This is a genomic window from Shigella flexneri 2a str. 301, from assembly GCF_000006925.2.
GTDB lineage: Bacteria > Pseudomonadota > Gammaproteobacteria > Enterobacterales > Enterobacteriaceae > ECMA0423.
In genome coordinates, this window is sequence record NC_004337.2 from 1986507 (window position 1) to 2043136 (window position 56630).

The following is a 56630-nucleotide window of genomic DNA, read 5'->3' on the forward strand; positions in this document are numbered from 1 at the left end:
TGGCACTGTCTGCAATCCCGGTGATTTTTACGTCGTTTGGTTTTCACGGTAGCGTGCCGAGTATTGTCAGCTATATGGATGGCAACATTCGTAAGCTACGCTGGGTGTTTATAATCGGTAGTGCCATCCCCCTGGTGGCATATATTTTCTGGCAGGTGGCGACGCTTGGCAGCATTGATTCAACAACCTTTATGGGATTGCTGGCTAATCATGCTGGATTAAACGGGCTGTTACAGGCGTTACGCGAAATGGTGGCCTCTCCGCATGTTGAGCTGGCGGTGCATTTATTTGCTGATTTAGCCCTCGCCACGTCATTTCTCGGCGTTGCGTTAGGCTTATTTGATTATCTGGCTGATTTGTTTCAGCGTTCAAATACCGTTGGTGGACGATTGCAAACTGGTGCAATTACCTTTCTGCCGCCGTTGGCGTTTGCACTGTTTTATCCACGAGGATTTGTGATGGCGCTGGGTTACGCCGGTGTGGCGCTGGCGGTACTGGCATTGATTATCCCTTCACTATTGACCTGGCAAAGCAGAAAGCACAATCCTCAGGCGGGTTACCGGGTCAAAGGTGGTCGTCCGGCGCTGGTGGTGGTGTTTCTCTGTGGTATTGCTGTGATTGGCGTGCAATTTTTGATTGCGGCAGGGTTGTTACCAGAAGTGGGGTGATCAGATAGCCTCAAATTCCTTATTGGGTGCCAGAATTAACGCTGACACCCAATGTGACCTCTTAATGCAGGCAGCACTGCTTAAATTTCTTACCACTGCCGCACGGACAAGGATCGTTACGCCCCGGTTTCTCTTCTGCTTTGATCGGTTGCTGAACAGCTTTTTCCTGCGGATGCGCCATCCAGTATGCATGTAAATCAAGCGCCGCCAGTCGAATGGCATCTACGCTCTCTTCAAACGCTTCTGGCGACATTTTCTCTACCCGCTCGAAGTTTTCCTCAGTACCGTGCAGCGCAATCGCCTCCAGCGCTGGTTTTAAAGAATCGGGCAACGTTGACCAGTCAGAAAGTGCCACGCCCCGCATATAGCCAAAGCACCACTCCTCAACAATCGTCAGCTCGCTGCCATCAACTTCTCGCAAGCCGAATAACGGCTCAAACTGCTCCGGGAATTCGTTCAGACGCTCTGCGGTATCGGCCATATGTTGAAAAGCCAGGTTCATAAAGCGCGTCATCTCTTTCTCTGACGCCCAACGCGGCACATAGTCAGCCCCACCCCACACGGCAACCAGCCACTGTTCTGGTTCAATCTCTTGCGGAGAACTCAACACCGCCGTCAATAAACCGTCCAGCTCCGCCACATCAAGGATGGCGTGGTCAGTGTTGTATTTGGTCAGAATATCGTCCAGCCATTCCAACTCACTTTCGTTTAACGGTCCCGTTTTCATACGCTTTTCCTTGTGGATCTCAACTCGCCAGCACCTATCTTACATGCCGGTCCGTATCAGAGATACTTTTTGAGTGGCTTTGCCGGTGATTAAAAATTAAGGAGGGTGTAACGACAAGTTGCAGGCACAAAAAAACCACCCGAAGGTGGTTTCACGACACTGCTTATTACTTTGATTTTATTCTTATCTTTCCCATGGTACCCGGAGCGGGACTTGAACCCGCACAGCGCGAACGCCGAGGGATTTTAAATCCCTTGTGTCTACCGATTCCACCATCCGGGCTCGGGAAGAAAGTGGAGGCGCGTTCCGGAGTCGAACCGGACTAGACGGATTTGCAATCCGCTACATAACCGCTTTGTTAACGCGCCAAATTCTTCAGGCCTTTCAGCCAGACATCCGCTTGACGCCGATGTCTTTTAAACTGGAGCGGGAAACGAGACTCGAACTCGAGACCTCGACCTTGGCAAGGTCGTGCTCTACCAACTGAGCTATTCCCGCATTCATCAAGCAATCAGTTAATCACTTGATTTTATTATCGTCTGGCAATCAGTGCCGCCGTTCGATGCGTTGCATTCTACTTACCTGGCGCGATGAGTCAACGATATTTTTCACCACTTTTGATCGTTTGCTGAAAATTACGCCGAAACGATCACTGATCAAGCAAATCTGCACGCGCAGCGCTCAAATATTGCAACATTGACCACAGAGTCAGTACCGCAGCCACAAAGAAAAGTGCAATACCGACGTACTCAACCCAAATGTTCGGACGCCACAGCAGCCAGGCCAACGCCACCATCTGGGCAGTGGTTTTCACTTTCCCAATCCAGGAGACGGCCACGCTACTGCGTTTACCCAACTCCGCCATCCATTCGCGTAGCGCAGAAATAATAATTTCACGGGCGATCATCGTTGCCGCCGGTAATGTCACCCACCAGCTGTGATAATGCTCGGTTACCAGCACCATGGCGATAGCCACGAGAACTTTATCTGCCACAGGGTCAAGGAAAGCACCAAACCGGGTACTCTGGTTCCAGCGGCGTGCCAGAAAACCATCGAACCAGTCAGTCACCGCCGCGACGCAGAAAATGAGCGCGGCGGCAAACGGCGACCAGGTGACAGGCAGATAAAAGACCAATACAAAGAATGGGATAAGGATGACACGGAACAGTGTAAGCAACGTAGGGATATTAAATTGCATAATGACGGGTAATTATCTGTTGTCAGTAAGATTACCCCTATGTTGCTGCAGAGACATCAATGTTTCAACGACCAGAAGATCTTTTCTGCCAGACCTTGCGAAATACCCGGCACTTTTGCAATTTCCTCGACGCTGGCGTTACGTAAACCTTGCAAACCGCCCATATATTTCAACAACATTTGCCGACGTTTTGGCCCGACGCCTTCAATGGTTTCCAGGGAACTGGTATTTTTGACCTTCGCCCGTTTTTTACGGTGCCCGCCAATCGCGTGATCATGTGATTCATCGCGAATATGCTGGATAACATGCAGCGCGGGTGAATCTGGCGGCAAACTAAATCCCTCACCTTCCGGCTCAAAGAACAGCGTTTCCAGTCCAGCCTTACGATCTGCTCCTTTGGCAACGCCAAGTAGCAGCGGATGATTTTTATCCCATGAGACATCCAGTTCGGCGAAGACATTTTTCGCCTGCGCAAGCTGGCCTTTGCCGCCGTCGATAAGGATCACATCCGGGATCTTACTGTCGTCAATGGCTTTACCATAACGCCGACGCAGCACCTGATTCATCGCCGCATAATCATCGCCCGGCGTGATGCCTGTAATGTTATAGCGCCGATACTCCGCACGCAGCGGGCCGTTAGCATCAAACACCACACAGGAAGCGACGGTTTGTTCGCCCATGGTATGGCTGATGTCAAAGCACTCCATCCGCTTCACTTCCGGCAATTTCAACACGCTGGCAAGCGCGGTCAGTCGCTGGTGAACGGTAGATTGCTGCGAAAGTTTGCTGGTTAAGGCCGTCGCCGCATTGGTGCGCGCGAGTTTCAGATAACGCGCCCTATCGCCGCGAGGTTTGGTTTGAACATTAATCTTGCGTCCCGCCAGTTCTGAAAGGGAATCGGCGAGCAGCGTTTTATCGCTAAGATTAAAATCGAGCAGGATCTCACCCGGTAAGGTGCGCATCTGGCTGCCTTGTAAATAGAACTGACCTACGAAGGTTTCTACCACCTCGCTCAGTTCCGTACCGCCAGGCACTTTCGGGAAATAGCTGCGGCTGCCGAGCACTTTGCCCTGACGAATGAACAATACGTGGACACAAGCCATGCCCGCATCGAACGCCACACCAATAACGTCAAGGTCGTCGCCGGTATTGGAAACAAACTGTTTTTCGGTGACGCGTCGCACCGCCTGAATTTGGTCGCGAATACATGCCGCTTCTTCAAACTCCAGATTCTGGCTGGCAGTTTCCATACGGCTAATGAGTTGCGTTAGCACCTGATCATCTTTGCCAGACAAAAACAGGCGCACATACTCGACCTGCTGAGCGTATTCTTCTTCACTCACCAGACCTTCAACGCACGGTCCCAGACAGCGCCCTATCTGGTATTGCAGACACGGACGCGAGCGATTGCGATAAACACTATTTTCGCACTGGCGAATGGGGAAAATCTTTTGCAGTAGCGCCAGTGTTTCACGTACGGCATAGCCATTCGGGAACGGGCCGAAATATTCACCTTTGGCATGCTTTGCACCACGATGCATCGCCAGACGCGGGTGGGTATCGCCACTCAGGAAGATAAAAGGATAAGATTTATCATCGCGTAGCAAAACGTTGTAACGCGGCTGATAGAGTTTGATGTAGTTGTGTTCCAGCAACAGCGCTTCGGTTTCTGTATGCGTAACCGTTACATCAATTTGCTGGATCTGGGCGACCAGCGCTTCGGTTTTGCGCGAAGCGAGGTTGCTGCGGAAATAGCTGGAAAGCCGTTTTTTCAGGTCTTTCGCTTTGCCGACATAGATAACCGTACCACCAGCATCGTACATGCGATAAACGCCTGGCTGGCTGGTTACGGTTTTTAAAAACGCTTTTGCGTCAAACTGATCACTCACTGACTTGATAATGTCTCCGCATTACACAGACCATGGCGAATTGCCAGGTGAGTCAGCTCAACATCGCCATGAATGTTTAGTTTACTGAACATACGATAGCGGTAGCTGTTCACCGTTTTCGGACTGAGATTGAGCTGTTCTGAGATCTCATTGACCTTCTGGCCCTTAGTGATCATCAGCATAATCTGCAATTCACGTTCAGACAAACTGGCAAATGGGCTTTCTGTTTTTTCTGGTTCGATCTGGCTTAACGCCATTTGTTGAGCGATATCAGAAGCAATGTAACGCTGCCCTGAATAGACAGAACGAATCGCACTCACGACTTCCTGCGGAGCCGCGCCTTTGCTGAGGTAGCCAGCAGCACCTGCCTGCATGACTTTCGCTGGTAAAGGGTTTTCTGTATGGACCGTAAGCATGATGATTTTAACATCAGCTGTGGAACGCGCGATTTTACGCGTCGCCTCAAGACCGCCAATGCCCGGCATACTCATGTCCATTAGCACCACGTCAACGGCATTTGTCCGGCACCACTTAACGGCGTCTTCACCGCACGATGCCTCTCCGACGACTTTTATACCCTTAATATCTTCCAGAATGCGTCGTATCCCTGCGCGCACCAGTTCGTGGTCATCAACAAGTAGAACGTTGATCAAAGGAATATCTCCAGAAATAGGGATAACGCTACTGATAGTTAGTCATTCGTATATTAGCGGTTTTTATTGCAACTTTGAAACGTTAAAAATGGTGGGTATTCGATTTTTCTCTCGTTTTTGTCAATTCGATTGTCCACAGTTATGGTCACGCCCGTCACCAACGGCTTACCGGATCGTTTCACAGTAAGCCCTACGATGAAATGTGACAAAAATTGACTTTATTCAGCAAAAATGAAAATCAGCCCGCTGAATATGTAACATTAATTAACCCGAACAATACGGGCAAAAAACATTCATGATAAAAATATTTATTGGTCATTATATTAACGTATTTTATAGCACTGCCGATATCACGCTCAAAAAACAACCACTGCTATTTTTAGCAAAGCTTATGGTATACTCCGCCGCCTTAACATTTTTCACCACAAATTTTCATTGCAACATGACGAGGAAAATAAATGAGTACGCCTGATTTTTCTACTGCCGAGAATAATCAAGAACTGGCAAATGAAGTCTCCTGCCTGAAAGCGATGCTGACGCTGATGCTGCAGGCGATGGGACAAGCTGACGCGGGCCGCGTGATGTTAAAGATGGAAAAACAGCTTGCGCTGATCGAAGACGAAACCCAGGCTGCAGTATTTTCCAAAACGGTTAAGCAAATTAAACAAGCCTACCGTCAGTAATATAAAACCGGCTGAGAGCGTGCCTTTCAGCCGGTTATTGACAAAATCATCGCTATCTCTGCTGATGTCTTCCCTTCCGCCGTCCATTTCAGAATTTCTTTTTCGCGCTTGCTGAAATTCATCTCTGGCGTCATCACTATTTCATCATTTAAACGCATCAGAGCCATCAGACTTTCGCGCACCAGTAACTGCATTTTTAATTGCAGTTCATCACTAAGAATGGGTATTTCGCGCGTGCTGCAACGGGAAAAGGACAAAAAGCCCAGCGCCCGATTTGGCAGCATTAAATACTGAGTGACACCGCGGCGTAAACCATGTGCGTGCGCGGCTTCCCATAATGGCTGTGCTTCGCTGAATAAGTCATCATTCCACATTAAATGGCCCTGACTAAAGTTTTCAGGGTTCAGCACAGGATCAATTGCGAGAAAATTTTTTGCCTGATAATAACTAACCCACGACTCAGGGTAATTGGTGTAGAAAGCCACTTTAGGTCGCGTGAATGGTACCGGGTGGCGAACACATAACGAATAGTAATCGTACTCCAGCTGCTGAGCCTGAAGCTCTATTTCATGGTAGGCCTCTTCTGCGGCCTCCATCCTCTGAAAACGCAACAGCATCGTGCGACGCCAGCTGAAAAAATCCGTATCCTGCATAGTAAACCGCAACGCCCCTGAGAGTGAGTATCATTTATAATGATAATTCAAACTATCACATAAATAAGATTTATATATAATTTATATTATTCAGGCAATGAATTACTTTTGCAAGCCATCGCATTCTCTTATGTTATTAATGAGTTATGCTGATTTGTTAAGCAGTTTTATCACGCTTGAAATGGCGTCCCGCCCCGACAGGTGAATCGTCGGGGCTGATTTTTTCTTATTATTGCAGCAGAAGCTTCTCGAGGAACTGGCGGGTGCGAGGCTGCTGGGGATCGGCAAATAACGCTTTTGCTGCCCCCTGCTCGACTATCCGCCCCTGGTCCATAAAGATCGCCCGGTCCGCAACATCCCGGGCAAAGCTCATTTCGTGTGTCACAATCACCATCGTGCGCTTTTCCTGCGCCAGCTGGCGGATGGTGTTCAGGACTTCGCCCACCAGCTCTGGATCCAGCGCCGACGTTGGCTCGTCAAACAAAATCACCTCAGGACGCATTGCCAGTGCACGCGCAATCGCAACACGCTGCTGTTGACCGCCAGACAAACGACGTGGATAGCTGGTTTCTTTACCGGCCAGCCCAACTTTCGCCAGCAGCTCGCGAGCGCGCGCCGTGGCCTCTTCTTTCGGTTCGCCTTTGACGATCACCGGCCCTTCAATAATGTTTTCCAGCACCGTACGATGCGGAAACAAATTAAAGTTCTGGAAGACAAACCCGACGTGCTGACGCAACTGGCGAATCAGCGATTTTTGCTGACTTAATGAACGTGCAGTATCAATAGTGATATCGCCAACGGTGATCGTTCCCGCTTCCGGTTGTTCCAGCAGATTTATGCTACGTAGCAATGTGGTTTTGCCGGAACCACTCGGACCGATAATTGCCACCACTTCGCCAGGCTTTACCTCGAGGTCGATACCGTGCAGCACCGTCTGACCGTGGAATTTTTTCACCAGGTTCTTAACTTCAATGGCACTCATTTTGGTTCTCTCTCCTGGCGATTAAGTTGATTCTCAAAATGGTTCTGCAACGTCGATAACACAGTCGCCATGATCCAGTAGATGAGCGAAGCCGCCAGGTACATGGTGAACACCTCCAGCGTGCGCGAGGTAATCAACTGCGCCTGACGGAACAGCTCCGGCACCTGGATTGTCGCGGCCAGCGACGTATCTTTTACCAGACTGATAAAGCTGTTCGACAGCGGCGGCAACGCCACCCGCGCCGCCTGTGGCAAAATCGCGCGACGCATGGTCTGCCACGGCGTCATACCAATACTGGCAGCGGCTTCCCACTGACCTTTATCAATAGAAGAAATGGCGGCGCGCAGCGTTTCGGCGGCATAGGCGGCAGTGTTCAGCGACAGACCAATCATTGCTGACGGAATGGGATCTAATTCGATACCAAACTGCGGCAGGCCGTAATAGATCATAAACAGTTGTGCGATGAGCGGCGTACCACGAAAAATAGAGATATAAAAACGCGCCAGCCAGCGCACGGGCCAGATTGGCGACAGGCGCATCAGCGCGAGAATAAACCCGAGTAGTAAGCCAAAAAACATGCCGCCGATACTGAGTTGCAGGGTATACCCAGCCCCTTTCAACAGGAACGGCAAGGAATCAATAACCAGTTGTATACTTTCTTGCATGAGCGTTCCCGGAGCTAAACGTGGGGATGATAGGCGAACAGCGCAGGCGCGCCGCCGGTATGAATAAACAGAATCGGCCCTTCATCTTTGAAGCGTTTCTGACTGATACCGTCAATCAGCCCCGCCATCGCTTTTCCGGTATACACAGGATCAAGCAGAATGCCTTCCAGACGCGCCAGCAATTTCACTGCTTCCATGCCTTCGTCGTTCGGCACGCCGTAGCCAGGTGCAAAATAGTCATCCCAGAGTAAAATTTCCGCTGATGCGGTCAGCTCCAGTTCTTTCGCAATCGCCTGTTGTAGGTTAACCACTTTCGGCAATTGATCGGCAACGGAACGCGACACGGTCACGCCAATCAGTTCGCTTTCAGGCATCAGGTGTTCCAGCCCAACAGCCAGTCCGGCGTGAGTTCCGGCACTGCCCGATGCGACTACCACCGACGAAATATTAACCGCCCCTTCACACTGTTGCGCGATTTCCAGCGCACTCTCCACATAACCTAGCGCGCCAAGAGCATTAGAACCGCCAACCGGAATGACATACGGGCGAAAGCCTTGTGCTTCGACTCGCGTCGCCAGTTCTTCCAGTTGGGCATTGGGATCGGTCAGTGCGTCGCACATTTCAATCTGGGTATTGAACAGATCCAGCAACAAACGATTGCCGTTGGTTAAATAGTTTTCTGCGGTTGTGCCAATAGGATTTTCCAGCAGCGCCACGCAGTGCAGACCGAGTTTCGCCGCGACTGCGGCAGTCTGGCGCACATGGTTAGACTGGATCGCGCCGGCAGTAATCAGCGTATCGGCACCTTCGCGCAGGGCATCTGCCGCGAGAAATTCCAGCTTACGTAATTTATTGCCGCCCATTGCCATGGGGGTGACCTCATCCCGTTTGATGAAAATTTCCCGTCCAAGATAATCAGAAAAGCGCGGCAGATATTCGAGCGGCGTTGGCGCGCCGATAAACTCCAACCGTGGAAAACGGGTTAAATTATGCAGTGGCATAACAGCCTCCGATGTGTGTTGTTGTGATTTTCTTATTATGCACGCTGAAAACGCGTAAATAAAAAAGGCGCTAGTGAAAGCGCCCTTTTTTGTCATTATGCTGATTATTTGGTCACATCAGCACCAAACCATTTTTCGGAAAGAGCTTGCAGAGTGCCGTCTTTTTGCATTTCCGCAATTGCATCATTCACCGCTTTCAGCAGGTCTTCATTTCCTTTACGCAGCGCCACGCCAGACTCCTGACGGGAGAATGCTTCACCGGTTACTGCCAGCGTATCGTTGGTTTTCTTCACCAGATCCAGCGCCGCCAGACGATCAACGAGGATCGCATCGATACGCCCTACGCGCAGATCCTGATATTTGGTCGGGTCATCATCATAGGTACGCACATCGACACCCTGAACATTCTGCCGCAGCCACTCTTCATAGTTGGTGCCCAGACCGACACCCACTTTTTTGCCTTTCAGATCAGCAGCCGTTTTAATGGTGCCTTCGTTACCTTTTTTCACCAGCGCCTGAATACCGGAAATGGTGTAAGGGGTAGAGAAATCGTATTTTTTCTTGCGCTCGTCAGAAATGGTGACCTGATTAATCACCACATCAATGCGTTTAGAGTCCAGCGACGCCAGCATACCGTCCCATTTGGTCGGTTTTAGTGACGCCTCAACGCCAAGATGTTTTGCCAGCTGTTGGGCAAATTCCACTTCAAAACCGGTTAATTTGCCGTCATCCCCCTGAAAACTGAACGGCGGATAAGTGCCTTCCAGCCCTACCAGCAGCGTGCCGCTCTCTTTGACTTTATTAAGCAGACCTTCATCTGCAAAACTTTTAACGCTCATGCCCGCAACCAGCGCCACGGCCATCACACCCATCAATGCCTGACGTCCCAGATGTGCTAATTTCATATTCACCCCGAATGTTGTTATGTCTGTTTGCAGTGTAGAGCCATTGTTTGTAAACACAAAAACAACTCCGCTACATCTTATTCTTATTTAATATATATCAGAAGCAGGCAGGCTGGAGGATTTCTGCACAAGTCCGGTACAGGTTTGGCGCTGATAGTGTTGATACTTCCGTAATGCGATGCGGTAATTGTTGGTGCTGGTGGTGGGCAGCCACGGGGCGAGGATTTCATCAAGGAAACCGTCCTGCAGCTGATCGAGGGAAATATTTTGCTCATGTAGATGATTACCCAAACGGCGCAGACGAACGACATATTCACGCACCGTACCTGGGCTCATTTCAGTTTGCTCAAAAAGAAATTTCTTAAAGCCGATAATATCGAAAAAATCACTCTGCGTTTTGCAATGTAAATCACCGCAAAATCGGCACAATGCCGCCCATGATTGTTGTTCCGTTTGCCAGCCTTTTTCATCAAGCAGCGTGTCCAGGCGGGAAATCTCGATTTTATTCACTATTTTGCCGTCGCGAACTAAGGTAATGCGATCGAGTAATTTACGGCAATGCGCGCAATGGGTCTGGCTGTGTTTAAAGTCTTTAAGATAGCGGCTTAATGGCCGTCTTTTCAGGTGCTGCACCATCATTAAGAACTCCTGGTAGTCAAAGTTAAAGTGCGGCATTTACTGACGTTATAACTTACCCAGTTTAGTGCGTAACCGTTTAATGGCCTGGCTGTGTAACTGACTGACCCGCGATTCCCCGACCTCCAGCACCGCGCCAATCTCTTTGAGATTCAGCTCTTCCTGGTAATAGAGGGTTAATACCAGTTTTTCGCGCTCCGGCAACGTTTCGATGGCTTCCATCACCCGCTGGCGCAGATTACTGTCCAGCAGTTGTTGTAGCGGGTTTTCTCGCTGATGATCATCAGTAACCAGTTCGATGCTATCGCCGTGCTCTTCACGCCACTCATCGTAGGAGAAGAGCTGGCTGTTATTGGTGTCGAGCAGCATTTGACGATAATCGGCAATATCGATCCCTAAACGTTCCGCTACCTCAGTTTCCGTGGCGTTGCGGCCAAGTTCCTGCTCCAGTTGCCCTATTGCCTGTGCCACTTCACGCGCGTTGCGTCGCACGCTGCGCGGCACCCAGTCACGGCTGCGAAGTTCATCCAGCATAGCGCCACAGATACGCTACACTGCGTAAGTTGTAAATGCCGTTCCTTGTAGGGCGTCATAGCGTTCGACAGCATTAAGTAACCCAATGCCGCCCGCCTGTAGCAGATCGTCAAGTTCCACGCTCGCGGGCAGTCGAACCTGCAGGCGCAATGCTTCGTGACGCACCAGCGGGACATAACGCTGCCACAGCGAGTGTTTATCCATTACACCTTCAGCGGTATAGAGTGAATTCACGATAAACAGCCCTGCGTTATATGAGTTATCGGCATGATTATCCGTTTCTGCAGGGTTTTTAATCGGACGATTAGTGGGTGAAATGAGGGGTTATTTGGGGGTTACGCAAAAAGCCGAATGTAAAAAACCCCGCCGGTGGCGGGGTTTGAGAGGCATTCAGACGATTAACCCTGCAGCAGAGACAGAACCTGCTGCGGTACCTGGTTGGCTTTTGCCAGCACGGAGTTACCGGCCTGCTGGATAATCTGCGCTTTCGACATGTTGGACACTTCGGTCGCATAGTCGGCGTCCTGAATACGGGACTGCGCTTCAGACAGGTTGGTAGTGGTGTTGTTCAGGTTGGTGACTGCGGAATCCAAACGGTTTTGCACCGCACCCAGGGAGGAGCGGAATTTGTCGATGGAGCTGATGGCTTCATCCAGAGCTTTCAGGGGATCGGCTGTCGTAGCTGCTTTTGTTTCAGCATCTGTCGTCAATTTACCATCAGCATCTTTATAAACTGCCTTACCGCTGCCGTTAGTCACTGAACCATCATCCTGTAGGTAAAAATCTACAGTATCAGATGTGGTCAACGCCTCGTTGTTATCAACATAAACCGAATCAACACCTTTTGTTACAGCGCCAGTTGTGCCGTTGACGCTATAACCTGCAGTAGTGAAATCAACATTGTTTCCCGAGGTTGATACAGCTTTATCGAAAGCTGCCTGATCAACTTTTGCACCTGTTACTGAATAAGTAATAGTGTCCGGCGTAGTACTATTACCGGTAAAGGAGATAGAGGTACCGCCAATGTCAATGGTTGTCGCTTTGGTATTATTGGCTGCAAGTGTGGACAGACTAGCCTCAGTCAAAGAAGCACCAGAGCCGTTTTTCGTTAAGCGCCCAGTTGTATCAATGTAGAGTTTATCTCCATTGCTTGCCGTAATTTTACCATCACTGCTGATCTGAACATCCTGTGCAGAACCATCGATAGTAATAGTGCCCTTAGCGGTATCACCAACTCCCGGGGTCAAATATTTCTGAACATCGGCAGCTGAAGCCGTTGTGGTATCAAAAGAGTATGACTTACTTGCACTGTCATACTTGTAATTCGTTGCACTAGCCGCCGTTCCGAAGCCGTTATTAATGGTTGCCTGAACAGTATCACCATCACTAACTCCAGCCAGCAAATCAGACGCTTTAGCAGCATCGTAACCCGCACTCACAGTATATTTGTTGCCGACCACTGTTGCATTAGCAGCTACCAAGTCAGCTTTAGATGCAGCAGTATTAGCCACAGCCCCGCCACCATTCACATTAAACCCATTCAGCCCCAGCGTATCAGAGTCAATTTTCTTCAGATCAATAGTGATAGTCTGGCCGTCATTCGCACCAACCTGAATTTTCATCGAACCGTCTTTTGCCAGTACGTTCACGCCGTTGAACTGGGTCTGACCGGATACGCGGTCAATTTCGTCGAGACGGGATTTGATTTCGTCCTGAATGGAGTCCAGATCCGAATCAGAGTTAGTCCCGGTAGAAGCCTGAACCGTCAGCTCACGGATACGCTGTAAGTTGTTGTTGATTTCGGACAGCGCGCCTTCAGTGGTCTGTGCAACAGAAATACCGTCGTTGGCGTTACGTGCAGCCTGAGTCAGGCCTTTAATGTTAGAAGTAAAACGGTTAGCAATCGCCTGACCCGCGGCGTCATCCTTCGCGCTGTTAATACGCAAGCCAGAAGACAGACGCTCGATAGAACTCGACAGCGCAGACTGGTTCTTGTTGATATTATTTTGAGTGATCAGCGAGAGGCTGTTGGTATTAATGACTTGTGCCATGATTCGTTATCCTATATTGCAAGTCGTTGATTACGTTTTGGGTTTCCACCCGTCGGCTCAATCGCCGTCAACCCTGTTATCGTCTGTCGTAAAACAACCTTTAGAATTTTTTTCACAAACAGCCATTTTTTGTTAGTCGACGAAATACTCTTTTCTCTGCCCCTTATTCCCGCTATTAAAAAAAACAATTAAACGTAAACTTTGCGCAATTCAGGCCGATAACCCCGGTATTCGTTTTACGTGTCGAAAGATAAAAGGAAATCGCATGGCAAGTATTTCATCGCTGGGAGTCGGGTCAGGTCTGGATTTAAGTTCAATCCTTGATAGCCTCACCGCCGCGCAAAAAGCGACGCTAACCCCTATTTCAAATCAGCAATCGTCGTTTACCGCTAAACTTAGCGCCTACGGTACGCTGAAAAGCGCGCTGACGACTTTCCAGACCGCCAATACTGCATTGTCTAAAGCCGATCTTTTTTCCGCCACCAGCACCACCAGCAGCACCACCGCGTTCAGTGCCACCACCGCGGGTAACGCCATCGCCGGGAAATACACCATCAGCGTCACCCATCTGGCGCAGGCGCAAACCCTGACCACGCGCACCACCAGAGATGATACGAAAACGGCGATCGCCACCAGCGACAGCAAACTCACCATTCAACAAGGCGACGACAAAGATCCGATTACCATTGATATCAGCGCGGCTAACTCATCGTTAAGCGGGATCCGTGATGCCATCAACAACGCAAAAGCGGGCGTAAGTGCGAGCATCATTAACGTGGGTAACGGTGAATATCGTCTGTCAGTCACATCAAATGACACCGGCCTTGATAATGCGATGACACTCTCGGTCAGCGGTGATGATGCGCTACAAAGTTTTATGGGCTATGACGCCAGTGCCAGCAGCAACGGTATGGAGGTCTCGGTCGCCGCCCAGAATGCGCAGCTGACGGTCAACAACGTCGCCATCGAGAACAGCAGCAACACTATCAGCGACGCGCTGGAAAACATCACTCTGAACCTGAACGATGTCACCACGGGCAACCAGACGCTAACCATCACTCAGGACACCTCCAAAGTGCAAACGGCGATTAAAGACTGGGTGAATGCCTATAACTCGCTAATAGATACCTTCAGCAGCCTGACCAAATACACCGCCGTAGATGCGGGAGCTGATAGCCAGAGTTCTAGCAATGGCGCACTGCTCGGCGACTCCACGCTGCGGACGATTCAGACGCAGTTGAAGTCGATGCTGAGTAATACCGTCAGTTCTTCCAGCTATAAAACGCTGGCGCAGATTGGTATCACGACCGATCCCAGCGATGGCAAACTGGAACTGGATGCCGACAAACTCACCGCTGCACTGAAAAAAGATGCCAGCGGCGTAGGTGCATTGATTGTTGGCGATGGTAAAAAAACCGGCATCACAACCACCATCGGCAGCAACCTGACCAGTTGGCTTTCGACAACGGGCATTATTAAAGCCGCTACCGATGGCGTTAGTAAAACCCTGAATAAGTTAACTAAAGACTACAACGCCGCCAGCGATCGCATTGATGCGCAGGTCGCGCGCTACAAAGAACAATTTACCCAACTGGACGTTTTAATGACCTCGTTAAACAGCACCAGCAGCTACTTAACGCAGCAGTTCGAAAACAACAGTAATTCCAAGTAATCATTATTCATCGGGAGACAGGTCATGTACGCGGCAAAAGGCACCCAGGCCTATGCACAAATTGGCGTCGAAAGCACCGTAATGAGCGCCAGCCAACAGCAGTTGGTCACCATGCTATTTGATGGAGTGCTGAGCGCACTGGTTAGAGCGCGACTGTTTATGCAGGACAACAATCAGCAAGGCAAAGGCGTCTCTTTGTCAAAAGCGATCAACATCATTGAGAACGGACTGCGGGTGAGTCTTGATGAAGAGAGCAAAGACGAATTAACCCAAAACTTAATTGCTCTTTATAGCTATATGGTCAGGCGTTTGCTGCAAGCCAATTTACGCAACGATGTCTCAGCAGTCGAAGAGGTGGAAGCATTAATGCGTAATATTGCCGATGCCTGGAAAGAGTCTTTACTCTCCCCTTCTTCGATTCAGGACCCAGTCTGATGAACAATGCACCGCATTTGTATTTCGCCTGGCAACAACTCGTCGAAAAAAGCCAGCTCATGTTACGCCTGGCAACGGAAGAACAATGGGACGAACTCATCGCTAGCGAAATGGCGTATGTGAATGCGGTGCAGGAGATCGCACACCTGACTGAAGAGGTTGCCCCGTCCACTACGATGCAGGAGCAGCTCCGCCCGATGCTGCACCTGATTCTCGACAACGAAAGCAAGGTAAAGCAGTTATTACAGATTCGGATGGATGAACTGGCGAAACTGGTCGGTCAGTCATCGGTGCAAAAATCGGTGTTAAGTGCCTATGGCGATCAGGGCGGCTTTGTGCTGGCTCCGCAGGATAACCTCTTTTGAATCTTAATGAGCCGATGGCTCGCGAATAATCCGATTACGGCTACGCTTCTAATATTCCCCTTGAATGGAGTCGAAGAATGCGTAATCCCACGCTGTTACAATGTTTTCACTGGTATTACCCGGAAGGCGGTAAGCTCTGGCCTGAACTGGCCGAGCGCGCAGACGGTTTTAATGATATTGGTATCAATATGGTCTGGTTGCCGCCCGCCTATAAAGGCGCATCGGGCGGCTATTCGGTCGGCTACGACTCCTATGATTTATTTGATCTAGGTGAGTTTGATCAGAAAGGCAGCATCCCTACTAAATATGGTGATAAAGCACAACTGCTGGCCGCCATTGACGCCCTGAAACGTAATGACATTGCGGTGCTGCTGGACGTGGTAGTCAACCACAAAATGGGCGCGGATGAAAAAGAAGCTATTCGCGTGCAGCGTGTAAATGCTGATGACCGTACGCAAATTGACGAAGAAATCATTGAGTGTGAAGGCTGGACGCGTTACACCTTCCCCGCTCGTGCCGGGCAATACTCGCAGTTTATCTGGGATTTCAAATGTTTTAGCGGTATCGACCATATCGAACACCCTGATGAAGATGGCATTTTTAAAATTGTTAACGACTATACCGGAGAAGGCTGGAACGATCAGGTTGATGATGAACTCGGTAATTTCGATTATCTGATGGGTGAGAATATCGATTTTCGCAATCATGCCGTGACGGAAGAGATTAAATACTGGGCGCGCTGGGTGATGGAACAAACGCAATGCGACGGCTTTCGTCTTGATGCGGTCAAACATATTCCGGCATGGTTTTATAAAGAGTGGATCGAACACGTACAGGAAGTTGCGCCAAAGCCGCTGTTTATTGTGGCTGAATGCTGGTCGCATGAAGTCGATAAACTGCAAACGTATATTGATCAGGTGGAAGGCAAAACCATGCTGTTTGATGCGCCGCTGCAGATGAAATTCCATGAAGCATCGCGCATGGGTCGCGACTACGACATGACGCAGATCTTCACTGGGACGCTGGTGGAAGCCGATCCTTTTCACGCCGTAACCCTCGTTGCCAACCACGACACCCAACCGTTGCAAGCCCTCGAAGCACCGGTCGAACCGTGGTTTAAACCGCTGGCGTATGCCTTAATTTTGTTGCGGGAAAATGGCGTTCCTTCGGTGTTCTATCCGGACCTCTACGGTGCACATTACGAAGATGTCGGTGGTGACGGGCAAACCTATCCGATAGATATGCCAATAATCGAACAGCTTGATGAGTTAATTCTCGCCCGTCAGCGTTTCGCCCACGGTGTACAGACATTATTTTTCGACCATCCGAACTGCATTGCCTTTATCCGCAGTGGCACCGACGAATATCCCGGCTGCGTGGTGGTCATGTCGAACGGAGATGATGGCGAAAAAACCATTCATCTGGGAGAGAATTACGGCAATAAAACCTGGCGTGATTTTCTGGGGAACCGGCAAGAGAGCGTAGTGACAGACGAAAACGGCGAAGCGACCTTCTTTTGCAACGGCGGCAGCGTCAGCGTGTGGGTTATCGAAGAGGTGATTTAAATCCATCCCCGACGGCAAGCCGGGGAGATTTCATTACGGCAGTGGCGTCGGTAACGGCGCTTTATCCAGCGCGGCGGCACACTCTGCCGTCGGGCGATCCACACGCTCCATCGTCATACCATCGTACTCAATGGTGTTACCGTCACGCTCAACCTCGTACAGCTCACGTTTTACGGTAACGTTAGTGAGATCATCAGACATCAATGTCAACTTACCCGGCACGGCAATCCCCCGCTGCCACTGACGGCAATCCAAGGTATCGCCCTCTTTAGTGACAATCAGGCTGCCTATCGCTTCCGGACTGACCAGCGCACGTTGCGGCCCTTTGGTCTGCCAGTAGCCCGCCAGCCAGTCCGGCGCGGGGGTTTTCACGACATTGTTATAGTTTTCGACTTCGGCACAGCCCGCCAGCAACATGAGCGCGCCTGCAATTGCGAGTTTTTTCATCATTCGTCCTGCATGAGAAGAAAAGAGGATTGTGGCATTAAAGCTCTGATGTCGCCAGCCTTTCCAGGTTCAGAGAGAAATTTGATCTAACTATTATTTTTGTGAATTATTACCCCGAAAATAAATTTGCATGGTGTATGATTCGCGGCTCTTGTTTCAAACCTTCTGAGTTCAGAGGCTACATTCATGTCATGGCAGCAATTCAAACACGCCTGGTTGATTAAATTCTGGGCACCCATCCCTGCGGTCATCGCGGCGGGTATTCTCTCCACTTACTATTTTGGCATTACTGGCACCTTTTGGGCTGTCACGGGTGAATTTACCCGTTGGGGCGGTCAGCTCCTGCAGCTGTTTGGCGTCCATGCTGAAGAGTGGGGTTATTTTAAAATTATCCATCTGGAAGGATCGCCATTAACCCGGATCGACGGCATGATGATCCTCGGTATGTTTGGCGGCTGCTTTGCTGCTGCGCTGTGGGCCAACAATGTCAAACTACGCATGCCACGCAGCCGTATCCGCATTATGCAGGCCATCATTGGCGGCATTATCGCCGGTTTTGGCGCGCGTCTGGCAATGGGCTGTAACCTGGCGGCGTTCTTTACCGGCATTCCTCAGTTCTCGCTGCATGCCTGGTTCTTTGCCATCGCCACTGCCATTGGTTCATGGTTTGGCGCGCGCTTTACCCTGCTGCCCATCTTCCGTATTCCCGTGAAAATGCAGAAAGTTTCTGCCGCCTCACCGCTGACGCAAAAACCGGATCAGGCGCGGCGTCGTTTTCGTCTCGGGATGCTGGTCTTTTTCGGCATGCTGGGCTGGGCGCTGCTCACGGCGATGAACCAACCAAAACTGGGGCTGGCAATGCTGTTTGGCGTCGGCTTTGGTTTACTGATTGAACGTGCGCAAATCTGCTTTACTTCGGCGTTCCGCGATATGTGGATCACCGGACGTACCCATATGGCGAAAGCAATCATTATCGGTATGGCGGTGAGTGCCATCGGGATCTTCAGTTACGTACAGTTAGGCGTTGAACCTAAAATCATGTGGGCGGGACCAAATGCGGTAATTGGTGGTTTACTTTTTGGTTTTGGCATCGTGCTGGCAGGCGGCTGCGAAACCGGCTGGATGTACCGCGCGGTAGAAGGCCAGGTGCACTACTGGTGGGTCGGTCTGGGCAACGTGATCGGCTCAACGATTCTGGCGTATTACTGGGATGATTTCGCTCCGGCGCTGGCCACCGACTGGGACAAAATCAACCTGCTGAAAACTTTTGGTCCGATGGGAGGCCTGCTGGTGACATATTTGCTGCTGTTTGCTGCGCTGATGTTGATTATCGGCTGGGAAAAACGCTTCTTCCGCCGTGAGGCACCGCAGACTGCTAAGGAGATCGCATGAAAAATATCGTTCCTGATTACCGCCTTGATATGGTGGGTGAACCCTGCCCTTATCCGGCAGTCGCAACCCTTGAGGCGATGCCGCAATTAAAAAAAGGTGAGATCCTGGAAGTGGTGAGCGACTGTCCGCAGTCGATCAATAATATTCCACTGGATGCGCGTAATCACGGCTACACGGTGCTGGATATTCAGCAAGACGGGCCGACCATTCGTTATTTAATTCAGAAGTAATCCCTCATTCCCGCTGTGGCCCACAGCGGGAACATCGTTACCTCTGACACATAGATTTTACCCGCCCCCTCTCCTATTCTTTTCAGTATGATCTCAGGAGGTTGCTATGTGTGGACGCTTTGCCCAATCCCAAACGCGTGAGGATTACCTTGCGCTTCTCGCGGAAGATATTGAACGCGATATTCCCTACGATCCCGAACCCATTGGCAGATACAATGTCGCGCCGGGAACCAAAGTTCTTCTGCTCAGTGAACGTGATGAACACCTTCATCTGGATCCGGTTTTCTGGGGATATGCTCCCGGATGGTGGGATAAACCGCCGCTGATTAACGCCCGCGTAGAAACTGCCTCAACCAGTCGCATGTTTAAACCGCTCTGGCAACATGGTCGGGCAATCTGTTTTGCCGATGGCTGGTTTGAGTGGAAAAAAGAAGGCGACAAAAAAAGCCTTATTTTATCTATCGCGCTGACGGACAACCTGTTTTTATGGCCGCGATAGGTAGCATACCGTTTGAGCGTGGTGACGAAGCCGAAGGATTTTTGATCGTCACTGCGGCGGCAGATCAAGGTCTGGTAGATATTCATGACCGCCGCCCGCTGGTTCTGTCGCCAGAAGCTGCACGGGAATGGATGCGGCAAGACATTGGTGGTAAAGAAGCCTCAGAAATCGCTACCAGAAGCTGTGTGCCAGCAAACCAGTTCACCTGGCACCCTGTGTCGCGCACGGTGGGTAATGTCAAAAACCAGGGCGCGGAGTTAATTCAACCTGTTTGTTGACATCCTCCACGCCCTGAATGACGAGGACCCCTGCTACGTTCAGGCTGTCGCCTGAATCATTTCGGTGGGTTCCTGCTTCAACGAGCGGCCTGACTGCACCATCTCTCCACAGGCAAGAACGGCGTGCCCCGCCGCTAAAATGTTACGAGCTCCATTTACATCGGCGTTCGCTGTATATCCACATACCTGGCATCTGAATTTACTTTGTGACAGGCGATTTTCTTTCGCTGTATGACCACAGCACGCGCAACGCTGGCTTGTGTACGCTGGCGGAACAGCAAGCACCTGACCGCCACGCCAGAGCTGCTTGTACTCAAGCTGGCGGCGCATTTCATACCAGCCCTGATCCAGTATCGAACGGTTTAAACCTGATTTTGCCCGGACATTGCGCCCCGGCTGGCTGACCGTACCCGCTGCTGACTTTGACATGTTGCTGACCTTCAAATCCTCAATGACTATCATTACGTGGTTTTTGCTGACGGTCGTTGTGACTTTGTGAAGGTAGTCCCTGCGGATATTTGCGATACAGGAATGCAGTCGCTGTATTTTGCGTTTCTGCTTCTGCCAGTTGTTGCTGAATTTGACCTTGCGGCTTAACTGTCGCTGAAGTCTCGCCAGCGTCTTCTGGTTTTTCTGAAAACTGTTTACAGGCTCAAAGACTGTGCCATCTGACAGCGAGGCAAGTTTAGCCACGCCAGCATCCAGCCCGACCATTGATGCTGAAGGGTGAACCGGAGTTGATACTTCACTTTCTGCCTGAATACTGATGTACCACTTACCGCAGGACTGGCTGACAGTGACATTTTTCACAACACCCGTGACCTGACGGCTGTTCCGGTAGCGCATCCAGCCAAGTTTTGGCAGAAAAATACGGCTGTTTTCCTGAGCGAGCTTAACGCCCTGCGGATAGCGGAATGCATCATTCTGTCACCGCTTTTTGAATCAGGGGAACGCCGAGCGCTTCTGGAAAAAGTTTTTGCAGGCCTGCTCAGGGTCTTTCAGTGACTGTTGCAATGGCTGTGACGGAGCATCTTTAATCCATTGCGTTTCAGTGGCATTTTTCCACTCAACCAATCAGGAAGCCATTTTCGCGTAAGGGATGTCTTTGTTACCGGCCTTATGATTCTCATTCTGACGTGCCAGAGTACGACTGAAAACGAAACGACATGCGCCTGCGAAGCGCCTCATTTCACGCGCCTGTTGACCACCGGGTCTTAACCGGAATTTGAATACCTGTAGTCGTTTCACAGGGCAAATTATACTTTGGTCTGTGAAAAAAACTGATATCCGACGCGGAAGGCACTGTGTTTTCCTGATGCATGCTCACCGGGTCTTTGTTACCAAGTACCGACGCCAGATTTTTGACCATGACGCGACAGAAAAACTACGCACTTACTTTTCAAATGTATGTGCTTATTTTGAAGCTGAACTGGTTGAAATGGATGGCGAACCAGATCACGTCCATCTGTTAATTAACTATCCCCCCAAACTGGCGATATCCAGTCTGGTAAACAAACAGCCTCAAAGGCGTATCGGGTAGGTTACTGCGACGGGATCGACCAGATATTGCTGCCAGGTATTACCGCAAAGATGTTTTGTGGCGTCCCGGCTATTTTGCCAGTAGCTGCGGAGGTGCGCCAATATCCGTCATCCGCCAATACATTGAACAACAGCAAACACCTGGTCAGATGAAAAAACGAGCCTTATATCCCCGCCCTGAAGGACGGGCTTTTACGGTGCACTGGATAAGCCTGGAGATTATCTACACCTGCATGGACATCATTGTACTATGCCCCGTACATGCTCCATCACATCCTCAACATCAAAGTATTAGAGCCTTGCAAACCATTATGCGTCTCAGTTTGTCTCATCTATCTTACGCAAAAAAAATAGAACTAATATCAAGCGGCGCTATATTGCGTATTAAATAAAACCACCTCAATTACATTAATAAATCTAAATAAATATCATGCAAATAATTTCCATGGTTATTTTTAGGCTATTTAAATTAAAAAAATAAATTATGAGTCAATCATAAATAACAACCTTTAATATAATTTGACTACCAAATTTATATTCGTTCACAAAATAGTCATGCATTGTGTGCAATAGAAACAGTTCAGATAAAAATAGGGATCTACTTCACAATTTAAATGAGAAACTAAAACTTACATCTTGAAATAATCTCATTGATTGGATGAATATTTGTAGTGCAGTGACATCATTTTTAAATAATAGTTCAAATAAAAGGGCTCACGATGAAAAAATTAACAGTGGCAATTTCTGCTGTAGCTGCATCAGTACTGATGGCGATGTCTGCTCAGGCAGCAGAGATTTACAATAAAGACAGTAACAAGCTGGATCTGTACGGAAAAGTTAATGCTAAGCACTACTTCTCTTCTAACGATGCAGATGATGGCGACACAACTTATGTTCGTCTGGGCTTCAAAGGCGAAACTCAAATCAACGATCAACTGACTGGTTTCGGTCAGTGGGAATATGAATTCAAAGGCAACCGTGCTGAATCTCAAGGTTCTTCCAAAGATAAAACCCGTCTTGCCTTCGCTGGCCTGAAATTCGGTGACTACGGCTCCATCGATTATGGCCGTAACTACGGTGTAGCATACGATATCGGTGCATGGACCGACGTTCTGCCAGAATTCGGTGGCGATACCTGGACCCAAACAGATGTGTTCATGACTGGTCGCACCACAGGTGTTGCAACCTATCGTAACAACGACTTCTTTGGTCTGGTTGATGGTCTGAACTTTGCTGCTCAGTATCAGGGTAAAAATGACCGCACTGACGTAACTGAAGCTAACGGTGATGGTTTCGGTTTCTCCACTACTTATGAGTATGAAGGATTCGGTGTAGGTGCAACCTATGCTAAATCTGACCGCACTAATGATCAGGTTATCTACGGTAACAACAGCCTGAATGCATCTGGTCAAAATGCTGAAGTATGGGCAGCTGGTCTGAAATATGATGCGAACAACATCTATCTGGCTACCACCTATTCTGAAACCCAGAACATGACTGTTTTTGGTAATAACCATATTGCCAACAAAGCACAAAACTTCGAAGTAGTTGCACAATATCAGTTCGACTTCGGTCTGCGTCCGTCCGTTGCTTACCTGCAATCTAAAGGAAAAGACTTGGGTGCGTGGGGTGATCAGGACCTGATTGAATATATTGATGTAGGTGCAACCTATTACTTCAACAAAAATATGTCCACTTTTGTTGATTACAAAATCAACCTGATTGATAAGAGCGATTTCACGAAAGCATCTGGCGTTGCTACCGATGATATCGTTGCTGTAGGATTGGTTTACCAGTTCTAATCTGATTACTCAAAGATATGTTGTGGGAGGCTTTGCCTCCCCAACATATAAGTGGCGCTCTCAAGCCACTTTCCTTAGAAGCACTATCTTGCTTCTGACTATATAAATTACCCTTTATTTTCTGGGACGTTTCAACGCCCCATTTTTAATAATACTCAGTGAACAATTAACGTATCAATTAGATTTAATAACAACGATATCCGTACCTAACCTGATATCTAATGTCATAAGCATCCCTTTAATTATCCCCTCAACCTCTTGTAAATTTCCCACTCTTGAGCTCCACATAGCCCAAACGCCGGATGCAAAAAAAATCACACGTGCATCTCTGAAATTGTGATGGAGGAAGTGAGTATCAATTATATGTGCTTATAAACGTTCCCGATTGGCACAGAAGTCACCGGATTGTTCAGGCTCCAATAGGTTGAGTATGTCGTATTTATTTTCCAAAATAAAAATCGATGCTGTTGCTCCTTAATAAAATACTTTTACTCTCTGGACGCTTTTCTTAGCTCTCTTGGTGTTATATTAAAACGATTATGGAACCTTTCAGTAAAACGAGAAGGACACTTGTAACCATTTTCCCTGGCAATCTCGCTGATGGGTTTTACTGTCGTTTGTATAGCAGGACAACGCATTATTTAACCTCACGTCGTCCAATATACTTTGAAAACTTATTCCCTCGCTTGCCAGACGGCGATGCAATGTGGAAACAGAAATGTAGAGATATCTCGCTACCTTGTTTGCTGTCCATTTTGTTCTAGGTTCGGATAGCATTAGGTTATAACAACGACTTATTAATGATTGTTTACTATCTGATAAAAGTAAACAATTAACATGATGTGCTCCTAATGAAAGTAGAACGCCCATTGCTAAGTGTTCCTGAATTTGCGTTGAGAAGCCTCGGGAAATAGATGTTTTTAGTTGCTCCCAACAATATATTAACTCGGGGTTCTGAGGTAAGCAGAAACCTGTCGTGTTACGAATTTGATCAGTTATCGCATAAAATTTTTGAAACTTTTCAATTAGATCAATGGGATAATAAAGCATTTCTGCAAGATAAAGACCTGCTTCTGGATAATTCACAATATAAAATTCATATCCACAGGGAAATAATATTATCTGATTATTATCAACAGTTAGACTATGCGTCTCCCAATTGATAACTTTTTTTCCCTGACGGATACGACATAAAGCTGGCATAAGAGGCTTAACCCTGTGAATCTCATGATGTTTATGCATCCGTATTTCTTCAATCTTTAGGTTAGACTTATCTCTTGCCAGCATACTCTTACCCTATTTTATCTCATAAACTGGTGTTATCTCAGCGGTTGCAATTTTATTGGCATTAAGCATATAACCAACTAACGCTCCGCTGGAATTAGAATCCACAGGAATCTTATCAGTTTTTAGAGCCCATACTTTAAACTGGTAATGATGGGGTTTATCTCCTTTGGGAGGACATGCTCCACCAAATCCTGCATAACCAAAATCATTTCGGCCTTGAACAGCACCAGTCGGAAGTTTTGTACCATCACGTCTTCCTGCATCAGTGGGCAAATATGTTACAGTTGCTGGAATATTAGCAACAGTCCAGTGCCACCATCCACTGCCTGTAGGAGCATCTGGATCATACACAGTTACGGCAAAGCTTTTGGTGCCTTCAGGAGCACCAGACCAGGTTAATGAGGGCGATGTATTACCACCTTCACACCCAAATCCAGAAAATACATGAGACGTTGTAAGTTGCTCTCCTGTTTTTATTTCATTACTAGTGACCTGAAATGCTGCGGCCTGCGCAGAAAATGTTATGAATGCCAATACACTTGAAACGATAAGTTTTTTCATAAAAACCTCATTGTTGTGACCTATCGTTATTTTATTTGATGTGCCTTGATCTCATTATGCATAAAGGCGCAATGATCGCGCAAATGCAATCATAATTATAAAGGTGCCCCGAACATTAGCCATAATATGCACAAATCAGATTCCTGTTATCTCAAGGAGAATTATTTTTTAATGCGGTGCACTTCGTGACAACAAGTTAATGACTAACACACCGGCACAAATCAACATCATGCCTATGATAGCTGGCAGGTCCAGTCGTTGACCAAAAAATCCCCAGGAAAGCAAACTAATCAGAACGATACCGACTCCTGACCAGATAGCATAAGCAATCCCTGTAGGTATATAAGCCAGCGTCTGAGCTAATAACCAGAATGATGCACAATAGCAAATAATTGTGCCAACAGAGGGCCATAACCGTGTAAACCCCTCTGAAAACTTCATTAAGGTTGTACCAATGACCTCTGCAAGTATTGCGCCACCAAGATAAATATAAGGGTTCATAGCATATTCTTTCCTGTTCATACTGGAGAGAATTGTACTACAGTTTGAACACAACTCACCGTTTTCATCCTGGTGTATGTGTATCCAAGGGGCTCTGGCGTGGCAAGAGATAAAGGCAGGAACAATAATGATCAGAAGGAACCCCAGGCTAACGAATGAGTTCACTCTTCCTGGGAGCAAAGCGAAGACAAAACATGTTATCGCGTTTACGGATCGTGGATGGCAGAAAACAACCAGGATCAGGTATCCATTTTAAACCAGAAATTGAGTGAGTTTGCCCCATCCATGCCCCACGCTGTGGGATCGGATATAATTAAACAAGCATAGTCAACAGGTTACACAACCTACACCTGCATGGACATCACTTCCTGATACGCCGCCACCAGCTTATTACGCACCTGAATCCCCATTTGCATAGAAACTGAGGCTTTTTGCATATCGGTCATCACATCGTTTAGCGCCACGCCGGGTTCACCGAGGGTGAATTTTTCTGCCTGCGTGCGGGCGACTGTTTGTGTATCGCTTATGCGATCGAGCGCGGCGTGCAGCTGCCCGGCAAAACTAATGGTCGGTTGCGGCAGTGATTCCTGCGCACGCGCACTCATCGCCGTAGCCTGTAACTGGCTGATAACCCCTTCAATCCCCTGTATCGCTGACATTTTCGTCTCCCGGATAATTTCTGGTAACAAAGCCTACCAGTAAGTCAATAAGACAAAGGCGCTAAATAGCAACAAAAAAACTGGTTTATTGGCGGATAGAAAAAACGAAAGCACAAATAATGGGAGCGTCAATTTTTCGAGTGTGCTGACCCGAGAGTGAGTCTTGTTCCACTTTGCCAATAACGCCGTCCATAATCAGCCACGAAGTGCGCGATGAATGCGACTGCAGCCCAGACAAAATCTCTTGAGTGGCTTAATCGCCTGCGTGCGAATCCGAAAATTCCATTGATTGTTACCGGTTCCGCGGCAGTGGCGGTCATGGTCGCACTGATCCTGTGGGCGAAAGCCCCCGACTACCGCACATTATTCAGCAATCTTTCCGATCAGGATGGTGGCGCAATTGTCAGCCAACTGACGCAAATGAATATTCCTTACCGCTTCAGCGAAGCCAGCGGCGCTATTGAGGTTCCGGCAGATAAAGTTCACGAACTGCGCCTGGCGCAACAAGGTTTGCCCAAAGGCGGCGCGGTCGGTTTCGAACTGCTCGATCAGGAAAAGTTTGGTATCAGCCAGTTCAGCGAACAGGTGAATTATCAGCGGGCGCTGGAAGGCGAGCTTTCTCGTACCATCGAAACTATCGGCCCGGTAAAAGGGGCGCGCGTACATCTGGCAATGCCGAAACCGTCTTTATTCGTCCGTGAACAAAAATCCCCTTCTGCATCGGTGACGGTAAATCTGTTACCCGGCCGCGCACTCGATGAAGGGCAAATTAGCGCTATTGTACATCTGGTTTCCAGCGCGGTTGCTGGTCTGCCGCCTGGAAACGTCACGCTGGTGGATCAGGGCGGGCATCTGTTAACCCAGTCCAATACCAGCGGGCGCGATCTTAATGACGCTCAGTTGAAATATGCCAGCGATGTCGAAGGCCGTATTCAGCAGCGTATTGAAGCGATCCTGTCACCTATTGTTGGTAACGGTAATATTCACGCCTAGGTCACGGCGCAACTGGACTTCGCCAGTAAAGAACAAACGGAAGAACAGTATCGCCCTAACGGTGATGAATCTCATGCGGCGCTTCGTTCACGCCAGCTTAATGAGAGCGAGCAAAGCGGTTCCGGTTATCCGGGCGGCGTACCGGGGGCGTTGTCGAATCAACCGGCACCTGCGAATAACGCGCCAATCAGCACGCCTCCGACAAATCAAAATAACCGCCAGCAGCAGGCGAGCACCACCAGCAATAGTGGGCCGCGTAGCACACAGCGGAATGAAACCAGTAACTACGAAGTCGATCGCACCATTCGTCATACCAAAATGAACGTGGGCGATGTGCAACGTCTGTCAGTCGCGGTAGTGGTGAATTACAAAACCTTGCCAGACGGTAAACCATTGCCTCTCAGCAACGAACAGATGAAGCAAATTGAAGCTCTGACCCGCGAGGCGATGGGCTTTTCTGAAAAACGCGGTGATTCGCTCAATGTTGTTAACTCGCCGTTCAATAGCAGTGACGAAAGCGGCGGAGCACTGCCGTTTTGGCAACAGCAAGTGTTTATCGATCAGTTGCTGGCTGCCGGTCGCTGGTTGCTGGTTGCTGGTACTGCTGGTGGCGTGGTTGCTGTGGCGGAAAGCGGTACGCCCGCAGCTAACACGTCGCGCCGAGGCGGTGAAGACTGTGCAGCAACAGGCGCAGGCCCGCGAGGAAGTGGAAGATGCGGTGGAAGTCCGTCTGAGCAAAGACGAACAACTCCAACAACGGCGCGCTAACCAACGACTGGGGGCAGAAGTCATGAGCCAGCGTATCCGTGAAATGTCTGATAACGATCCGCGCGTGGTGGCGCTGGTCATTCGCCAGTGGATAAATAACGATCATGAGTAACCTGACAGGCACCGATAAAAGCGTCATCCTGCTGATGACCATTGGCGAAGACCGGGCGGCAGAGGTGTTCAAGCACCTCTCCCAGCGCGAAGTGCAAACCCTGAGCGCTGCAATGGCGAACGTCACGCAGATCTCCAACAAGCAGCTAACCGATGTGCTGGCGGAGTTTGAGCAAGAAGCTGAACAGTTTGCTGCACTGAATATCAACGCCAACGATTATCTGCGTTCGGTATTGGTCAAAGCTCTGGGTGAAGAACGTGCCGCCAGCCTGCTGGAAGATATTCTCGAAACCCGCGATACCGCCAGCGGTATTGAAACGCTCAACTTTATGGAGCCGCAGAGCGCCGCCGATCTGATTCGCGATGAGCATCCGCAAATTATCGCCACCATTCTGGTGCATCTGAGGCGCGCCCAGGCCGCCGATATTCTGGCGTTGTTCGATGAACGTCTGCGCCACGACGTGATGTTGCGTATCGCCACCTTTGGCGGCGTGCAGCCAGCCGCGCTGGCCGAACTGACCGAAGTACTGAATGGCTTGCTCGACGGTCAGAATCTCAAGCGCAGCAAAATGGGCGGCGTGAGAACGGCAGCCGAAATTATCAACCTGATGAAAACGCAGCAGGAAGAAGCCGTTATTACCGCCGTGCGTGAATTCGACGGCGAGCTGGCGCAGAAAATCATCGACGAGATGTTCCTGTTCGAGAATCTGGTGGATGTCGATGATCGCAGCATTCAGCGTCTGTTGCAGGAAGTGGATTCCGAATCGCTGCTGATCGCGCTGAAAGGGGCCGAGCAGCCACTGCGCGAGAAATTCCTGCGCAATATGTCGCAGCGTGCCGCCGATATTCTGCGCGACGATCTCGCCAAGCGTGGTCCGGTGCGTCTGTCGCAGGTCGAAAACGAACAGAAAGCGATTCTGCTGATTGTGCGCCGTCTTGCCGAAACTGGCGAGATGGTGATTGGCAGCGGCGAGGATACCTATGTCTGATAATCTGCCGTGGAAAACCTGGACGCCGGACGATCTCGCGCCACCACCGGCAGAGTTTGTGCCAATGGTCGAGTCGGAAGAAACCATTATTGAAGAGGCCGAACCCAGCCTTGAGCAGCAACTGGCGCAACTGCAAATGCAGGCCCACGAGCAGGGTTATCAGGCGGGGATTGCCGAAGGTCGCCAGCAAGGTCACGAACAGGGCTATCAGGAAGGACTGGCCCAGGGGCTGGAACAAGGTCTGGCAGAGGCGAAGGCTCAACAAGCGCCAATTCATGCCCGGATGCAGCAACTGGTCAGCGAATTTCAAACTACCCTTGATGCGCTTGATAGTGTGATAGCTTCGCGCCTGATGCAGATGGCGCTGGAGGCAGCACGTCAGGTGATCGGTCAGACACCAACGGTGGATAACTCGGCACTGATCAAACAGATCCAACAGTTGTTGCAGCAAGAACCGTTATTCAGCGGGAAACCACAGCTGCGCGTACACCCGGATGATCTGCAACGTGTGGATGATATGCTCGGCGCAACTTTAAGTTTGCATGGCTGGCGCTTGCGGGGCGATCCCACCCTCCACCCTGGCGGATGTAAAGTCTCCGCCGATGAAGGCGATCTCGACGCCAGTGTCGCCACTCGCTGGCAAGAACTCTGCCGTCTGGCAGCACCAGGAGTGGTGTAATGACCACGCGCCTGACTCGCTGGCTAACCACGCTGGATAACTTTGAAGCCAAAATGGCGCAGTTGCCTGCGGTACGTCGCTACGGGCGATTAACCCGCGCTACCGGGCTGGTGCTGGAAGCCACCGGATTACAATTGCCGCTCGGCGCAACCTGTGTCATTGAGCGCCAGAACGGCAGCGAAACGCACGAAGTAGAAAGCGAAGTCGTTGGCTTTAACGGTCAACGGCTGTTTTTAATGCCGCTGGAGGAAGTGGAAGGTGTCCTGCCCGGCGCGCGTGTATATGCCAAAAACATTTCGGCAGAAGGGCTGCAAAGCGGCAAGCAGTTGCCGCTCGGTCCGGCGTTATTAGGTCGTGTTCTGGACGGTAGCGGTAAACCGCTCGATGGCCTGCCCTTCCCCGATACGACGGAAACCGGTGCGCTGATTACCCCGCCATTTAACCCGTTGCAACGTACACCGATTGAACATGTGCTGGACACCGGCGTGCGCCCAATCAATGCCCTGCTTACCGTCGGACGCGGGCAGCGTATGGGGCTGTTTGCCGGGTCGGGCGTTGGTAAAAGTGTGCTGCTGGGGATGATGGCACGCTACACCCGCGCCGATGTCATTGTCGTGGGTTTGATTGGTGAACGTGGGCGCGAAGTAAAAGATTTTATTGAGAATATCCTCGGTGCCGAAGGACGTGCACGCTCAGTGGTGATTGCCGCTCCGGCGGATGTTTCTCCGCTCCTGCGAATGCAAGGTGCCGCCTATGCCACGCGCATTGCCGAAGATTTTCGCGATCGTGGTCAGCATGTGTTGCTGATTATGGACTCCCTCACCCGCTACGCGATGGCCCAGCGTGAAATTGCGCTGGCGATTGGCGAACCACCTGCCACTAAAGGTTATCCACCGTCGGTGTTTGCCAAATTACCGGCACTGGTCGAGCGTGCCGGTAATGGCATTAGCGGCGGCGGCTCGATTACCGCGTTTTATACCGTGCTCACCGAAGGCGATGACCAGCAGGACCCCATTGCTGACTCCGCGCGGGCAATCCTCGACGGTCACATTGTGCTGTCTCGCCGACTGGCGGAAGCCGGGCACTATCCGGCTATCGATATTGAAGCGTCGATCAGTCGCGCAATGACGGCGTTGATCAGTGAGCAACATTACGCGCGAGTGCGCACCTTCAAACAGCTGTTGTCGAGTTTTCAGCGTAACCGCGATCTGGTTAGCGTCGGCGCGTATGCCAAAGGCAGCGATCCGATGCTCGATAAAGCCATCGCCCTGTGGCCGCAGCTGGAGGGCTATTTGCAACAAGGCATTTTTGAACGCGCGGACTGGGAAGCGTCTCTCCAGGGGCTGGAGCGTATTTTCCCGACAGTGTCATAACCCAGGAGATAACGGCAGATGGCGGAAGAACAGCTCAAAATGTTGATCGATTATCAGAATGAATATCGCAATAACCTCAATAGCGATATGAGTGCCGGGATGACCAGCAACCGCTGGATCAACTATCAGCAGTTTATCCAGACGCTGGAAAAAGCCATTACTCAGCATCGCCAGCAACTTAATCAGTGGACGCAGAAAGTTGACATTGCCCTGAACAGCTGGCGAGAAAAGAAACAACGTTTGCAGGCCTGGCAGACACTGCAGGAACGGCAATCCACGGCGGCACTGCTTGCAGAAAACCGCCTCGATCAGAAAAAGATGGATGAGTTCGCCCAGCGCGCCGCCATGAGGAAACCTGAATGATTCGCTTAGCGCCCTTGATTACCGCCGACGTTGACACCACCACATTGCCTGGCGGCAAAGCCAGCGATGCTGCACAAGATTTTCTCACGTTGTTGAGCGAAGCATTAGCAGGCGAGACAACAACTGACAAAGCGGCCCCCCAGTTGCTGGTAGCAACAGATAAGCCCACGACAAAAGGCGAGCCGCTGGTCAGCGATATTCTTGCCGATGCGCAACAAGCGGATTTACTGATCCCTGTGGATGAAACACTTCCTGTCATCAACGACGAACAATCCACATCAACACCGTTAACCACCGCTCAGACGATGACGTTGGCTGCGGTGGCTGACAAAAATACGACAAAAGACGAAAAAGCGGATGATCTTAATGAAGACGTCACCGCAAGTCTGAGCGCCCTTTTTGCGATGTTGCCGGGTTTTGACAATACGCCCAAAGTGACTGATGCACCGTCAACCGTGTTACCGGCAGAGAAACCAACGCTCTTCACAAAACTGACTTCTGCGCAACTCACTACAGCACAGCCTGATGACGCCCCCGGCACACCAGCTCAGCCATTAACACCGCTGGTAGCAGAAGCCCAGAGTAAAGCGGAAGTCATCAGCACGCCTTCGCCGGTGACCGCTGACGCCAGCCCGCTAATCACTCCACACCAGACACAGCCACTGCCCACCGTCGCCGCGCCTGTTTTGAGTGCACCGCTGGGTTCTCACGAATGGCAACAATCATTGAGCCAGCATATTTCGCTGTTCACCCGCCAGGGGCAACAAAGTGCAGAGTTGCGTCTGCACCCACAGGATTTAGGTGAAGTGCAAATTTCCCTCAAAGTGGATGATAACCAGGCGCAGATCCAGATGATTTCACCGCATCAGCACGTACGCGCCGCCCTGGAAGCAGCGCTGCCGGTACTGCGTACGCAGCTGGCCGAAAGTGGCATTCAGTTAGGGCAAAGCAACATTAGTGGCGAAAGCTTTAGTGGTCAGCAGCAGGCCGCTTCCCAGCAACAGCAAAGCCAACGCACAGCAAACCATGAACCTCTGGCGGGGGAAGACGACGATACGCTTCCGGTTCCCGTCTCTTTACAAGGGCGTGTAACAGGTAACAGCGGCGTTGATATTTTCGCCTAACGTCAGAGGTAGCACCGTAATCCGCGTCTTTTCCCCGCTTTGTTGCGCTCAAGACGCAGGATAATTAGCCGATAAGCAGTAGCGACACAGGAAGACCGCAACACATGACTGATTACGCGATAAGCAAGAAAAGCAAGCGATCGCTTTGGATCCCGATTCTGGTATTCATTACCCTCGCGGCCTGTGCCAGCGCAGGTTACAGCTACTGGCATTCGCATCAGGTTGCCGCTGACGACAAAGCGCAGCAACGCGTCGTGCCCTCCCCGGTCTTCTATGCGCTGGATACCTTTACGGTCAATTTGGGCGATGCGGATCGCGTGCTTTATATCGGCATAACCCTGCGACTGAAAGATGAAGCAACCCGCTCGCGGCTGAGTGAGTATTTGCCGGAAGTCCGTAGTCGCTTGCTGTTACTGTTTTCACGTCAGGATGCTGCCGTACTGGCGACAGAAGAAGGCAAGAAAAACCTGATTGCCGAGATTAAAACCACACTTTCCACCCCGCTTGTTGCCGGGCAACCGAAACAGGATGTCACCGACGTGCTGTATACCGCTTTTATTCTGCGATAACGACATGGGCGATAGTATTCTTTCTCAAGCTGAAATTGATGCGCTGTTGAATGGTGACAGCGAAGTCAAAGACGAACCGACAGCCAGTATTAGCGGCGAAAGTGACATTCGTCCGTACGATCCGAATACCCAACGACGGGTTGTGCGCGAACGTTTGCAGGCGCTGGAAATCATTAATGAGCGCTTTGCCCGCCATTTTCGTATGGGGCTGTTCAACCTGCTGCGCCGTAGCCCGGACATTACCGTCGGGGCCATCCGCATTCAGCCGTACCATGAATTTGCCCGCAACCTGCCGGTGCCGACCAACCTGAACCTAATCCACCTGAAACCGCTACGCGGCACAGGGCTGGTAGTGTTCTCGCCGAGTCTGGTGTTTATCGCCGTGGATAACCTGTTTGGCGGCGATGGACGCTTCCCGACCAAAGTGGAAGGTCGCGAGTTTACCCATACTGAACAGCGCGTCATCAACCGTATGTTGAAGCTGGCGCTGGAAGGCTATAGCGACGCCTGGAAAGCGATTAATCCGCTGGAAGTTGAGTACGTGCGTTCGGAAATGCAGGTGGAATTTACCAATATCACCACCTCGCCGAACGACATTGTGGTTAACACGCCGTTCCATGTGGAGATTGGCAACCTGACCGGCGAATTTAATATCTGCCTGCCATTCAGCATGATCGAGCCGCTACGGGAATTGTTGGTTAACCCGCCGCTGGAAAACTCGCGTAATGAAGATCAGAACTGGCGCGATAACCTGGTGCGCCAGGTGCAGCATTCACAGCTGGAACTGGTGGCCAACTTTGCCGATATCTCGCTACGCCTGTCGCAGATTTTAAAACTGAAACCCGGCGACGTCCTGCCGATAGAAAAACCCGATCGCATCATCGCCCATGTTGACGGCGTCCCGGTTCTGACCAGTCAGTACGGTACTCTCAACGGTCAGTATGCGTTACGGATAGAACATTTGATTAACCCGATTTTAAATTCTCTGAACGAGGAACAGCCCAAATGAGTGACATGAATAATCCGGCCGATGACAACAACGGCGCAATGGACGATCTGTGGGCTGAAGCGTTGAGCGAGCAAAAATCAACCAGCGAAAAAAGCGCTGCCGACGCGGTGTTCCAGCAATTTGGCGGTGGTGATGTCAGCGGAACGTTGCAGGATATCGACCTGATTATGGATATTCCGGTCAAGCTGACCGTCGAGCTGGGCCGTACGCGGATGACCATCAAAGAGCTGTTGCGTCTGACGCAAGGGTCAGTCGTGGCGCTGGACGGTCTGGCGGGCGAACCGCTGGATATTCTGATCAACGGTTATTTAATCGCCCAGGGCGAAGTGGTGGTTGTTGCCGATAAATATGGCGTGCGGATCACCGATATCATTACCCCGTCCGAGCGGATGCGCCGCCTGAGCCGTTAGTGATGAATAACCATGCTACTGTGCAATCTTCCGCGCCGGTTTCTGCTGAGCCACTGCTGCAGGTGAGCGGCGCACTCATCGCCATTATTGCCCTGATCCTCGCTGCTGCCTGGCTGGTAAAACGGCTGGGATTTGCCCCTAAACGCACTGGCGTTAACGGTCTGAAAATTAGCGCCAGTGCTTCGCTGGGCGCGCGTGAACGGGTCGTGGTGGTCGATGTGGAAGATGCACGGCTGGTGCTCGGCGTTACCGCAGGGCAAATCAATCTGCTGCATAAACTTCCCCCTTCAGCACCAACGGAAGAGATACCGCAGACCGATTTTCAGTCGGTCATGAAAAATTTGCTTAAGCGTGGCGGGAGATCCTGATGCGTCGTTTGTTTTCTGTCGCACCGGTCCTTCTCTGGCTGATTACGCCCCTCGCCTTCGCGCAACTGCCGGGTATCACCAGCCAGCCGCTACCTGGCGGTGGACAAAGCTGGTCGCTCCCGGTGCAGACGCTGGTGTTCATCACCTCGTTGACGTTCATTCCAGCGATTTTACTGATGATGACCAGTTTCACCCGCATCATTATTGTTTTTGGTTTATTGCGTAACGCGCTGGGAACGCCCTCCGCGCCACCTAACCAGGTATTGCTGGGGCTGGCACTGTTTTTGACCTTTTTTATTATGTCGCCAGTGATCGACAAAATTTATGTCGATGCGTACCAGCCATTCAGCGAAGAGAAAATCTCAATGCAGGAGGCGCTGGAAAAAGGGGCGCAGCCGCTGCGTGAGTTTATGCTGCGTCAGACCCGCGAGGCAGATTTAGGGTTGTTTGCCAGACTGGCGAATACCGGCCCGTTGCAGGGGCCTGAAGCTGTGCCGATGCGCATTTTGCTCCCGGCCTACGTGACCAGCGAGTTGAAAACCGCATTTCAGATAGGCTTCACGATTTTCATCCCTTTTTTGATTATCGACCTGGTGATTGCCAGCGTGTTGATGGCATTGGGGATGATGATGGTTCCCCCCGCCACCATTGCTCTGCCCTTTAAACTGATGCTGTTTGTACTGGTGGATGGCTGGCAATTGCTGGTCGGTTCGCTGGCGCAGAGCTTTTACAGCTAGAGAGGCAAAATGACACCTGAATCGGTCATGATGATGGGAACTGAAGCGATGAAAGTCGCGCTGGCACTGGCAGCCCCGCTGTTGCTGGTAGCGCTGGTCACGGGCCTTATCATCAGTATTTTGCAGGCAGCCACGCAGATTAACGAAATGACGCTGTCGTTTATTCCGAAAATCATCGCCGTATTTATCGCCATCATTATTGCCGGACCGTGGATGCTCAATCTGTTGCTGGATTACGTCCGCACCTTGTTCACTAACCTGCCGTATATCATCGGGTAGCCCGTACAATGATGCAGGAGACAAGCGATCAATGGCTTTCCTGGTTAAGCCTGTACTTCTGGCCGTTACTGCGCGTGCTGGCGCTCATTTCTACCGCGCCAATTCTGAGCGAACGCAGCGTGCCGAAACGGGTAAAACTGGGTCTGGCAATGATGATCACGTTCGCCATTGCCCCATCATTACCTGCCAACGATGTTCCTGTTTTTTCGTTCTTTGCTCTGTGGCTGGCCGTACAGCAGATCCTGATCGGCATTGCGCTTGGTTTTACCATGCAATTTGCCTTTGCCGCTGTGCGAACCGCTGGCGAAATTATCGGTCTGCAAATGGGGCTGTCATTTGCGACATTTGTCGATCCTGGCAGCCATCTCAATATGCCCGTTTTAGCGCGCATCATGGATATGCTGGCATTACTGCTGTTCCTGACATTTAACGGTCATTTATGGTTGATTTCACTGCTGGTCGATACCTTTCACACCCTGCCGATTGGTAGCGAACCGTTGAACAGCAATGCGTTTCTGGCACCCACCAAAGCAGGGAGTTTGATTTTCCTTAACGGGCTGATGCTGGCGTTACCGCTCATTACTCTGTTGCTGACCCTGAATCTGGCATTAGGTTTACTGAATCGTATGGCCCCGCAATTATCCATTTTTGTTATTGGATTTCCATTAACTCTGACTGTCGGCATCTCTTTAATGGCGGCATTAATGCCGTTAATTGCGCCTTTTTGCGAACATTTATTCAGTGAAATTTTTAATTTGCTGGCTGATATTATTAGTGAATTACCATTAATATAATTCCGTAACGTTTATCATGCTACCCTAAGGATTATCCGAAAAATAATATCTGCGAACATCTTCCAGGATACTCCTGTAGCGAAATATTTGTTTTAAGCTCACTCACATATCGCAACATTTACTTTAAGACAATTCCAGGCAAATTATACAACACTTTACGGGATAGTAAGTCCGCCTGAAAAATTGCGAGAGTGGCGCATTAGGTGACCCATGTTGTTCCGTTTAGTCATGATGAAATATTCAGGTAAGGGGAATTATCGTTACGCATTGAGTGAGGGTATGCCATGTCAACGATTATTATGGATTTATGTAGTTACACCCGACTAGGTTTAACCGGGTATCTGTTGAGTAGAGGGGTTAAAAAAAGAGAAATCAACGACATTGAAACCGTTGATGACCTTGCCATAGCTTGTGATTCACAGCGTCCTTCAGTGGTGTTTATTAATGAGGACTGTTTCATCCACGATGCTTCTAACAGTCAGCGCATCAAGCACATCATTAATCAACATCCCAATACGTTATTTATCGTTTTTATGGCAATTGCCAATGTTCATTTTGATGAATATCTATTGGTCAGAAAAAATTTATTGATCAGTTCTAAATCGATTAAACCGGAATCTCTCGACGATATCCTTGGCGATATTCTGAAAAAAGAGACAACGATAACCTCGTTTTTAAATATGCCGACGTTATCATTGAGCCGAACCGAATCGAGTATGTTGCGAATGTGGATGGCAGGTCAGGGAACCATTCAAATCTCCGACCAAATGAATATCAAAGCCAAGACCGTTTCATCGCATAAAGGTAATATTAAACGTAAGATCAAAACGCATAATAAACAGGTTATCTACCATGTCGTCCGACTGACGGATAATGTGACTAATGGTATTTTTGTCAACATGCGCTAACACATTCTGACTGGTGGTTTCCCACCAGTCAGGCTGAATAAGATTACTCTGCTTTCTCAACAAAGATACCGTCCTGATGCCCTGCTTCATTAAAGAACCAGATGCCGAGCGGGTAGTCTTCCAGCGCAACCAGGTACATTGTGCCTTCACTAAACTCCTCAACTGCCAGTACCACTCCAGGACGACGCGGACCGCCATCCGTTTTGACTGTTACCCGATCATTCACCTTCATCGTTTTCCTCCTGTGGCTTTGTGCCAGTGTAGAACAATTTCGTTTTTCTGGCAGCGCCAAGCGCGCGCGAGTGCTGATTTTCTCGACGGTCTATACTTAAGAGATGCCAGGCGGACTTAACGACTGGCGGCAACAACAGAGTAACGGTTGCGAGGAAAGATGATGAAAACCGCAAAAGTGTACAGCGATACCGCAAAACGTGAGGTCAGCGTCGATGTCGATGCCCTGCTGGCGGCGATCAATGAAATTAGCGAAAGCGAAGTTCATCGCAGCCAGAACGATTCTGAACACGTTAGCGTCGATGGACGTGAATATCATACATGGCGTGAATTGGCGGATGCCTTCGAACTGGATATTCATGACTTCAGCGTCTCTGAAGTGAATCGTTGAATGCACAATAAAAAAATCCCGACCCTGAGGGTGTCGGGATGAAACTTGCTTAAGCAAGAAGCACTTAAAAAATTCGTTACACCAGGAAATCTGATGTGTTCATCACCTTATCTGCAATTTTTTTCGCTGACAAGAAAATATTCGCGCTATGAATGATTAACGCTACTTATGAATAGAAATGTGACGCGCGTCACCCCTTGGTGGCTCTGGTGTCAACGGGATCGCTCCCGAAAAAATCATCTTTGATTATTTGTGCTGTTTTGAGAATCATCCTGGTAAGGGGAGTACTGCGCGACCATGTTTTCAATTCAACAACCACTACTGGTTTTTAGCGATCTTGATGGCACCCTGCTGGACAGTCATAGTTATGACTGGCAACCGGCAGCCCCCTGGCTCAGCCGTTTACACGAAGCCAATATTCCCGTCATTCTCTGTAGCAGTAAAACTTTAGCGGAAATGCTGTACTTGCAAAAAATGTTGGGGCTACAAGGCTTACCGCTGATTGCAGAGAATGGCGCAGTGATCCAGCTTGCTGAACAATGGCAGGATATAGACGGTTTTCCACGCATCATCTCAGGTATTAGCCATGGCGAAATCTGCCAGGTTTTAAATACGCTACGCGAGAAAGAACATTTTAAATTCACGACTTTTGATGATGTCGACGATGCAACCATTGCCGAATGGACGGGATTAAGCCGTAGCTAGGCGGCGCTGACGCAGCTGCATGAGGCGTCGGTAACGCTAATCTGGCGCGACAGTGACGAGCGTATGGCACAATTTATCGCTCGTCTGAACGAACTGGGCTTGCAGTTTATGCAGGGTGCGCGCTTCTGGCACGTACTGGATGCCTCTGCCGGAAAAGATCAGGCTGCCAACTGGATTATCGCGACCTATCAACAATTGTCAGGCAGACGCCCAACCACACTTGGCCTGGGCGATGGGCCAAACGATGCGCCTTTACTGGAGGTAATGGATTACGCGGTGATTGTGAAAGGGCTAAACCGTGAAGGGGTACATCTGCATGATGAGGATCCGGCCCGCGTCTGGCGAACGCAGCGTGAAGGACCGGAAGGCTGGCGTGAAGGGCTGGACCATTTTTTCTCCGCCCGTTAAGCGTTATCGCTCGCGAATACCCGATTGCGCCCGGCCTGTTTTGCGAGGTAAAGCCGACGGTCGGCCAATGACTGGAGTTGTTCAAAATCATAATCACCGGTTTCCTCGCTGCTACTTACCCCCAGCGAGGCACTGATGCGTATCGTTGTACTCTTGGCGATCAGCATCTCTTTTTCATTTAACTTCAGGCGAATACGTTCTGCGACCTCCGCAGCCTGCGTCAGATTCGCGCCTGGCAGAATCACACAAAACTCCTCACCACCGACCCGCCCGGCAACGTCCTGCGCACGCAAGGAACTGCTAATTAATCCGGCAGCATGAGAAAGAACACGGTCGCCCGCCTGATGACCAAAGCGGTCATTAATCGCTTTAAAATGGTCAAGATCGACCTGAATGACAGAAAAAGGATGTTGGTGCGTCTGACACAATTTAGCGAGCGGACGGGCTTTTTCGAACAGTGCGCCACGGTTATATAAACGCGTTAAGGTGTCGTGCCACGCCTGCCACTGCAACGAGCTTTGCAGAACATACATGTTGCTGACCATCCGGCGAATCACATACCAGGAGAGGAGTAACATGGTGGTAAAGAGCGCCCACAGCAGGGTTAATGCAATGCTGATACTGCCGAAATCGCCGCGCACGCCTTCGCTTAGCGTATGGACGCGCGCCAGCACACCGTCGAAATGGTCCAGACGTTCCCAGCTAACATAGCGACTGTCCATACGAATGCCGCCCCGCGTGTCATGTTCCATTGCCTGCGCCAGCAAGGCCAGTTCACGAGGATCAAAAATATTCCCTGTTGGATGGTCAGGATTGGAAGAGGTCAAAAATCTCAGCTTACTGTCATAGAGCTGATACTCACCATCGAGGTTTTTATCGATGGCGTTTCTTAAAAATTGCTGCATAGTACGCACGGGAATACTCATCCCCAGCACGCCATACCAGTAGTTATTACTGTCTACCGGAACACTGACGGTAACCTGCGGTTCAGTATTGCTGGCGTGTTCCGGTTGCGAAGTGAACCAGCGTACCGCGCGGTGACGATTTTCTCGTTGCGAATGGCCGATAAACCAGGGTTGGGTGACATAGCCGTAATAACGCGTTGGTACATTGCGCGTAAACAAGGTCGGCTGCGTCGAAACGTAAAATCCAGCACGCGAGACATACATCGCCTGTTCAACCATCGACGAGGAGTTGTGCGCCAGTCGCAGCAAGTAACCAACTTCCAGTGCAGCGGTAATTTCATTGTCGAGGCTTTCATTTTCGCGAGACAGGAAATTCCCCTCGCTGACTAATGCATCCGATACGCCATTGACTGGCAGGGTGCGCCGTCGGTTGAGTTCGATTTGCCAGGCGTGCTCGTCGCGATGCTGTTCGAACTCGGTTACGGCATTACGCAGAGAGGTGAAATCCAGTGGCGCCACGAGAGCTTCGCGCATGCCATTACGCAAAAAGATCAGTTTGTCGACGTTATACTGCAAATGCTTATCGAGCGCGTTGGCTACGTTTTCCAGATGATTACGCTAGCTGGAGATATAGGCATCTTCCAGCACCACCACTTCACGCCAGGTGAGCAAGGTGGAAAAAAGCAATACCACGATAAAGCAGAGATTAACGACATGACCGGGCCCCAGGCGGCGTGCGAGTTTTTTCAACCAGCTCTGGTTTTCCATTTTTGTCTCGTGCTGCACCCTGACGACTCCCAACCTGCTTTTTTATGATTCTGGCATAACCCGGCAATAGCGTACCGCAAAACAGCGATAATTTTATAATGGTGGCATGATAAGACGCGACTATCATTCATTGCAGGCATTGGGACACCAGGCCGGATGTGATCCGGCCTGGTGTTAATGATACCCTTTCAAACTTCTTCCGCAGAACGACTCCCCTCCCCCGGAACAAGATCGGTTTCATGAAAAGCTTCCCGCTTGACCCCGTAACCGTCATACCAACGACACTCAACCATACCGCTGGAGTATCCAGTGACAATCATCCGCGGGCCGCCCTCTTTAACCGTAACTTCCTCACTAACCATAAAGCTCATACTCGCCTCCTTTTTTCGAGTGAAACTTGTTCACCTTAGTTGAAGATGGCGAATTTTGCATAATAGCCAGTGCGAGTATTAATGTGCCTGACCGCGCATTTTCGCTACTGCTTTCACTCCCAGCACCACGATGCCGCCGATGATAAATCCAAGAATCAGATTTAAAACAGTCGGTAATATCATCGCCACCACTGCACTTTGCTGCCCGGCGATATGTTCAATAGCGTGATGCAGCGGCGCAATACCATGTACCACAATCCCGCCGCCGACGAGGAACATCGCCAGCGTGCCGACAATCGATAATGCTTTCATCAGCCAAGGCGCGATAATCAATAACCCTTTACCTAATGCCTGCATCAGCGCGCTAGATTTTTCCGCCAGCCAATACCCTAGGTCATCAATCTTAACGATAACCCCTACCAGACCGTAGACGCCCACGGTCACTACCAGCGCGATGCCTGAAAGCACCAGCACCTGATTAAGCAACGGCGCCTCTGCCACAATCCCCAGCGTGATGGCGACGATTTCCGCAGACAAAATAAAATCGGTACGAATCGCCCCTTTAATTTTGTCCTTTTCAAACTTCAGCGGATCCTGCGCCGCCAGCTTCTCCAGACGCTGCTGGCTCTGCGCTGGATCTTCTTTATGTTTACGCGCCTCCAGCATATGCAGCACTTTCTCTACCCCTTCAAAGCAGAGAAACGCGCCACCAATCATCAACAGTGGCGTAATCGCCCACGGGATAAACGCACTGATGATCAGCGCCAGCGGCACCAGAATCACTTTATTGATCAGCGATCCTTTCGCCACGCCCCAGACCACGGGAAGTTCCCGGTTGGCCCGCACGCCTGAAACTTGTTGCGCATTGAGCGATAAATCATCCCCTAATACACCGGCGGTTTTCTTCGCCGCCAGTTTGCCCATCACAGAGATATCGTCCAGCAGTGTGGCGATATCATCGAGCAACGTCAGTAAACTACTCCCGGCCAAAAGCATTCCCTCTCATTTTTATTGTTGAAGGGTGTAAGTATGAAGCAAAAACGGCAGCTCTGATACTTGCTTCACAGGTCAACATTTATTTAACAATCAAGTGCAATTATATCTCTCGCCAGCAGAATGATTTTCACGTTTACTATGAACCACCTTTTTATTTCCGCCGTGAGGGATTATGCGTTTCCGCCAGTTGTTACCGCTTTTTGGCGCGCTGTTTGCGTTGTATATCATTTGGGGCTCAACCTATTTTGTCATTCGGATTGGCGTGGGAAGCTGGCCTCCGTTAATGATGGCGGGCGTTCGATTCCAGGCAGCCGGTATTTTATTGCTGGCATTTTTGCTACTGCGCGGACACAAACTTCCCCCGCTACGTCCGCTGCTCAATGCCGCGCTGATTGGCCTGTTATTGCTGGCTGTCGGTAATGGCATGGTGACGGTTGCCGAACATCAAAATGTTCCTTCCGGCATCGCCGCCGTAGTGATTGCAACCGTGCCCCTCTTTACCCTGTGCTTCAGTCGCCTGTTTGGCATTAAAACGCGCAAACTGGAATGGGTGGGTATTGCCATTGGGCTTGCCGGAATCATCATGCTCAATAGCGGTGGAAATTTAAGCGGCAATCCGTGGGGCGCGATTCTGATTTTAATCGGCTCGATTAGCTGGGCGTTTGGCTCAGTTTATGGCTCGCGCATTACCTTACCTGTAGGGATGATGGCGGGTGCGATTGAGATGCTGGCGGCAGGCGTGGTGTTAATGATCGCATCGATGATTGCGGGTGAAAAACTGACGGCGCTCCCTTCCCTGTCAGGCTTCCTTGCGGTCGGCTATCTGGCGCTGTTTGGTTCGATTATCGCCATTAACGCTTATATGTATTTAATCCGTAATGTCAGTCCGGCTCTCGCCACCAGCTACGCCTACGTTAACCCGGTGGTCGCGGTCTTGCTGGGTACGGGACTGGGTGGCGAAACGCTGTCGAAGATTGAATGGCTGGCGCTCGGCGTAATTGTTTTCGCGGTGGTACTGGTCACGTTGGGAAAATATCTCTTCCCGGCCAAACCCGTTGTCGCGCCAGTTATTCAGGATGCATCAAGCGAGTAAATGAATCCCCTGCGTGTCGATCTGCGCGCTGGCACCTTCGCCGCAGATCCACTCTTCCAGACGCTCGGTAAGCGCCGCATCCGTCAGCTTCTCGCGCCTACGTAACGCACACTCCCAGACAATCAGTACGCGCCAGCCGAGCTCCTGCAAGCGACTGATATCGCGGCGATCGCGTTCAACATTTTTACCTATCTTCTCCAGCCAGAACTCAGTTCGAGTCGCAGGCACTTTAAACAGATAGCAGTGATGATGATGCCAGAAGCAGCCGTGGGTAAATATCACGCAGCGATATTCATCAACGACAAAATCCGGGCGTCCGGGCAGACTGGCGTCCTGAACGCGAAACGCAAGGCCCTGCCCGGTTAACAAACTGGCGAGGCGCTTCTCAATCGCCGTATCACGCGTGGCAATCGCGCGCATATTTTTGCTGCGGGTGGCCTTATCGTGAACGTCGACCATGTTGTGCCTCTTGCTGACGCAACGCCACCGCCTGTTTGATTTTTGGCTCAAGCAGTTTTGCCACCGCGGCAAAGACCGGCACGACCACCGAGTTGCCGAACTGGCGATAGGCCTGAGTGTCCGAAACCGGAATGCGGAATTTCGCTTCTCCCGGCGCTTCAAAACCCATTAAGCGCGCGCATTCACGAGGCGTTAACCGACGTGGACGATGTTGCTGATTCAGCGGATCGTCAAAGTCTTTCTCACCCGTGGCCATATCCCAACCGCGATCGATTAAAATTTCCGCGCCATCTTTGTAATAACGAGCAGACAGCGTACGGGTGACGCTTTGCGGATTGTTCGGATAAACCATTCCATAACCGAAGCCGTTACCGCGCGCCTGATGTTTTTTCGCATATCGATAGAGGTACTTCCACAGCACCGGCGTCAGGATATATTTCGCCTCAACCATCGGGTCCAGCAGCTGCGCCAGCGTCACTCGCTGTGCAGGGAAACATTCGCTGATATCACGCAGAGTAAAATCGGCTTTCAGATTCAGATCGCGACGAAAACCCACCAGCACGATGCGTTCACGGTGCTGCGGCAGGAAATGTTTACCATCGATGATTTTCGGATCGTCCGGCCCGTTATCTTCTGCATCGGCAACGTCATAGCCCAGTTCGTCCAGCGTCTGCATGATGATGCGGAACGTTTTTCCCTTATCGTGACTCTTCAGGTTTTTGACGTTTTCGAGCACAAACATCGCCGGACGACGCGCGTCGATAATGCGCACCACATCAAAGAACAGCGTGCCCTGGGTATCGCAGGCAAAACCGTGCGCCCGCCCGAGCGAGTTCTTTTTCGATACGCCAGCCAGCGAAAATGGCTGACAAGGGAAACCGGCCAGTAAAACATCGTGTTCAGGAATGTGTTGACGAATATGTTCCGCCGCCGCCTCATCACTCACGCCTTCTTGATGACTGAGGGTGATGTCGCGGATATCTTCATTAAAATGATGCGTCGCCGGGTCGCAATAATGGTTGGCTTTATAAGTGCGTACCGCATGTTTGTTCCATTCGCTGGTAAACACGCACTGTCCACCAATCGATTCAAAACCACGACGGATGCCGCCAATTCCGGCAAATAGATCGATAAAGCGAAACGCATAATGCGGATGATGTTCCGGTGGTTTGGGTAACAACGTTTGCAGATGGGCAAACTCTTTCTCACTTAAACGGTGCCATGCCGAGTCATTCGCCAGCGCACGTTTTAAAATTGCCGCGCTCCAGTGATTCTCACCCACACCATTAAGCTGCGCCACCAGCATTTTAACATCATAAATTTGCAGCAGTTTCTCCAGCATTGCCTGTGCGGCATTCCCGGTGCTGTATGAATCGGTTACTGATATATTTTCCTGCATAGATTTAACCGGCCATCTGAGATGGCCGACAGGTTAACATAATTACTGCCGTTTAGGGCCACGCGCTCAGCCAGCGGGTGAAAACGCATCTATCACCTTGTGATCGATACCTTCATTCTCCCCCGCCAGTTCGGCACCGAGCTTCGCCATCAAACAGCGCCAAGCTCAATGCCCCTGAAACGGCAAATACGCGCGCCAGGCCAATCGCCCCCAGGGCTTCCAGCCGATCCGCATCCTGGACGATTTTAGCTTCCGTTGTTAAGGGGGCGATTTGCGCGCTGAAACTGTGAGCGGCAATGGCATGACAAACGGCCTCAATTTTCTCCGCCGGAAATTGCACGAACTCTTCACGGAGCAGGCGACGCGTCTCTTCTGCCGCCAGGATTGAAGAACGCTGCCGTTGCGGATGATTTTTCGCCAGGCTCACGATATCGTGAAAATAACAGGCGGTTAAAATCACCAGCATATCGACATCGTCATCTGCCGCCAGTTTCTGTGCCGTAGCCCAGACACGGCGAAAATGACACAGGTCATGCGCCGCGTCCTGATGTTGATGATGGTTTTTCAACCAGTTCTCGAACTATGCCTGCCAGTGTTGTAACTCCATACGCGCTCCGTTGCCAAAGAGTCTCAACCTTAGCAGTTTTTATTCATAGCGTCTGCAACGTGCGGGACGAGGTCGGGTGTACCATGCAATGCCGCCTAACAAGGCACCAACCAGGGCCATAAACAGAAATCCGACCAATGCTCCTAACCACTTCCCCGCGGTAGATCCTAAATCACTTTCAAATCCCGACACGGGGGCATCGGGGATCCGGCTCATCACCCAGATGTATCGCGCCATTGCCCAGACGAAATAGCCACACCATGTATAGAAAGCCCACAATGAATCGCCACGGATAATCTAGACACTTCCGAGCCGTTGATAATACTGGTTTTCATATTCTGTCGGTGACATCTGTTCGCTAGAACCATGCCGACGCTTACTGTTATAAAACATTTCGATGTAATCAAAAATATCACTGCGGGCTTCTTCCCGCGTTCCGTAGATCTTTTTCTTTATCCGTTCACGTTTCAACAACTGGAAAAAACTTTCTGCAACCGCATTATCATGGCAGTTACCGCGACGGCTCATGCTACCCTCCAGGCCGTGTGATTTCAGGAACGACTGCCACTCATGGCTTGTGTACTGACTGCCCTGATCCGAATGAACCAGCACCTGTTTTTCGGGATTACGCCACCATACAGCCATCAGCAGTGCGTTCAGGACAATGTCCTTTGTCATCCGGGATTGCATGGACCAGCCGATAATTTTGCGTGAGAACAGATCAACAACAACGGCAAGATACAGCCAGCCTTCGTGGGTCCTGATGTAGGTTATGTCCGTTACCCAACGCTCATCAGGAGCATCCGGATTGAACTGTCGCTGGAGCCTGTTGGGTGACACGATACTGGCCTCGCCTTTACGTGCCCGCGGGCTTCGGTATCCGACCTGAGCCTTTATTCCGACACGTTTCATCAGTCTCCAGACTCTGTTTACTCCGCACTGTTGCCCGCTGTCACGCAGATCCAGATGGATTTTGCGATAACCATAGACGCATCCCGATTCCAGCCAGAACTGTTTAATCTGTCCTGTCAGTCTCAGGTCTGCCTGATGGCGTTGTGAATGCGGCTGCTGAAGCCAGGCGTAAAAACCACTGGGATGAACATCCAGCACCCGACAGAGCAGGCGAACAGGCCAGCAACAGGAGTTGTCACGGATAAAGGCGTACCTCAGTCGGACAGCTTTGCGAAGTACGCCGCGGCTTTTTTTAATATGTCCCGTTCGTCGGTAACCCGTTTCAGCTCTTTCTGGAGACGGCGGATCTCGGCCTGAGCATCTGACTGTTCTTTATTAGTGGAAGAATCCGGACCGTACTTCTTTATCCAGGCATAAAGGCTGTGGGTGGTGATATCGAGACGTGTTGCAACGCTGGCAACAGAATAACCGCGATCAACAACCTGTTTGACTGCTTCAGTTTTAAACTCTTCGGGATAACGCTTACCGCTCATGGGCACCTCTCTTTAAGCCATCTTAAATGACTCTGAGGTGTCTGTTAAACCCGTGGCGATTCAGTGAGCGCATTCTGACCGACCGTGAAAATGGTGAAAAAGGCGATAATTCTCAAGATACCTCTTATGCCCGTGTAGGCGTGAAAGGTGAAACTCAGATCAACCCTGAAATGACTGGTTACGGTCAGTTTGAACTAGACCTGGAAGCATCAAACAGACACAACCCTGACCAAACTCGTTTGGCATATGCTGGTTTGAGTTACAAAGATTTTGGTTCATTCGACTACAGTCGTAATGTCGGTGTCGCGTATGATGCAGAAGCATTTACTGATATGTTTGTTGAGTGGGGCGGTGACTCATGGGCTGGTACTGACCTGTTCATGACCAACCGTACCAACGGTGTTGCAACCTATCGTAACACAGATTTCTTTGGCATGGTTGAAGGTCTAAATTTTGCTCTGCAATATCAGGGTAAAAATGAAGGTACAGGCAACTACAAAGCAAATGGCGATGGCCATGGTTTATCTGCAACTTACACTATTGACGGTTTCTCATTTGCTGGTGCTTATGCAAACTCTGACCGTACTGATTGGCAGTCTGGTGATGGTAAAGGCGAAAGAGCCGAAGTTTGGGCGTTGTCAACAAAATATGACGCTAACAATGTTTATGCTGCTGTGATGTACGGTGAATCTCACAACATGAATTCCGACGACGGTGATGTTGTGAACAAAACACAAAACTTCGAAGCTGTTCTGCAATATCAGTTCGACTTTGGTCTGCGTCCATCCATCGGTTACTCCTATTCTAAAGCACTGGACGTAGCAGGTCAGTTTTTGGATTTGCCCCTATATTTCCAGACATCTGTTATCACTTAACCCATTACAAGCCCGCTGCCGCAGATATTCCCGTGGCGAGCGATAACCCAGCGCACTATGCGGATGCCATTCGTTATAATGCTCGAACGCCTCTGCAAGGTTCTTTGCTGCCGTTAACCCGTCTGGTTTGGGCATGATACTGATGTAGTCACGCTTTATCGTTTTCACGAAGCTCTCTGCTATTCCGTTACTCTCCGGACTCCGCACCGCCGTGTTCTTCGGTTCAAGTCCCAACATCCGGGCGAACTGGCGTGTTTCATTAGCCCGGTAGCATGAACCATTATCCGTCAGCCACTCCACTGGAGACGACGGAAGATCGTTGCCGAAGCGGCGTTCCACCGCTCCCAGCATGACGTCCTGTACTGTTTCACTGTTGAAGCCGCCGGTAGTCCCCGCCCAGTGCAGTGCCTCACGATCACAGCAGTCCAGCGCGAACGTGACACGCAGTCTCTCTCCGTTATCACAGCAGAACTCGAACCCGTCAGAGCACCATCGCTGATTGCTTTCTTTCACGGCTACTCTGCCTGTATGTGCCCGTTTCGATGGCGGTACAGCAGGTTTTCGCTCAAGCAACAGCGCATTCTGGCGCATGATCCGGTAAACACGTTTGGCATTGATCGCAGGCATACCATCAAGTTCTGCCTGTCTGCGAAGCAGCGCCCATACCCGACGATAACCATACGTGGGCAGCTCTCCGATAACATGGTGTATACGGAGAAGCACATCCGTATCATCAGTGTGACGACTGCGGCGGCCATCCATCCAGTCATCGGTTCGTCTGAGAATGACGTGCAACTGCGCACGCGACACCCGGAGACAACGGCTGACTAAGCTTACTCCCCATCCCCGGGCAATAAGGGCGCGTGCGCTATCCACTTTTTTGCCCGTCCATATTCAACGGCTTCTTTGAGGAGTTCATTTTCCATCGTTTTCTTGCCGAGCAGGCGCTGGAGTTCTTTAATCTGCTTCATGGCGGCAGCAAGTTCAGAGGCAGGAACAACCTGTTCTCCGGCGGCCACAGCAGTAAGACTTCCTTCCTGGTATTGCTTACGCCAGAGAAATAACTGGCTGGCTGCTACACCATGTTGCCGGGCAACGAGGGAGACCGTCATCCCCGGTTCAAAGCTCTGCTGAACAATTGCGATCTTTTCCTGTGTGGTACGCCGTCTGCGTTTCTCCGGCCCTAAGACATCAATCATCTGTTCTCCAATGACTAGTCTAAAAACTAGTATTAAGACTATCACTTAAATAAGTGATACTGGTTGTCTGGAGATTCAGGGGGCCAGTCTACAGGTTACAAAGATTCTGATCGTCTGAACTATATTGAAATCGGTACCTGGTATTACTTCAATAAGAATATGAACATATATACCGCTTATCAGATCAACCTGCTTGATAAGAGTGATTATGTTCTCGCTCATGGACTGAACACCGACGACCAACTGGCAGTTGGTATCGTCTACCAGTTCTAATCAGCCAACGCGCCGAGGCGTGTTACTGTAAAACATAACACCAGCCTGAGTTCGTCCCTCATCGAACTCAGGCTTTTTTATTGGCATTTCATCTCCATCTGCGGCACACGCAATTGCCAAAGCATATCGATACGGCACATTCCCCTGCCCCTGCTGGCACAATAACATCTACCAGCTACTCTTCAACCCAACACCCCAAATGCATTTCTTTATAAATTTAATCTGTAACAAAACCACTTCCCATATAGAAATATTTGCAAAAATAGTGCATGAAAAAAGCTTTTCCCTACCAATCCGGGATATAAATAATCATCAGTACCACAATTATTCCACAGCAATAAATCTCTTCCCGCCGCTCCGGACCTCTGATAATGGTCTAAAATCATTGAGGCCACTTGCGACGACATTGCTCAATGAGGAAAGTTTGGCGTGAATAATATTCAACACCAGTGCAGCATCATCATTACATACTTATGCCCGCCAACTACCGCTTTCGATATATTGACTCAATTTTTCAGCCTGGTTAAAAATAGCGACCAGCTCAGTCGCAAATATAGTGACTACCCTAACTAGGTAATGCTGCCAACTTACTGATTTAGTGTATGATGGTGATTTTAAGGTGCTTGCGTGGCTTCCATTTCCATCAGATGTCCTTCCTGCTCCGCTACTGAAGGCGTGGTGCGTAACGGCAAAAGCACTGCCGGACATCAGCGCTATCTCTGCTCTCATTGCCGTAAAACATGGCAACTACAGTTCACTTACACCGCCTCTCAGCCCGGTACGCACCAGAAAATCATTGATATGGCCATGAATGGCGTCGGATGTCGCGCCAGTGCACGCATTATGGGCGTTGGCCTCAACACGGTTTTACGTCACTTAAAAAACTCAGGCCGCAGTCGGTAACCTCGCGCATACAACCGGGCAGTGATGTGATTGTCTGCGCTGAAATGGACGAACATTGGGGCTACGTCGGTGCTAAATCACGTCAGCGCTGGCTGTTTTACGCGTATGACAGGATACGGAGGACGGTTGTGGCGCACGTCTTCGGTGAACGCACTCTGGCCACACTGGAGCGTCTTCTGAGCCTGCTGTCGGCCTTTGAGGTCGTGGTATGGATGACGGATGGCTGGCCGCTGTATGAATCACGCCTGAAGGGAAAGCTGCACGTTATCAGCAAGCGTTACACTCAGCGCATTGAGCGACATAATCTGAATCTGAGACAACATCTGGCAAGGCTGGGACGGAAGTCACTGTCGTTCTCAAAATCGGTGGAGCTGCATGACAAGGTCATCGGGCATTATCTGAACATAAAACACTATCAGTAAGTTGGAGTCATTACCCCCTAACTAAGCAACAATAAGGAATACACTATGACTGTTCAAACAAGTAAAAACCCGCAGGTCGATATTGCTGAAGATAATGCGTTCTTCCCTTCAGAATATTCGCTTAGCCAATATACGAGTCCCGTCTCTGATCTTGATGGCGTGGACTATCCAAAACCGTATCGCGGTAAACATAAAATTCTGGTGATCGCCGCGGACGAACGTTATTTGCCGACCGATAACGGAAAACTGTTCTCGACCGGTAACCATCCGATTGAAACGTTGCTGCCGTTGTATCATCTCCATGCTGCAGGTTTCGAATTCGAAGTGGCGACCATTTCCGGTCTGATGACCAAGTTTGAATACTGGGCTATGCCGCACAAAGATGAAAAAGTAATGCCATTCTTTGAACAGCATAAATCGTTATTCCGTAATCCGAAGAAACTCGCGGATGTTGTCGCCAGCCTCAACGCTGATAGCGAATATGCAGCAATCTTTGTTCCTGGTGGGCATGGCGCACTTATTGGTTTACCAGAAAGCCAGGACGTGGCTGCCGCTTTACAGTGGGCAATCAAAAATGACCGTTTTGTTATCTCCCTTTGCCACGGTCCGGCGGCTTTTCTGGCACTTCGCCACAGCGATAACCCACTGAATGGTTATTCTATTTGCGCATTCCCAGACGCCGCAGACAAACAAACGCCAGATATTGGCTATATGCCGGGTCATCTCACCTGGTACTTCGGCGAAGAGTTGAAGAAAATGGGCATGAACATCATTAATGACGACATCACCGGGCGAGTACATAAGGACCGTAAACGTCTCACCGGCGACAGTCCTTTTGCAGCGAATGCGTTGGGTAAACTGGCGGCGCAGGAAATGCTGGCAGCTTACGCGAGTTAATCCCTGTTACATTGTGATGTAAGCGCATAATCAATCGCAGCCACGTTAATACTCACGACGTGGCTGCGTTTTTTCACGGTTAACTTATGGCGTACTGAAGCCCGATGTTAATTTCTTTGCGGTAACGTAATTCGGAACACGTTATGCTTACTGAGATAGTGATACGTAGCACTTCCTCCATGTAATTCGGCAATCGCTTTGACTAAAGAAAGGCCAAGTCCCTGACCTACGGAATGACGCGAATTATCTCCCCGCCAAAATCTACGGAAGAGTTTTTCAGGCTCATTAATTTTCGTTCCAGGACTGGCGATATCAATATTAAGAGAGCCGTTGGCATCAAGAAAACTGGTTATATGAATACGCGATTTTTCTGGTGAATATCGAATGGCGTTAACAATAAGATTCGATAACATTCGTTGCAGTAAAATTTTATCCGCAAAGATTTGTTGATTGCACTTGACCTTAAAGCAAATCTCTTTCTCGTCTGAAAGATATTCAAGATAGTCCAAAAGATTTTCAACTTCCTTATTGAGAGAAAGCGAATCCAGTTTCACCAAAACATTGTTTTTGTCTGCCCTGGCAAGAAACAGTATATTCTCTGTTAACCGCGAAATATTTTCCAGCTCTTCAATGTTTCCGGCAATTGTTTTTTGATATTCAGCGATACTTCTGATTTGACTGAGCGTAACCTGATTCTGACCCAGTAATGCATTAATTGGCGTTCTAAGTTCATGAGCGAGATCGTCAGCAAATTGACTAAGGCGCTCAAAATCTTTGACTAAAGCATGATGCATTTTATTCAACGCCTGCCCAAGAGGTTTTAGTTCTCTCGGTAATGCGTTAACCTCAACCGGCACTCGGCTATCGTTATAATTCAGCGCTTCCGTTACGCCACTCAACTTTTTGATCTCTCGCAACCCCGTCCTGATTAACAACGGACTTAATACTGAGCACAGTATAATGGCGACAATGCAAATTATAATGCTATTAATTTTATACTGTTCAAGCATATTATGTCTGGCTGAAGCCAATTTAGCCACAGTAACCGTTAATGATGGCGAAACTTCATCAATGTTAATTCGTAAAGCATCTATCTCTGTATCATTAATAATGCTTCTGTAAATGCCTGCTGCGCTGATTGTCTCACTAGCAGGTATGTTATTTAACATGTCATCACTGACATTTGTCCGGTTAACAATTTTATTGATGCCATCACTATGAATGATCAAAATATCCTGACTAACATCCATCATCCGGTTAAAGTACACAGGTAACGTATCTGGATTTACCCCATCAATTAACAACTGCTTGATCTGCGCTGTCCGGTTAATGAGTGTTGTATCATCGCGCCATTTCAACTCACTTGCCAGGCCATTATAGAGAGTCCATACAATTCCAGCGCCAGCAACAGACTGCAGAAATATAAAAAGCAAGGTTAAACGGACGGTTATAGATAATCTTTTCATTATTTTTTTACCGCTACGAATGAATAGCCCATCCCCCGGATTGTGGCGATTAGCTTTTCAGGAAAAGGATCATCAACTTTTGCGCGGAGCCTGCGAATGGCGACATCCACCGTATTGGTATCACTATCAAAGTTGATTCCCCAAATTTCACTCGCAATAACCGTTCTGGGTATAATCTCGCCAGCTCTGGAGGCCAGTAGCCAAAGTAACTGAAACTCCTTGCGCGTCAGTGTAATACTGATATTGTCCCTGCTGACACTTTGACTGACAGAGTCCATTTTTAAGCCACTGATTTCTAATGTTGAATTCAGAGCGTGATGTTGCCTTAATTGTGCCCGAACCCTTGCTAGCAACTCAGAAAATGAAAAAGGTTTTACCAGATAATCATTTGCCCCACTGTCCAACCCTCTGACTCTGTCATCGACAGAATCCCTTGCAGTAAGGCAAATAACAGGGGTTTGCTTTGCCGTTCTTAACGTTTGTAAGATCTGCCAGCCATCCATACCCGGAAGCATAATATCCAGAATGATCAATGCATAATCATCCTTCAGCGCAAGATAAAGCCCATCTCTGCCATCAGAAACGGCATCAATGACATAACCCGCTTCGGAAAGCCCCTGCGTTACCCATTCCTGGGTCCTTTGATTATCTTCAATAAGTAGAATCTTCATGAAAATAATATGCCATAAATCATATGTTATAGAAACAACCTGGTTCATTACAAAATTGTAATGCTGCTGTAAGGTTACCCTGGACGTTTTTTCGCTATCCTCAAAACTCATTCACATGACAAGGATATAAACATGTTAAAGCGTTATTTAGTACTCTCGGTAGCAACGGCAGCCTTTTCATTACCTTCTTTGGTTTATGCCGCACAACAAAACATTCTTAGCGTGCACATTTTGAACCAGCAAACAGGAAAACCCGCTGCCGACGTGACAGTCACTCTTGAAAAGAAAGCGGATAACGGCTGGTTACAACTTAATACCGCCAAAACAGATAAGGATGGACGAATTAAGGCACTGTGGCCCGAGCAAACTGCGACTACTGGCGATTACCGTGTCGTATTTAAAACCGGGGACTATTTCAAGAAACAAAATCTTGAAAGTTTCTTCCCTGAGATTCCCGTTGAATTTCATATTAATAAAGTGAACGAGCATTATCATGTGCCTTTGTTACTCAGCCAATATGGGTATTCAACCTATCGTGGCAGTTAATGCGTAAATATGTAAAAGCTGATCTCTGCTACTGTTAGGGAGGTGACTCCCTGACAGATTAACAGTAAACAGCTCTTGTTGGTTAACGACAAAAAAGTGTGATGGCTTATGAAAAAGAAGCAATTTTTAAAAGAATCAGATGTTACGGCCGAGTCGGTATTCTTTATGAAGCGTCGGCAGGTGTTAAAAGCACTGGGCATCAGCGCAGCTGCATTTTCTTTGCCTCACGCTGCGCATGCCGATCTGCTTAGCTGGTTTAAAGGGAACGATCGTCCGCCCGCCCCCGCCGGAAAACCGCTGGAGTTCAGCAAGCCTGCCGCCTAGCAAAATAACCTGCCACTGACGCCAGCAGATAAAGTCTCCGGTTATAACAACTTCTATGAATTCGGGCTGGATAAAGACGATCCCGCGGCTAATGCTGGTAGCCTGAAAACCGATCCATGGACACTGAAAATCAGCGGCGAAGTGGCAAAACCATTGACCCTCGATCATGATGATTTAACCCGTCGCTTCCCGCTGGAAGAGCGTATTTATCGTATGCGCTGCGTGGAAGCGTGGTCGATGGTGGTGCCGTGGATTGGTTTTCCGCTACACAAATTGCTGGCGCTTGCCGAACCCACCAGCAATGCGAAGTATGTCGCTTTCGAAACGATTTATGCGCCGGAACAGATGCCTGGCCAGCAGGACCGCTTTATCGGCGGCGGGCTGAAATATCCTTATGTCGAAGGATTGCGTCTCGACGAAGCAATGCATCCGCTCACACTGATGACCGTAGGTGTTTATGGCAAGGCGTTACCACCGCAAAATGGCGCGCCGGTGCGACTGATTGTGCCGTGGAAATATGGCTTTAAAGGGATTAAATCGATCGTCAGTATTAAGCTGACCCGCGAGCGTCCGCCAACCACCTGGAATCTGGCAGCGCCTGACGAATACGGTTTTTACGCCAACGTTAATCCGCATGTTGATCACCCGCGCTGGTCACAGGCTACCGAACGATTTATTGGTTCAGGCGGCATTCTCGATGTTCAGCGCCAGCCAACACTACTGTTTAATGGTTACGCCGACCAGGTGGCATCGCTGTATCGTGGCCTGGATTTGCGGGAGAATTTCTAAATGCGTCTGACAGCAAAACAAGTGATATGGCTGAAAGTTTGCCTGCATCTTGCCGGATTGTTGCCGTTTCTCTGGCTGGTCTGGGCGATCAATCACGGTGGACTGGGTGCCGATCCGGTGAAAGATATTCAGCATTTTACCGGTCGCACTGCACTGAAATTTTTGCTTGCGGCCTTGTTAATCACACCTCTGGCACGCTACGCAAAACAGCCGTTATTGATACGCACTCGCCGCCTGTTAGGCTTATGGTGCTTTGCCTGGGCGACACTGCATTTAACCAGTTACGCATTGCTGGAGTTGGGCGTGAATAATCTGGCGTTATTAGGTAAGGAGTTAATTACCCGGCCTTATTTAACGTTAGGAATTATCAGCTGGGTTATTTTGCTTGCTTTAGCGTTCACTTCAACCCAGTCGATGCAGCGAAAACTCGGCAAACACTGGCAACAGTTGCATAACTTCGTCTATCTTGTCGCGATCCTGGCCCCAATACATTATCTGTGGTCAGTGAAGATTATTTCACCGCAGCCACTCATCTA

General features: G+C 49.7%; 58 protein-coding genes, 3 tRNA genes, 1 other RNA gene, 8 pseudogenes and 9 other annotated features (2 of these 79 cut by a window edge). Of the genes and pseudogenes, 35 read left to right on the top strand and 35 right to left on the bottom strand.

What is annotated here, in order from left to right:
* A protein-coding gene (gene tyrP / locus SF1953) for a tyrosine transporter TyrP (protein ID NP_707797.1) crosses the window boundary here: on the top strand, nucleotides 1-668 show its 3' portion. The gene continues 544 nt to the left of window position 1, outside the view; only the last 668 of its 1212 coding nucleotides appear in the window; the start codon falls outside the window, past its left edge; its stop codon occupies nucleotides 666-668.
* A 61-nt stretch (nucleotides 669-729) separates the two neighbouring features.
* Here the strand turns inward: tyrP and yecA are convergent, their stop codons facing one another.
* The 7 genes from yecA to uvrY form a co-directional block, all read right to left on the bottom strand.
* Nucleotides 730-1395, bottom strand: coding sequence for a hypothetical protein (yecA, locus tag SF1954; RefSeq protein ID NP_707798.1), 666 nt, complete (start codon nucleotides 1393-1395; stop codon nucleotides 730-732).
* A gap of 195 nt (nucleotides 1396-1590) precedes the next feature.
* Nucleotides 1591-1677: transfer RNA gene (locus tag SF4474), tRNA-Leu, on the bottom strand.
* Between the two features lie 12 nt (nucleotides 1678-1689).
* Nucleotides 1690-1763, bottom strand: a tRNA-Cys gene (locus tag SF4475).
* A 54-nt stretch (nucleotides 1764-1817) separates the two neighbouring features.
* Nucleotides 1818-1893: transfer RNA gene (locus SF4476), tRNA-Gly, on the bottom strand.
* Between the two features lie 151 nt (nucleotides 1894-2044).
* Entirely contained in the window at nucleotides 2045-2593 is a 549-nt protein-coding gene (gene pgsA / locus SF1955; RefSeq protein ID NP_707799.1) for a phosphatidylglycerophosphate synthetase, read from the bottom strand.
* Between the two features lie 56 nt (nucleotides 2594-2649).
* Entirely contained in the window at nucleotides 2650-4416 is a 1767-nt protein-coding gene (gene uvrC / locus SF1956) for an excinuclease ABC subunit C (protein NP_707800.4), read from the bottom strand.
* A gap of 62 nt (nucleotides 4417-4478) precedes the next feature.
* On the bottom strand, nucleotides 4479-5135 hold the full coding sequence (gene uvrY, locus SF1957) for a response regulator (protein ID NP_707801.1): 657 nt from the start codon (nucleotides 5133-5135) through the stop codon (nucleotides 4479-4481).
* Nucleotides 5136-5593: 458 nt separating this feature from the next.
* Between uvrY and yecF the strand changes: the two genes are divergently transcribed.
* On the top strand, nucleotides 5594-5818 hold the full coding sequence (gene yecF / locus SF1958) for a hypothetical protein (RefSeq protein NP_707802.1): 225 nt from the start codon (nucleotides 5594-5596) through the stop codon (nucleotides 5816-5818).
* A 26-nt stretch (nucleotides 5819-5844) separates the two neighbouring features.
* Here the strand turns inward: yecF and sdiA are convergent, their stop codons facing one another.
* The 8 genes and pseudogenes from sdiA to fliC all read right to left on the bottom strand — a co-directional run bounded on the left by sdiA (nucleotide 5845) and on the right by fliC (nucleotide 13245).
* Entirely contained in the window at nucleotides 5845-6471 is a 627-nt protein-coding gene (gene sdiA / locus SF1959; protein NP_707803.2) for a ftsQAZ gene cluster transcriptional regulator, read from the bottom strand.
* Nucleotides 6472-6700: 229 nt separating this feature from the next.
* Entirely contained in the window at nucleotides 6701-7453 is a 753-nt protein-coding gene (yecC, locus tag SF1960) for an amino acid ABC transporter ATP-binding protein YecC (protein NP_707804.1), read from the bottom strand.
* Complete coding sequence (yecS, locus tag SF1961; protein ID NP_707805.1) at nucleotides 7450-8118, bottom strand: amino acid ABC transporter permease; 669 nt, start codon at nucleotides 8116-8118, stop codon at nucleotides 7450-7452. Before yecS ends, yecC begins: the two co-directional genes overlap by 4 nt.
* A 14-nt stretch (nucleotides 8119-8132) precedes the next feature.
* Nucleotides 8133-9215 (bottom strand): 1-aminocyclopropane-1-carboxylate deaminase, encoded by a 1083-nt coding sequence (yedO, locus tag SF1962; protein NP_707806.3) that lies wholly within the window; start codon nucleotides 9213-9215, stop codon nucleotides 8133-8135.
* 8 nt (nucleotides 9216-9223) lie between these two features.
* Nucleotides 9224-10081: a cystine transporter subunit gene (locus tag SF1963; protein NP_707807.1), complete on the bottom strand. Its 858-nt coding sequence runs from the start codon at nucleotides 10079-10081 to the stop codon at nucleotides 9224-9226.
* 30 nt (nucleotides 10082-10111) lie between these two features.
* Nucleotides 10112-10699 (bottom strand): flagella biosynthesis protein FliZ, encoded by a 588-nt coding sequence (gene fliZ, locus SF1964; RefSeq protein ID NP_707808.1) that lies wholly within the window; start codon nucleotides 10697-10699, stop codon nucleotides 10112-10114.
* A 9-nt stretch (nucleotides 10700-10708) separates the two neighbouring features.
* Nucleotides 10709-11428 (bottom strand) — a sequence feature (Similar to Escherichia coli K12 flagellar biosynthesis; alternative sigma factor 28; regulation of flagellar operons gi: 1788231 (240 aa). BLAST with identity of 98% in 239 aa. This CDS ontains frameshift. The sequence has been checked and is believed to be correct.).
* A pseudogene (gene fliA, locus SF1965) lies at nucleotides 10709-11428 on the bottom strand. It overlaps the preceding feature by 720 nt.
* Nucleotides 11429-11592: 164 nt before the next feature.
* Nucleotides 11593-13245, bottom strand: a complete 1653-nt coding sequence (fliC, locus tag SF1966; RefSeq protein ID NP_707809.1) for a flagellin — start codon at nucleotides 13243-13245, stop codon at nucleotides 11593-11595.
* 265 nt (nucleotides 13246-13510) lie between these two features.
* Here fliC and fliD point away from each other — a divergent pair, with 265 nt between their 5' ends.
* The 4 genes from fliD to amyA all read left to right on the top strand — a co-directional run bounded on the left by fliD (nucleotide 13511) and on the right by amyA (nucleotide 17282).
* Entirely contained in the window at nucleotides 13511-14917 is a 1407-nt protein-coding gene (fliD, locus tag SF1967) for a flagellar capping protein (RefSeq protein NP_707810.1), read from the top strand.
* A gap of 24 nt (nucleotides 14918-14941) precedes the next feature.
* Nucleotides 14942-15352, top strand: a complete 411-nt coding sequence (fliS, locus tag SF1968) for a flagellar protein FliS (protein NP_707811.1) — start codon at nucleotides 14942-14944, stop codon at nucleotides 15350-15352.
* Nucleotides 15352-15717: a flagellar biosynthesis protein FliT gene (gene fliT / locus SF1969; RefSeq protein NP_707812.1), complete on the top strand. Its 366-nt coding sequence runs from the start codon at nucleotides 15352-15354 to the stop codon at nucleotides 15715-15717. The genes fliS and fliT overlap by 1 nt, the downstream gene beginning before the upstream one ends.
* Before the next feature lie 77 nt (nucleotides 15718-15794).
* A complete protein-coding gene (amyA, locus tag SF1970; protein ID NP_707813.1) occupies nucleotides 15795-17282 on the top strand; it encodes a cytoplasmic alpha-amylase in 1488 nt (495 codons plus the stop codon).
* Nucleotides 17283-17315: 33 nt separating this feature from the next.
* Here the strand turns inward: amyA and yedD are convergent, their stop codons facing one another.
* Entirely contained in the window at nucleotides 17316-17729 is a 414-nt protein-coding gene (gene yedD / locus SF1971) for a lipoprotein (protein ID NP_707814.2), read from the bottom strand.
* A gap of 186 nt (nucleotides 17730-17915) precedes the next feature.
* Here yedD and yedE point away from each other — a divergent pair, with 186 nt between their 5' ends.
* From yedE to yedK, 3 genes and pseudogenes are all read left to right on the top strand, one after another.
* On the top strand, nucleotides 17916-19121 hold the full coding sequence (gene yedE, locus SF1972; RefSeq protein NP_707815.2) for a hypothetical protein: 1206 nt from the start codon (nucleotides 17916-17918) through the stop codon (nucleotides 19119-19121).
* A complete protein-coding gene (gene yedF / locus SF1973; RefSeq protein NP_707816.1) occupies nucleotides 19118-19351 on the top strand; it encodes a hypothetical protein in 234 nt (77 codons plus the stop codon). The genes yedE and yedF overlap by 4 nt, the downstream gene beginning before the upstream one ends.
* A 106-nt stretch (nucleotides 19352-19457) precedes the next feature.
* Nucleotides 19458-20111: a sequence feature (Similar to Escherichia coli K12 conserved hypothetical protein gi: 1788240 (218 aa). BLAST with identity of 94% in 218 aa. This CDS contains an in-frame stop codon. The sequence has been checked and is believed to be correct.), on the top strand.
* A pseudogene (yedK, locus tag SF1974) lies at nucleotides 19458-20111 on the top strand. It overlaps the preceding feature by 654 nt.
* Before the next feature lie 56 nt (nucleotides 20112-20167).
* Here the strand turns inward: yedK and SF1975 are convergent.
* A pseudogene (locus SF1975) lies at nucleotides 20168-21202 on the bottom strand.
* 241 nt (nucleotides 21203-21443) lie between these two features.
* Here SF1975 and SF1976 point away from each other — a divergent pair.
* Nucleotides 21444-22059 (top strand): annotated as a pseudogene (locus SF1976).
* 327 nt (nucleotides 22060-22386) lie between these two features.
* Nucleotides 22387-23469, top strand: coding sequence for a porin (gene nmpC / locus SF1977; RefSeq protein NP_707819.1), 1083 nt, complete (start codon nucleotides 22387-22389; stop codon nucleotides 23467-23469).
* A gap of 549 nt (nucleotides 23470-24018) precedes the next feature.
* Here the strand turns inward: nmpC and SF1978 are convergent.
* The 4 genes from SF1978 to fliE all read right to left on the bottom strand — a co-directional run bounded on the left by SF1978 (nucleotide 24019) and on the right by fliE (nucleotide 26477).
* Nucleotides 24019-24756 carry a regulator gene (locus tag SF1978; protein NP_707820.1) on the bottom strand — a complete coding sequence of 246 codons (738 nt, stop codon included), beginning with the start codon at nucleotides 24754-24756 and terminating at the stop codon, nucleotides 24019-24021.
* A gap of 9 nt (nucleotides 24757-24765) precedes the next feature.
* Complete coding sequence (gene ybcL / locus SF1979; protein NP_707821.1) at nucleotides 24766-25317, bottom strand: kinase inhibitor; 552 nt, start codon at nucleotides 25315-25317, stop codon at nucleotides 24766-24768.
* A gap of 168 nt (nucleotides 25318-25485) precedes the next feature.
* Nucleotides 25486-25818: a multidrug efflux protein gene (gene emrE, locus SF1980; RefSeq protein ID NP_707822.1), complete on the bottom strand. Its 333-nt coding sequence runs from the start codon at nucleotides 25816-25818 to the stop codon at nucleotides 25486-25488.
* 196 nt (nucleotides 25819-26014) lie between these two features.
* Nucleotides 26015-26243 (top strand) — a sequence feature (Similar to Escherichia coli K12 conserved hypothetical protein gi: 1788246 (93 aa). BLAST with identity of 94% in 76 aa. This CDS has been truncated. The sequence has been checked and is believed to be correct.).
* Nucleotides 26163-26477: a flagellar hook-basal body protein FliE gene (fliE, locus tag SF1982; protein NP_707823.2), complete on the bottom strand. Its 315-nt coding sequence runs from the start codon at nucleotides 26475-26477 to the stop codon at nucleotides 26163-26165. It overlaps the preceding feature by 81 nt.
* A gap of 213 nt (nucleotides 26478-26690) precedes the next feature.
* Nucleotides 26691-28350, top strand: a sequence feature (Similar to Escherichia coli K12 flagellar biosynthesis; basal-body MS(membrane and supramembrane)-ring and collar protein gi: 1788248 (553 aa). BLAST with identity of 96% in 553 aa. This CDS contains an in-frame stop codon. The sequence has been checked and is believed to be correct.).
* Between fliE and fliF the strand changes: the two are divergent.
* From fliF to rcsA, 14 genes and pseudogenes are all read left to right on the top strand, one after another.
* Nucleotides 26691-28350 (top strand): annotated as a pseudogene (gene fliF / locus SF1983). It overlaps the preceding feature by 1660 nt.
* A complete protein-coding gene (gene fliG, locus SF1984; protein ID NP_707824.2) occupies nucleotides 28343-29338 on the top strand; it encodes a flagellar motor switch protein G in 996 nt (331 codons plus the stop codon). Before fliF ends, fliG begins: the two are co-directional and overlap by 8 nt.
* Nucleotides 29331-30017 carry a flagellar assembly protein H gene (fliH, locus tag SF1985; protein ID NP_707825.2) on the top strand — a complete coding sequence of 229 codons (687 nt, stop codon included), beginning with the start codon at nucleotides 29331-29333 and terminating at the stop codon, nucleotides 30015-30017. The genes fliG and fliH overlap by 8 nt, the downstream gene beginning before the upstream one ends.
* Nucleotides 30017-31390 carry a flagellum-specific ATP synthase gene (fliI, locus tag SF1986; RefSeq protein NP_707826.1) on the top strand — a complete coding sequence of 458 codons (1374 nt, stop codon included), beginning with the start codon at nucleotides 30017-30019 and terminating at the stop codon, nucleotides 31388-31390. The genes fliH and fliI overlap by 1 nt, the downstream gene beginning before the upstream one ends.
* Before the next feature lie 18 nt (nucleotides 31391-31408).
* A complete protein-coding gene (fliJ, locus tag SF1987) occupies nucleotides 31409-31753 on the top strand; it encodes a flagellar biosynthesis chaperone FliJ (RefSeq protein NP_707827.1) in 345 nt (114 codons plus the stop codon).
* Complete coding sequence (fliK, locus tag SF1988; RefSeq protein ID NP_707828.1) at nucleotides 31750-32877, top strand: flagellar hook-length control protein; 1128 nt, start codon at nucleotides 31750-31752, stop codon at nucleotides 32875-32877. The genes fliJ and fliK overlap by 4 nt, the downstream gene beginning before the upstream one ends.
* 104 nt (nucleotides 32878-32981) lie before the next feature.
* Entirely contained in the window at nucleotides 32982-33446 is a 465-nt protein-coding gene (fliL, locus tag SF1989; protein NP_707829.1) for a flagellar basal body protein FliL, read from the top strand.
* A gap of 4 nt (nucleotides 33447-33450) precedes the next feature.
* Complete coding sequence (fliM, locus tag SF1990) at nucleotides 33451-34455, top strand: flagellar motor switch protein FliM (protein NP_707830.2); 1005 nt, start codon at nucleotides 33451-33453, stop codon at nucleotides 34453-34455.
* On the top strand, nucleotides 34452-34865 hold the full coding sequence (gene fliN, locus SF1991) for a flagellar motor switch protein FliN (RefSeq protein NP_707831.1): 414 nt from the start codon (nucleotides 34452-34454) through the stop codon (nucleotides 34863-34865). Before fliM ends, fliN begins: the two co-directional genes overlap by 4 nt.
* Before the next feature lie 62 nt (nucleotides 34866-34927).
* On the top strand, nucleotides 34928-35233 hold the full coding sequence (fliO, locus tag SF1992; protein NP_707832.3) for a flagellar protein FliO: 306 nt from the start codon (nucleotides 34928-34930) through the stop codon (nucleotides 35231-35233).
* Between the two features lie 122 nt (nucleotides 35234-35355).
* A complete protein-coding gene (gene fliP, locus SF1993) occupies nucleotides 35356-35970 on the top strand; it encodes a flagellar biosynthesis protein FliP (protein ID NP_707833.3) in 615 nt (204 codons plus the stop codon).
* 9 nt (nucleotides 35971-35979) lie between these two features.
* Nucleotides 35980-36249: a flagellar biosynthesis protein FliQ gene (gene fliQ / locus SF1994; protein NP_707834.1), complete on the top strand. Its 270-nt coding sequence runs from the start codon at nucleotides 35980-35982 to the stop codon at nucleotides 36247-36249.
* An 8-nt stretch (nucleotides 36250-36257) separates the two neighbouring features.
* The gene (fliR, locus tag SF1995; RefSeq protein ID NP_707835.2) at nucleotides 36258-37043 is read left to right on the top strand and encodes a flagellar biosynthesis protein FliR; all 786 of its coding nucleotides are present in this window, start codon (nucleotides 36258-36260) and stop codon (nucleotides 37041-37043) included.
* Nucleotides 37044-37327: 284 nt separating this feature from the next.
* The gene (rcsA, locus tag SF1996; protein NP_707836.1) at nucleotides 37328-37951 is read left to right on the top strand and encodes a colanic acid capsular biosynthesis activation protein A; all 624 of its coding nucleotides are present in this window, start codon (nucleotides 37328-37330) and stop codon (nucleotides 37949-37951) included.
* A 43-nt stretch (nucleotides 37952-37994) separates the two neighbouring features.
* On the opposite strand, the gene dsrB is transcribed toward rcsA, so the two are convergent.
* Nucleotides 37995-38183: a hypothetical protein gene (gene dsrB / locus SF1997; protein NP_707837.2), complete on the bottom strand. Its 189-nt coding sequence runs from the start codon at nucleotides 38181-38183 to the stop codon at nucleotides 37995-37997.
* 162 nt (nucleotides 38184-38345) lie between these two features.
* Here dsrB and SF1998 point away from each other — a divergent pair, with 162 nt between their 5' ends.
* The gene (locus SF1998; protein ID NP_707838.2) at nucleotides 38346-38573 is read left to right on the top strand and encodes a hypothetical protein; all 228 of its coding nucleotides are present in this window, start codon (nucleotides 38346-38348) and stop codon (nucleotides 38571-38573) included.
* Between the two features lie 13 nt (nucleotides 38574-38586).
* Here the strand turns inward: SF1998 and dsrA are convergent.
* Nucleotides 38587-38673: anti-sense RNA silencer of rcsA gene (dsrA, locus tag SF4555), an RNA gene on the bottom strand.
* A gap of 197 nt (nucleotides 38674-38870) precedes the next feature.
* Nucleotides 38871-39686 (top strand) — a sequence feature (Similar to Escherichia coli K12 conserved hypothetical protein gi: 1788265 (272 aa). BLAST with identity of 96% in 272 aa. This CDS contains an in-frame stop codon. The sequence has been checked and is believed to be correct.).
* On the opposite strand from dsrA, the pseudogene SF1999 reads away from it, so the two are divergent.
* Nucleotides 38871-39686: pseudogene (locus SF1999) on the top strand. It overlaps the preceding feature by 816 nt.
* Here the strand turns inward: SF1999 and yedQ are convergent.
* The 3 genes from yedQ to yedI all read right to left on the bottom strand — a co-directional run bounded on the left by yedQ (nucleotide 39683) and on the right by yedI (nucleotide 42726).
* Nucleotides 39683-41167 (bottom strand): diguanylate cyclase YedQ, encoded by a 1485-nt coding sequence (yedQ, locus tag SF2000; RefSeq protein NP_707839.1) that lies wholly within the window; start codon nucleotides 41165-41167, stop codon nucleotides 39683-39685. The pseudogene SF1999 and the gene yedQ overlap by 4 nt on opposite strands.
* A gap of 380 nt (nucleotides 41168-41547) precedes the next feature.
* Nucleotides 41548-41730: a hypothetical protein gene (locus SF2001; RefSeq protein NP_707840.1), complete on the bottom strand. Its 183-nt coding sequence runs from the start codon at nucleotides 41728-41730 to the stop codon at nucleotides 41548-41550.
* A gap of 78 nt (nucleotides 41731-41808) precedes the next feature.
* On the bottom strand, nucleotides 41809-42726 hold the full coding sequence (gene yedI / locus SF2002) for a hypothetical protein (protein ID NP_707841.1): 918 nt from the start codon (nucleotides 42724-42726) through the stop codon (nucleotides 41809-41811).
* A gap of 172 nt (nucleotides 42727-42898) precedes the next feature.
* On the opposite strand from yedI, the gene yedA reads away from it, so the two are divergent.
* A complete protein-coding gene (gene yedA / locus SF2003) occupies nucleotides 42899-43819 on the top strand; it encodes a DMT superfamily transporter inner membrane protein (RefSeq protein ID NP_707842.1) in 921 nt (306 codons plus the stop codon).
* Here the strand turns inward: yedA and vsr are convergent.
* The 5 genes and pseudogenes from vsr to SF2008 form a co-directional block, all read right to left on the bottom strand.
* Nucleotides 43808-44278, bottom strand: a complete 471-nt coding sequence (gene vsr, locus SF2004) for a DNA mismatch endonuclease (RefSeq protein ID NP_707843.1) — start codon at nucleotides 44276-44278, stop codon at nucleotides 43808-43810. The genes yedA and vsr overlap by 12 nt on opposite strands.
* On the bottom strand, nucleotides 44259-45677 hold the full coding sequence (gene dcm, locus SF2005; protein NP_707844.1) for a DNA cytosine methylase: 1419 nt from the start codon (nucleotides 45675-45677) through the stop codon (nucleotides 44259-44261). The genes vsr and dcm overlap by 20 nt, the downstream gene beginning before the upstream one ends.
* Before the next feature lie 66 nt (nucleotides 45678-45743).
* Nucleotides 45744-46284 (bottom strand) — a sequence feature (Similar to Escherichia coli K12 conserved hypothetical protein gi: 1788273 (232 aa). BLAST with identity of 96% in 180 aa. This CDS contains deletion. The sequence has been checked and is believed to be correct.).
* Nucleotides 45744-46284 (bottom strand): annotated as a pseudogene (gene yedJ / locus SF2006). Its footprint overlaps the feature before it by 541 nt.
* Before the next feature lie 297 nt (nucleotides 46285-46581).
* Nucleotides 46582-47394: a hypothetical protein gene (locus tag SF2007; protein NP_707845.1), complete on the bottom strand. Its 813-nt coding sequence runs from the start codon at nucleotides 47392-47394 to the stop codon at nucleotides 46582-46584.
* A 56-nt stretch (nucleotides 47395-47450) separates the two neighbouring features.
* Entirely contained in the window at nucleotides 47451-47735 is a 285-nt protein-coding gene (locus SF2008; RefSeq protein ID NP_707846.1) for a hypothetical protein, read from the bottom strand.
* A gap of 20 nt (nucleotides 47736-47755) precedes the next feature.
* Between SF2008 and SF2009 the strand changes: the two genes are divergently transcribed.
* Entirely contained in the window at nucleotides 47756-48604 is an 849-nt protein-coding gene (locus SF2009; protein ID NP_707847.1) for an outer membrane pore protein, read from the top strand.
* Nucleotides 48564-49894 (bottom strand) — a mobile genetic element. It overlaps the preceding gene by 41 nt.
* On the opposite strand, the gene SF2010 is transcribed toward SF2009, so the two are convergent.
* Nucleotides 48575-49480 carry an IS2 transposase TnpB gene (locus SF2010; RefSeq protein NP_707848.1) on the bottom strand — a complete coding sequence of 302 codons (906 nt, stop codon included), beginning with the start codon at nucleotides 49478-49480 and terminating at the stop codon, nucleotides 48575-48577. (Overlaps the previous feature by 906 nt.) The two genes, SF2009 and SF2010, sit on opposite strands and share 30 nt — an antisense overlap.
* Nucleotides 49438-49848, bottom strand: coding sequence for an IS2 repressor TnpA (locus SF2011; RefSeq protein NP_707849.3), 411 nt, complete (start codon nucleotides 49846-49848; stop codon nucleotides 49438-49440). Its footprint lies within the feature at nucleotides 48564-49894. Before SF2011 ends, SF2010 begins: the two co-directional genes overlap by 43 nt.
* A gap of 754 nt (nucleotides 49895-50648) precedes the next feature.
* Nucleotides 50649-51416: a mobile genetic element, on the top strand.
* Between SF2011 and insA the strand changes: the two genes are divergently transcribed.
* From insA to yedU, 3 genes are all read left to right on the top strand, one after another.
* Entirely contained in the window at nucleotides 50704-50979 is a 276-nt protein-coding gene (gene insA / locus SF2012) for an insertion element IS1 protein InsA (protein NP_707850.1), read from the top strand. It overlaps the preceding feature by 276 nt.
* On the top strand, nucleotides 51006-51401 hold the full coding sequence (insB, locus tag SF2013) for an insertion element IS1 protein InsB (protein ID NP_707851.1): 396 nt from the start codon (nucleotides 51006-51008) through the stop codon (nucleotides 51399-51401). It lies within the feature at nucleotides 50649-51416.
* Before the next feature lie 30 nt (nucleotides 51417-51446).
* Nucleotides 51447-52298, top strand: a complete 852-nt coding sequence (gene yedU, locus SF2014; protein ID NP_707852.1) for a chaperone protein HchA — start codon at nucleotides 51447-51449, stop codon at nucleotides 52296-52298.
* Between the two features lie 107 nt (nucleotides 52299-52405).
* On the opposite strand, the gene yedV is transcribed toward yedU, so the two are convergent.
* Complete coding sequence (gene yedV, locus SF2015; protein ID NP_707853.1) at nucleotides 52406-53764, bottom strand: 2-component sensor protein; 1359 nt, start codon at nucleotides 53762-53764, stop codon at nucleotides 52406-52408.
* The gene (gene yedW / locus SF2016) at nucleotides 53764-54435 is read right to left on the bottom strand and encodes a transcriptional regulatory protein YedW (protein NP_707854.2); all 672 of its coding nucleotides are present in this window, start codon (nucleotides 54433-54435) and stop codon (nucleotides 53764-53766) included. Before yedW ends, yedV begins: the two co-directional genes overlap by 1 nt.
* A 132-nt stretch (nucleotides 54436-54567) precedes the next feature.
* On the opposite strand from yedW, the gene SF2017 reads away from it, so the two are divergent.
* The 3 genes and pseudogenes from SF2017 to SF2019 form a co-directional block, all read left to right on the top strand.
* Entirely contained in the window at nucleotides 54568-54981 is a 414-nt protein-coding gene (locus SF2017) for a 5-hydroxyisourate hydrolase (RefSeq protein ID NP_707855.1), read from the top strand.
* Between the two features lie 108 nt (nucleotides 54982-55089).
* Nucleotides 55090-56094, top strand: a sequence feature (Similar to Escherichia coli K12 reductase gi: 1788282 (335 aa). BLAST with identity of 97% in 335 aa. This CDS contains an in-frame stop codon. The sequence has been checked and is believed to be correct.).
* Nucleotides 55090-56094, top strand: a pseudogene (locus SF2018). Its footprint overlaps the feature before it by 1005 nt.
* Nucleotides 56095-56630: the 5' portion of a sulfite oxidase subunit YedZ gene (locus SF2019; RefSeq protein NP_707856.1), read on the top strand. It continues 100 nt past the right edge of the window; 536 of the gene's 636 nt are visible here — the first part of the coding sequence; it begins with the start codon at nucleotides 56095-56097; its stop codon lies off the right edge, out of view.

Coding starts and splice junctions, on each gene's coding strand:
- yecA (NP_707798.1), bottom strand. CDS start 1,395: ATGAAAACGGGACCGTTAAACGAAAGTGAGTTGGAATGGCTGGACGAT.
- pgsA (NP_707799.1), bottom strand. CDS start 2,593: ATGCAATTTAATATCCCTACGTTGCTTACACTGTTCCGTGTCATCCTT.
- uvrC (NP_707800.4), bottom strand. CDS start 4,416: ATGTACGATGCTGGTGGTACGGTTATCTATGTCGGCAAAGCGAAAGAC.
- yecF (NP_707802.1), top strand. CDS start 5,594: ATGAGTACGCCTGATTTTTCTACTGCCGAGAATAATCAAGAACTGGCA.
- sdiA (NP_707803.2), bottom strand. CDS start 6,471: ATGCAGGATACGGATTTTTTCAGCTGGCGTCGCACGATGCTGTTGCGT.
- yecC (NP_707804.1), bottom strand. CDS start 7,453: ATGAGTGCCATTGAAGTTAAGAACCTGGTGAAAAAATTCCACGGTCAG.
- yecS (NP_707805.1), bottom strand. CDS start 8,118: ATGCAAGAAAGTATACAACTGGTTATTGATTCCTTGCCGTTCCTGTTG.
- yedO (NP_707806.3), bottom strand. CDS start 9,215: ATGACAAAAAAGGGCGCTTTCACTAGCGCCTTTTTTATTTACGCGTTT.
- fliZ (NP_707808.1), bottom strand. CDS start 10,699: ATGCCGCACTTTAACTTTGACTACCAGGAGTTCTTAATGATGGTGCAG.
- fliC (NP_707809.1), bottom strand. CDS start 13,245: ATGGCACAAGTCATTAATACCAACAGCCTCTCGCTGATCACTCAAAAT.
- fliD (NP_707810.1), top strand. CDS start 13,511: ATGGCAAGTATTTCATCGCTGGGAGTCGGGTCAGGTCTGGATTTAAGT.
- fliS (NP_707811.1), top strand. CDS start 14,942: ATGTACGCGGCAAAAGGCACCCAGGCCTATGCACAAATTGGCGTCGAA.
- fliT (NP_707812.1), top strand. CDS start 15,352: ATGAACAATGCACCGCATTTGTATTTCGCCTGGCAACAACTCGTCGAA.
- amyA (NP_707813.1), top strand. CDS start 15,795: ATGCGTAATCCCACGCTGTTACAATGTTTTCACTGGTATTACCCGGAA.
- yedD (NP_707814.2), bottom strand. CDS start 17,729: ATGAAAAAACTCGCAATTGCAGGCGCGCTCATGTTGCTGGCGGGCTGT.
- yedE (NP_707815.2), top strand. CDS start 17,916: ATGTCATGGCAGCAATTCAAACACGCCTGGTTGATTAAATTCTGGGCA.
- yedF (NP_707816.1), top strand. CDS start 19,118: ATGAAAAATATCGTTCCTGATTACCGCCTTGATATGGTGGGTGAACCC.
- nmpC (NP_707819.1), top strand. CDS start 22,387: ATGAAAAAATTAACAGTGGCAATTTCTGCTGTAGCTGCATCAGTACTG.
- SF1978 (NP_707820.1), bottom strand. CDS start 24,756: ATGCTGGCAAGAGATAAGTCTAACCTAAAGATTGAAGAAATACGGATG.
- ybcL (NP_707821.1), bottom strand. CDS start 25,317: ATGAAAAAACTTATCGTTTCAAGTGTATTGGCATTCATAACATTTTCT.
- emrE (NP_707822.1), bottom strand. CDS start 25,818: ATGAACCCTTATATTTATCTTGGTGGCGCAATACTTGCAGAGGTCATT.
- fliE (NP_707823.2), bottom strand. CDS start 26,477: ATGTCAGCGATACAGGGGATTGAAGGGGTTATCAGCCAGTTACAGGCT.
- fliG (NP_707824.2), top strand. CDS start 28,343: ATGAGTAACCTGACAGGCACCGATAAAAGCGTCATCCTGCTGATGACC.
- fliH (NP_707825.2), top strand. CDS start 29,331: ATGTCTGATAATCTGCCGTGGAAAACCTGGACGCCGGACGATCTCGCG.
- fliI (NP_707826.1), top strand. CDS start 30,017: ATGACCACGCGCCTGACTCGCTGGCTAACCACGCTGGATAACTTTGAA.
- fliJ (NP_707827.1), top strand. CDS start 31,409: ATGGCGGAAGAACAGCTCAAAATGTTGATCGATTATCAGAATGAATAT.
- fliK (NP_707828.1), top strand. CDS start 31,750: ATGATTCGCTTAGCGCCCTTGATTACCGCCGACGTTGACACCACCACA.
- fliL (NP_707829.1), top strand. CDS start 32,982: ATGACTGATTACGCGATAAGCAAGAAAAGCAAGCGATCGCTTTGGATC.
- fliM (NP_707830.2), top strand. CDS start 33,451: ATGGGCGATAGTATTCTTTCTCAAGCTGAAATTGATGCGCTGTTGAAT.
- fliN (NP_707831.1), top strand. CDS start 34,452: ATGAGTGACATGAATAATCCGGCCGATGACAACAACGGCGCAATGGAC.
- fliQ (NP_707834.1), top strand. CDS start 35,980: ATGACACCTGAATCGGTCATGATGATGGGAACTGAAGCGATGAAAGTC.
- fliR (NP_707835.2), top strand. CDS start 36,258: ATGATGCAGGAGACAAGCGATCAATGGCTTTCCTGGTTAAGCCTGTAC.
- rcsA (NP_707836.1), top strand. CDS start 37,328: ATGTCAACGATTATTATGGATTTATGTAGTTACACCCGACTAGGTTTA.
- dsrB (NP_707837.2), bottom strand. CDS start 38,183: ATGAAGGTGAATGATCGGGTAACAGTCAAAACGGATGGCGGTCCGCGT.
- SF1998 (NP_707838.2), top strand. CDS start 38,346: ATGAAAACCGCAAAAGTGTACAGCGATACCGCAAAACGTGAGGTCAGC.
- SF2001 (NP_707840.1), bottom strand. CDS start 41,730: ATGAGCTTTATGGTTAGTGAGGAAGTTACGGTTAAAGAGGGCGGCCCG.
- yedI (NP_707841.1), bottom strand. CDS start 42,726: ATGCTTTTGGCCGGGAGTAGTTTACTGACGTTGCTCGATGATATCGCC.
- yedA (NP_707842.1), top strand. CDS start 42,899: ATGCGTTTCCGCCAGTTGTTACCGCTTTTTGGCGCGCTGTTTGCGTTG.
- vsr (NP_707843.1), bottom strand. CDS start 44,278: ATGGTCGACGTTCACGATAAGGCCACCCGCAGCAAAAATATGCGCGCG.
- dcm (NP_707844.1), bottom strand. CDS start 45,677: ATGCAGGAAAATATATCAGTAACCGATTCATACAGCACCGGGAATGCC.
- SF2009 (NP_707847.1), top strand. CDS start 47,756: ATGACTCTGAGGTGTCTGTTAAACCCGTGGCGATTCAGTGAGCGCATT.
- yedU (NP_707852.1), top strand. CDS start 51,447: ATGACTGTTCAAACAAGTAAAAACCCGCAGGTCGATATTGCTGAAGAT.
- yedV (NP_707853.1), bottom strand. CDS start 53,764: ATGAAAAGATTATCTATAACCGTCCGTTTAACCTTGCTTTTTATATTT.
- yedW (NP_707854.2), bottom strand. CDS start 54,435: ATGAAGATTCTACTTATTGAAGATAATCAAAGGACCCAGGAATGGGTA.
- SF2017 (NP_707855.1), top strand. CDS start 54,568: ATGTTAAAGCGTTATTTAGTACTCTCGGTAGCAACGGCAGCCTTTTCA.